Source organism: Methylobacterium sp. J-059 (assembly GCF_022829485.1).
Classification (GTDB): Bacteria; Pseudomonadota; Alphaproteobacteria; order Rhizobiales; family Beijerinckiaceae; genus Methylobacterium.
On record NZ_JAKSYA010000123.1, the window covers coordinates 54,001 to 107,955 of the forward strand.

A 53,955-nucleotide genomic window follows, 5' to 3' on the forward strand; every position below is an offset into this window, starting at 1 on the left:
TCGTCCTCACGCCGCGATGAACTCGTTCCACTTGCGGACCATGTAGGTGTTCTCGTCCATGACCGCGTTCCAGCAGGCGACCGCGCCCATGCGGGCCTCAAAGGAGCCGCCGTCGCGGGTGGCGCCGGCCTTCTCGAGCAGGCCGCCGTCGGGGCCGTGGATGTCCTTCTCGGCGGGCTTGCCCTCCATCCAGTAGGCCCACTCGTAGGGCTCCATCTGGGTCTTGGCGGTCTCGGGCACGGCGGAATAGTAGCCCTGGCGGTTGAGGTAGGCGCCGGCCCAGCCGGAGAGGAACCAGTTGACGAAGTCGTAGGCCGCGTCGAGCTTGCGGCCGGTCAGCGTCTTCGGCAGGCCGAAGCCCGTGGCCCAGGCGCGGTAGCCTTCCTTCAGCGGCTGATAGGTGCAGGCGACCCCCTGCGTGCGCACCTTGGTGACGGCGGGCGACCACATCGACTGGATCACCGTTTCGCCGGACGCCATCAGGTTCACGGATTCGTTGAAGTCCTGCCAGAAGGCGCGGAACTGGCCGGCGCGTTTGGCCTCGATCAGCAGCTTGATCGTGCGGTCGATCTCCGCCTTCGTCATGTTGCCCTTGTCGGCGTAGGTGTAGTCGCCGGTGGCCTCCACCACCATCGCCGCGTCCATGATGCCGATGGAGGGGATGTTGAGAATCGAGGCGCGGCCCTTGAATTCCGGGTTCAGCAGCTCCTTCCAGCTGGTGATCGGGCGCTTGATCAGGTCCGGGCGGATGCCGAGCGTGTCGGCGTTGTAGGTTGTCGGGATCAGGGTGATCCACTCGGTCGGCGACGACGCGAAGGTCTTGCCCGTCTGGCCTTCGAGGTAGAACACCTTCTTCGGCGCGGTGCCCTGGTCGCCGATCGCCTTGCCGGCGATCTCGCCCTTGGTGAAAATCGGGGTGATCTTGTCGGCGTTCTTGATCCGGCGCGCATCCATACCGAGGATGTTGCCCGAGGGGACGATCTTCTTCAGGCTGAAGAACTCTGTGTCGATCAGGTCGAAGGAGTTCGGCTGCGTCACCGCGCGCTTCGTCACCTCGTCGGTGACGACCGGGATGTACTCGATCGTGATCCCGAGATCCTCCTTCACCTTCCGGGCGATGTCGCCGGACTGGTTCACGGCGGTGCCGAGGTAGCGCAGCGTCACCGGCTCGGCCGCGTGGACGGCGGGAAACCCGGTGATCGGCCCGGCCGCGAGGGCGGTGCCGGCTCCCTGGAGCAGCGTGCGCCGCGTGAATCTGATGCCGTTGGTCATCGTCGTCCCTTTCTTTTCTTGATGCCGGTCGCGTCAGGCGTCCAGGCGGTGCGCGGCGGCGGGGTCCCAGCCGAGCGCCACGCGGTCGCCCGGCGCCAGCGGACGGCCGGCGAAGGTCGCGTCGTCCACGACCGCGCTCAGCCCGCCAGGCTCGGTCATCCCGTCCGCCTCGAGCGCCACCTGCACGCTGGCGCCCTGGTACTCGACCGCGAGGACGCGGGCCTGCACGGCGCCGTCGCCGGCCTCGGCCCCGAGCCGCATCCGGTCGGCGCGCACCGCGACCTTGCCCTCGGGCAGGGCGATGACGTTGTGGCCGCCGATGAAGCGGGCGACGAAGGCCGAGGCCGGCCGCTCGAACACCGTGCGCGGGTCGCCGGCCTGCTCGATCTTGCCGCCGTTCATCACCACGACGAGGTCGGAGAGCGCCATCGCCTCCTCCTGGCTGTGGGTGACGTGGATGAAGGTGAGGCCGAGCTCGGCCTGGATGCGCTTGAGCTCCACCCGCATCCGCACCCGGAGGAACGGGTCGAGGGCCGAAAGCGGCTCGTCGAGGAGCAGCACCTTCGGTCCGGTGACCAGCGCGCGGGCGAGCGCCACGCGCTGTTGCTGCCCGCCCGAGAGCTGCGCCGGAAGCCGGTCGGCGAGGTGCCCCATTTGCACGAGGTCGAGCATCGCGTCGGCCTTGGCGCGGCGCTCGGCCTTCGCGACGCCGCGCATCCTGAGCGAGAACGCGACGTTGTCCCGGCAGGTCAGGTGCGGGAACAGCGCGTAGCTCTGGAACATCATCGCCGTGCCGCGCTCCGCGGGCGGCGCGTCACCGACGGCGCGCGGGCCGATCACGACCTCGCCGGCGCTGACCGCCTCGTGGCCGCCGATCATCCGCAGCGTCGTGGTCTTGCCGCAGCCCGACGGGCCGAGCAGGCAGCAATAGGCGCCCGACGGGATTTTCAGGTCGATCGCATCGACGGCGAGGGTCGCGCCGTAGCGCTTGGTCAGCCCGATCAGCTCGACGTTCATGCGGTTCCTTCGCCCGGCACCCCTGCGGCGAAACCGGGGAGCAAGCCGCGGGCCATCCCGGCCACGCCGATGCCGGGAAAACGATGCGCCGCCTGCCGCGTCGCGCTCGGGCCCGGGGAATCGGGCATATGCACTCGGTCGCATGGACCCGGGCGCATGGAAGCGATGCCCTGCCCGCAGGCGGCCCCGTGCGGGCGCGCTTGTGGCGGCGGCCGCTTCGGTCTAACCCTCGCTGCCCCGAACACCCTGGATGCGAGACGGCCGGAGACGGCGCGTCGGTCAGCGCCCGCCGCCCGCGCGGCGGGTCCGCCGGAGTCCCACGAGTCCCATGTACATCGAACGCAAGGACGCGCCCGCGTCCCCGAAAACGCCCGGCGCCCGGGTCCTCGTGGTCGAGGCGCGCTTCTACGACGGCCTGTCCGACGACCTGCTCGAAGGCGCCCGCGCCGCCATCGCGGCGGCCGAGGCCGAGGCGACGGTCGTGACGGTGCCGGGCGCGCTCGAGATTCCGGCGACGGTGGCGATCCTGCTCGCAGCGGCCGAGACGGCCGGCACGCCCTACGACGCCGTGGTGGCTCTGGGCTGCGTCATCCGCGGCGAGACCGGGCATTACGACATCGTCGCCGGCGAGAGCGCGCGCGCGCTGATGGACCTGTCCGTCGACCTGCGCCTGCCGCTCGGCAACGGCATCCTGACGGTGGAGAACGAGGCTCAGGCCCAAGCCCGTGCCCGCGTCTCCGAGATGAACAAGGGCGGCGGCGCGGCCGAGGCGGCACTCGCGGTGCTGGCGCTCAAGCGCGCGGCCGCCGCTGCATGAGAGCCTGACGATCATGACCAAGATCAATCCGCGCAGCGGCGCCCGGCTCTCCGTGGTGCAGGCGCTCTACGATATGGAGATCTCCGGCAAGGGCGTGCTCGACGCGCTCGCCGAGTTCGAGACCTTCTGGCTCGGCAAGGAGATCGACGGCGTGCTGCACCCGGCGGCCGAGCCGGCCTTCTTCCGCGACCTGCTGCGCGGCGTGGTGGAGGAGCAGCGCGCGATCGATCCGCAGATCGACCAGGCGCTGAGCCAGGGCTGGCCGCTCAAGCGCATCGAGGTGGTGCTGCGCGCCATCCTGCGCGCCGGCACCTACGAGCTGATGTTCCGCCGCGACGTTCCGGCCCGCGCCGCCATCTCGGAATACGTCGACGTCGCCCACAGCTTCTACACCGGCGACGAGCCGGGCATGGTCAACGCCGTCCTCGACAAGGTCGCGCGCCAGACCCGCGCGGCGGAACTGGCCGGCGCCAAGCAGGGGTGAGCGTCCGGTGAGCGCATCGCGCCCGACCGAGGACGCGCTCATCGCGCGCTACTTCGCGCCGCTCGCCGGCCCCGGCGCCGACGGCCTGCGCGACGATGCGGCGAGCCTCGCGCCGAGCCCCGGCCACGACCTCGTGCTCACCGCCGACGCGATCGTCTCCGGCGTCCACTACTTTCCCGACGACCCACCCGGCTCGCTCGCGCGCAAGGCGCTCGGGGTGAACCTCTCCGACATCGCCGCCAAGGGCGCCGCGCCTTGCGGCTTCCTGCTCACGCTGGCTTTGCCGGCGGACTGGACCGAGGCGTGGCTCGCCGCCTTCGCCGAAGGGCTCGGGCAGGCGAGCCGGGCGTCCGGCTGCCCGCTGCTCGGCGGCGACACGGTGCGGTCGGGCGGTCCGGCGCTGATCGGCATCACCGCGATCGGCGAAGTCCCCGCGGGGCGCATCGTGCGCCGTACCACGGCGCGGGTCGGCGACCGGATCTGCGTCAGCGGCACCATCGGCGACGCGGCGCTCGGCCTGCGGATGCGGCTCGAGCCGGATGCCGAATGGGTCCGGGCGCTTGATGGCGCATCGCGCAGCCATCTGGCCGACCGCTACCTGCACCCGCGGCCGCGGCTGGCCCTCGCCGACGCGGTGCTGCGCTTCGCGACCGCGGCGATGGACGTGTCCGACGGGCTCGCCGGCGACCTCGCCAAGATGCTGGCCGGTGCCGGCGCGACGGCGACGATCGACACCGCGACGGTCCCGCTCTCGCAAGCCGCCGCCCGCGTCGTCGATGGGAGGCCCGACCTGCTCGACGTCGCCGTCACCGGCGGCGACGATTACGAGATCCTCTGCACCGTGGCGCCCGACGACCTCGACGCGTTCCGCCAGGCGGCCTCGCTCGCGGGCGTGCCGGTCGCGGTCCTCGGCACCGTCGCCTCAGGCAGCGGACGGCCCGGCTTTCAGGGTGTCGACGGAGCCACGCGCGTTTTCGCGGCGGGCGCGTTCAGCCATTTCTAAGAAGGTCTCGGAGACCGTCCGAACCTGAGGCGCCGCGTCGTGCGGCGAGCCCTCGGGCTCGCGGCCGAGCTGGCGCCGGACGTCGTCGATCAGGGTGGCGGCGATGACCGGCGTCCAATGGGCGAGGTCGGCCCGCTGCACCGCCGTGCCGCCGGGATGCGCATCGTCCCGCTCCGCCGGGGCGGAGAGCGAGCGCTGGAGGACCTGAAGCAGCGCGCCGTGCACGGACGGCGGCTGCATGCTGACGCGTTCCGCCACCAGGAACTGCACCGCGTTCGTCAGCACCTCGATCGTCGCTGCGAGCTTCGCCACCTGATCGCCACTCATCGTCGAGCACCCTTCGTTGATGCAACCGAAGGTAGTGTTCATCATGGTTAACGGCCGGTAAACGTGCATCCCGCCGCGCGTCGCGGAGTCCGGATCGGACCACGCGCAAAACCCGGCCAACGATGAGCGGGCAGGCCGCAAATCAGAATTCAATGCTCATTGCTGCGTTGCAGCAAGATCACGTGTCGAAATACAAAAGTGGCGTTTGCGCTCGACCGCGAAGTTTGGCAATCAAGTCTCGCACTTCTGGGAAGGAATGCCGAATCCGAGCCGTTCGTCCGGGCCCAAGGGCCAAGCTCGACAACACCAAGCCGACGCCAGGCATCACGAGAACAAGGGACGGGTGCATGACCGCTTTGCTGCTGATCATCCTGGGCGGGCTGTGCGCCGTCGCCTACGGCATCGTGACGATCAACGACGTGATGAGACGGGACGCCGGCACGCAGCGCATGCAGGAGATCGCCGCCGCGATCGCCGAGGGCGCGCAGGCCTACCTCAAGCGCCAATACGCCACCATCGGCCTCGTCGGCGTCGTGCTGTTCGCGGCTTTGGCCTTCTTCCTCGGGATCAAGGTCGCCATCGGCTTCCTCATCGGCGCGGTCCTGTCCGGGGCGGCCGGCTTCATCGGCATGAACGTCTCGGTGCGTGCCAACGTGCGCACGGCGCAGGCGGCCTCGACGTCGCTCGGCGGCGGCCTCGAGGTCGCGTTCAAGTCGGGCGCCGTCACCGGCATGCTGGTCGCGGGGCTCGCGCTGCTCGGCGTCGCCTTCTACTACCTCTATCTCACCCGCGGGGCCGGCCTGCCGCCGGCCAGCCGCGAGGTCATCGACGCGCTCGTCGCGCTCGGCTTCGGCGCCTCTTTGATCTCGATCTTCGCCCGCCTCGGCGGCGGCATCTTCACCAAGGGCGCCGACGTCGGCGGCGACCTCGTCGGCAAGGTCGAGGCGGGGATCCCGGAGGATGACCCGCGCAACCCCGCCACCATCGCCGACAACGTCGGCGACAACGTCGGCGATTGCGCCGGCATGGCGGCCGACCTGTTCGAGACCTACGCCGTCACCGTCGTCGCCACGATGGTGCTCGCGGCGATCTTCTTCGGCGGGCAGGTCGACGTCGCGGGCCGCAACGTGCTCGAGGCGATGATGATCTATCCGCTGGCCATCGGCTCGGCCTGCATCCTCACCTCGATCGCCGGCACCTACGCCGTGCGGCTCGGATCGAACCAGTCGATCATGGGGGCGCTGTACAAGGGCCTGATCACCGCGGGCGTGCTCTCGGTCGGGGCCATCGCCGCCGTCAACCTCGCCCTGTTCGGCGGTTTCGCGACGCGCTTCACCACCTCCACCGGCGTCAGCTTCACGTCGGGCGGGCTGCTCGGCTGCGCGGTGATCGGCCTCGCGATCACCGCGCTGATCGTGGTCATCACCGAGTACTACACCGGCACGAACTTCCGCCCGGTGAAGTCGATCGCCGACGCCTCGGTCACCGGGCACGGCACCAACGTGATCCAGGGCCTCGCGGTCTCGCTCGAATCGACCGCGCTTCCGGCCCTCGTGATCGTCGGCGGCATCATCTCCACCTATGCGCTGGCGGGGCTGTTCGGCATCGCCATCGCGGTCACGGCGATGCTGGCGCTCGCCGGCTTCATCGTGGCGCTCGACGCCTTCGGCCCGGTCACCGACAACGCCGGCGGCATCGCCGAGATGGCGGGCCTGCCCTCCGAGGTCCGCAAGTCCACCGACGCCCTCGACGCCGTCGGCAACACCACCAAGGCGGTCACCAAGGGCTACGCGATCGGCTCGGCCGGCCTCGGGGCGCTGGTGCTGTTCGCCGCCTACACCTCGGACCTCGACTACTTCATCGCCAACGCCAGCGACACGCAGTACCGCTTCTTCAAGGGCGTCACGGTGGATTTCTCGCTGTCCAACCCCTACGTCGTCGTCGGCCTGCTGATCGGGGGGCTGATCCCGTTCCTGTTCGCCGGCATGGCGATGACGGCCGTGGGCCGGGCGGCCGGCGCCGTGGTCGAGGAGGTCCGCCGCCAGTTCCGGGAGAAGCCGGGGATCATGGCCGGCACCGACCGGCCGGATTACGGCCGCGCCGTCGACATGCTGACGCGGGCGGCGATCCGCGAGATGATCGTGCCCTCGCTGCTGCCGGTGCTGATGCCGATCGTGCTGTTCTTCGCGATCCAGCTCGTCGCGGGCAAGTCCCAGGCCTTCGCCACGGTCGGCGCGAGCCTGCTCGGCGTGATCCTCACCGGCCTCTACGTGGCGATCTCGATGACCTCGGGCGGCGGCGCCTGGGACAACGCGAAGAAGTACATCGAGGACGGCCATCACGGCGGCAAGGGCTCGGACGCGCACAAGGCGGCCGTCACCGGCGATACCGTCGGCGACCCCTACAAGGACACCGCCGGCCCCGCGGTGAACCCGGCGATCAAGATCACCAACATCATCGCATTGCTGCTGCTGGCGATCCTGGCGCATGCGTGAGGTCGCTGCCGGTCGATCCCATCTTCCTCCTCATCCTGAGGTGTGGTCTGGTCTCGGATGCGGGGCGGATCCGACGGACCTCAAGCAACCGTCCCGATCGCCTCGCAGCGAAACGCGCCGTACGCGCCGCGGGCCAGGCGCTCGGCCAAGGCCGGCATGAACAGCGCGGCTTCCTCCGCCAGGCGCCAGGGCGGGTTGACCACGATCAGGCCGTTGCCGGTGAGCCGCGTGTCGTCGGGCCGGTCGATCATGAGGTCGAGGCGGAGCGCCGGGCGGGTCAGGGCGCCGTCGAGCGCGGCGACCATGCGGTCGACGGCGGCGAGGGTCTTGATCGGGTACCAGGCCAGGAACACGCCGGTCGGCCACTTCGCCACCGCCCTGGCCAGATGGGCGCCGAGCCGGTCGATCTCGCCCGGCACCTCGTAGGGCGGGTCGATCAGGACGAGCCCGCGGCGCTCGGGCGGCGGGATCATCGCGTTGAGGGCGGTCCAGCCGTCGAGGTGCAGCACCTTGGTGCGGGCGTGGCCGTTGAAGCGCTCGCGCAGCACCGCGTGGTCCTCGGGATGCAGCTCGACGAACACGCCCTGGTCCTCGGCTCGCAAGAACTCGCGGATCAGCGCCGGCGAGCCGGGATAGGTGGTGGCGCCGTGGCGCGCCCGGACCGCGGCGACCGCGGCGCGGTAGGGGGCAAGCAGGTCCTCCACGGCCTGCGGAAACGGGTCGTCGAGGCGTCCCCAGCCGTCGACCCACTCGGCGGTGCGCCCGGCTTCGTCCGCGGTGAGGTCGTAGAAGCCGAGGCCCGCATGGGTGTCGATCGCCCGATAGGGCGCCGGCTTGAGGCCGAGATGCGCGAGCACCCGCGTCAGCACAAGGTGCTTGAGCACGTCCGCGAAGTTGCCGGCATGGAAGGCGTGGCGATAGTTCATGACGGACGATCAAGCGGATCCGGCGGCCCGGGTCCAGCCGTCGGACCCCGAATCCGCCGAAAAGGCTCAGCGCGCGGCGCCGACCGTGATCTCGGGCGCGCGGCAATTGCCGCGCGCGACCTCCGGGCAGGCGGCGAACCCGCGCAGGTCCTTGGTGAAGCAGATCCGCACGTCCTGGAGCTGCCCGCGGGCGCAGGACACCGCCATCATGTCCGGCCGCAAGCCGGGGTTCGCGGTCACGAACTGCCGCGCGATCTCGATCGGCGCCAGGCGGCGCTCCGAACCCGAGGTCTTGAGGTCGTCGGGGATGGTCACCGCCAGGCGCGCCGTGCGGGCGGCGTTGAAGTAGGCGGTCGGGTCGAGGCCGGAGCAGGTGCCGTGCTTGCGCCACTCGTAGCGGGCGAGCCCCTTGCTCGGGTAGACCTGGCCGGCGACCTCCATGGCCTGCGGCGTCGGCGAGCGCTGCACGGCCGAGCAGTTCTGCGGGTAGCCGCGGGTGTATTGCGGCCACAGCCCGTGCACGACGAAGCCGAGGCCGCGCCCGGCGGCGCATTGGCGGTCGTCGCGCTGGCCGGCGGTCTCGCAGTAGGTCGGGGACCAGGACAGGGCCAGGACGTAGAAGTCGAAGCCGCCGGGCGTGTCGTTGCCGCGGCCGAAGCCGCCGTAATCCTGCGCCTGCGCGCTTCCGGCGGCCAGCAGGGCCGCCAGGGCGAGGCCGGCACGCGTCACGGGCGCGCCATGCGGCAGGCGGTGGCGTAGGCGTAGCTCAGGTCGCGGTCGAGGCCGTGGACGCAGAGCTCGACGCCCCAGGTCGCGCCGATGATGCCGAGGCTCTCGCGCACGGAGTAGTCGACCTTGCGGCGGACGCCGTCCGAGGTGGTCGCGGTCGCGGTGCAGAATCGACGCGGGATGAAATCGAGGCCCCACGGCCGCCACGCCGTCCGCTCGATCGTGTCGTAGGCTACGATCGTCAGGGACGAGTTCCAGAACTTCGCCTCCTTCTCGGCGAACTGCGTCGAGACCTTCTCCAGCACGCTCGAATCCTGGCAGGCCGGGATGTTGGCGTCGAAGGGGAAGGCGCGCTCCTCGGAAGGCTCGATGTCCTCCCGCGCCGAGCGGGCGAAGGCCGGCTGCAGGCAGCCGGCGAGGATGAGGCCGACGCCCAAAGCGACGGAGACGGCGTTCGAGCGCATGGCGGGTGCTTTCCGCGTGTTGTCCTGCATCCGGGGACGATGGCCCGGGGCACGCTCAAGTCAAGCCGGACGACCCGTCCGGCCACGCTTTCGCGGGCCGGTGGCGCACGGGAGGCACACCCGCCGGCCGGGTGACGCTCAGTAGATCGGCCCCGACGCCAGCCCGGGCGCGGCGAGCGAGAGCGGCTCCTCGGAACCGCCACCCACGTCCTCCTCCGGCAAGGCCGCCGCGACGCGGGGCGCGGGACGTGACGGAAGCGGGCGCGGCGCCGGGGCCGAGGCGTAGGCCGAGGGCGCCGCCGGCCGGGCGGGCGCGCGGGCGACCTGAGTCGGGCTGGCGGCCCGGGACATCGGCGTCGCGCCGTAGGGATCGTCCTCCTCGATATCCACCGGGGCCTGCGGCGGCGCCGGCTGGCGCTCGGGCGGGCGGGGGCGGGACATCGGCCGCGGGCTGTCCGAGCCGAGCTGCGGCGTGAACTTGATCAGCGGCTGGCAGATCCGCTTCAGCCCGCGCGGGTCGTGGCGCGCCAGGTCGACGTGGATGTGGTCGTAGTGGAACACGTTGGAGCCGGGCGCCAGCACGGTGGTGAAGCGCTGGCAGGCCCCGATGAAGACCTCGCGCAGGAAGCCCTGCTCGGCCTCCGTGCCGCGCCAGCCGCCCTTGACGGTGATGACGTAGCCGTCGGCGAGCTTGAACGACATCACGTCGATGGCGTTGCCGAAGGAATGCTCGGACAGCTTCGCGCCGACCTGGTTGTTGCGCCCGCGGCAGGCGTAGGAGCCGGCGTTGATCTCGGCGACCGGCTGGCCGAAATACAGGTTCGCCGCCGGCTGGATCGTGTCGGCGAGCCAGGCTTCGGCTTCAGCGAGCGCCGGGCAGCCGAGCGTCATGCGCTGCTTCAGGACCACGGCGCCGCCGCCGAGCCGCGTCACCCGGAACGGCTGCGTCATGCCGCAGGGGCCGGGCCCGTCGATCTCCTTGGACGGGACGACGAACTCGGTCGGCTCGACGAGCTTCTTGGCCAGGCACACCTGCTCCGCCTGGTCGCGCCAGGCGTCGCGGCGCTCAAACTTGTTGATCGCACAGCCGGTGAGCCCCGCGCCGAACAGCGCAAGGGCGGAGAATGCGAGAACGCTACGCCACATGACGCGGAGAATGATCACGGACGCGTAAACGCGATGCTAACGCTGCCGCCGTCGCGGCGGGGCCTTGCGCATGCTACGCCCCGGGCACCGCCGGCCGGGCCTTCGCGCATCCGCGCACGAAACCTGCACCGGCGCCCGCGGCGGTCGTCGTCGGACCCGCCCCGGAACCGGTGGCCTTCGCGAAGGGCCCTCAAGTCAAGGACGCGTGATGCTTTCGTTGGTCGACCTGCGCCGCCGCATCGAAGCCGGCACCCTCACGCCGGAGGGCGCGATCCGCCTGTCGCAGGAGGCGATCCTCGCGCGCGATCCGGTGGTGCGCGCCACCGTCGTCACCGATCCCGCGCCCGCCGTCACCGATGCCGGGCCGCTCGCCGGGATCGCGGTGGGCGTCAAGGACATCATCGACACCGCCGCGATGCCGACGCAGATGGGCTCGCCGATCTACGACGGCTGGCGCCCGAAGGCCGACGCCGCCATCGTCATGCGGCTCAAGGCGCTGGGCGCGGTGGCGCTGGCCAAGACCACGACCTCGCCCTTCGCCAGCGTCGATCCGACCGAGACCACGAACCCGCACGATTCGAACCACACGCCCGGCGGCTCCTCGGCGGGCTCCGCCGCCGCGGTCGGGGCCGGGATGCTGCCGCTGGCCCTCGGCACCCAGACCGGCGGCTCGGTGATCCGGCCGGCGAGCTTCTGCGGCTGCGCCGCGATCAAGCCGTCGTTCCGGCTGCTGCCAACGGTGGGCGTGAAGACGTTCTCGTGGGCGCTCGACACGCTCGGCCTGTTCGGGGCCGGCATCGGCGACGTCGCCCACGCGCTGGCGCTGATCGCCGGCCGTCCGGCGATCGACCTCGGCGGCACCGCGCCCGGCACGCCGCGGGTCATGGTCGTGACGCAGGACTACGCCGAAGCCCCGGCGCCCGAGGCGCAAGGAGCGCTCGACCGTGCGCGGCAGGCGGCCGAGCGCGCGGGCGCGCTGGTGCGCGACTTCGCGCTGCCGGCGGAGTTCGCCGCGGCGTTCGAGAGCCACGGGACGATCCAGGATTTCGAGGCGCGCCAGGCGCTGGCCTGGGAATACGCCCACCATCGCGACGCCCTGAGCCCGCGGCTCGGTCCGCAGCTCGACGCCGCGCAGGGGCTCGACGCGGCCGCCTACGACGACGCCCGCCGCAAGGCGCACCGGGCGCGGCGCCTGCTGAAGACGCTGTTCTCGGATTTCGACGCGATCCTGACCTATTCGGCCCCCGGCTTCGCGCCGCGGACGCTGGCCTCGACGGGCGACGCCCGCTTCAACCGCCTGTGGACGCTGATGGGCGTGCCCTGCGTGAACGTGCCGGTGCCAGGGGACGGACTACCCGTCGGCGTGCAGGTGATCGCCCGGTTCGGCGACGACGGGCGGGCCCTCGCCGTCGCCGCGATGATCGAGGGCGCCCTGGAACGGTAGGGCGCCCACAGCGCGTCAGACGGTGGCGTCCTCGCCGAGCGTGTCCTCGACGTAGAGCTGCTCCAGCAGCACCTTGATCACCGCCATCATCGGCAGGGCCAGCGCGATGCCCCACAGGCCGAAGATCACGCCGAGCACGAGCTGCCCGGCGAAGATCGTCGCCGGCGGGATGTCGAGGGCACGCTTCTGGATGAACGGCGTCAGCCCGTAGCTCTCCAGGCACTGCACCAGCAGGTAGACGCCGAGCGCGCCGAGCAGCGCGTTCACCCCCGAGGCGAGGCTCGCCAGCAGGATGATCACGCCGGCGACGAGCGGACCCACCGTCGGCACGAAGGCCAGCAGGCCGGCCTGGAGCCCGAGAATCAGCGAGCCGCCGATGCCGAGGAAGGCGAGGCCGCCCCAGATGCACAGGAAGATCACCGTCATCGTGATGAGCTGGCCGAACAGCCAATGCCGCAGGGTCTCGCCGGCCCCGTCGAGCACCTTCGACCAGCGATCGCGCTTCCTGGGCGGGATGAAGCGCAGCACCCCGTCGCGGTAGCTCGCCGGATCGGCGGCGAAGGACAGGCCGAGGAAGACGATCACCAGCACGTTGCCGAGCGCGCTGAACAGCCCGATGATCACCGCCGCCGCCGGGCCCAGAACGTTGCCTGCATCCGACAGGAGCGAGCCCGGGCTCTTGATCGCGCTCGAGGCGAGGCCGCCGAGGCCTTCCGGCTTCTTGGCGTCGGCCTTGGGCGCGGGCTTCTCGTCCTTGCCCTTGCCGTCCGGGCCGCCGACGGAGTCGAGGATCGGCAGGTCGATGCCGTAGGACGACAGCCACGACGTGAGCGTGCCCGCCTGACTCTTGATCGTCTGGCCGAGGTCGCGCCCCTGCTGCACCACGGTCGCGCCGCCGAAGCCGATCAGGCCGATGGCCGCCGCCGCGACCGCGAGGCTGGCGATCGTCAGCCGCAGGCCGCGGGGCAGGGGGAGGACGTGGCCGAGGCCACGGGTCAGCCCGTCGAGGAAGACGCCGAGGAGCACCCCGGCGAAGACCAGGAACAGCGTCGCCACCGACATCCAGGCCAGCGCCAGCAGCGCCACGTACGACACCACCGCGATGCCGGATGCGGCGAGCGGCAGCGTCCCTCGCCAGGGGCCGACGGGCCCGGCGAACGCTTCGGTCTTGGGTTCGGCCATGTCGTCCTTCGAAACTGGTGCGGCGTCGGCGCTCACGAGCGCCCCCGCGCCGCCCGGGTCAACCCTCGGGCGCCGCCTCGGCACCGAGGATCGCGGCCCAGCGCGCGGCGGCCGCGTCGTCCGCCTCCGCCGCCTCGACCCAACCGCCGGTGGTCCCGTCGACGAGATGCTCGCGCTTCCAGAACGGGGCGCGCGTCTTGAGGTAGTCCATCAGGAAGCTCGCCGCCTCGAAGGCCGCGACGCGGTGGCTCGATGCGGTGAGCACCAGCACGATGCCCGCGCCCGGCGCGACGCGGCCGTAGCGATGGATCACCCGGACCGCCTGGAGCGGCCAGCGCGCTTCGGCCGCCGCTGCCACGCGCCCGATCTCGGCTTCGGCCATGCCGGGATAATGCTCGAGTTCCAGCGCCGTCAGCCGGCCGCCCTCGTCGCGGCACAGGCCGGTAAAGGTGACGACCGCGCCGGCGCGACCGGCGAGCCGCGCGTTCAGCGCGTCGATCTCGGCGGCGACGTCGAAGGGCTCGGCTTGGATGCTGACGGAGGGCAGGGAAGCAGCGGGCATCGGTCTCTCATCGCGGCGACGCGGGTGACGGCGGCGTGACGACGAAACACGCTTGCGCCTGACTCGGCCACCGCCTGCGCCTATATGGCATATCGGCCCGCTCCCCGCGGGGGGGCGGCCGATCCGCGCCGAAGGACGAAGACGTGACGCCTGAACTGATCCTGCCCTACGATGGCGTCCTGCCGGAATTCGCGAGCCGCCCCGTCTGGTGCGGGCGCGGCAGCACGGCGATCGGCGCCGTCCGCCTCGGCAGCCAGGCCTGGATCGGTGACGACGGCGTGATCCGCGCCGACGGGCAGCCGGTGACGCTCGGCGACCGGTTCTGGCTCGGCCACCGCTCCACCGTCCACATCGCGACCTTCACCCACGGCACCCGCGTCGGCGACCGGGTCACGGTCGGGCGCAACAGCGTGGTTCATGCCTGCACGGTCGGGTCCGACGTGGTGATCGAGGACGACGTGGTGATCCTCGACGGGGCGAGCGTCGGCGACGGCGTCGTGATCGAGGCCGGCGCGACGGTGTTTCCGCGCGCCCAGCTCGCCGGCGGCTTCGTCTACGCCGGCAGCCCGGCCAAGCCGCAGCGCCCGATCGATCGGGCCGAGATCGACGAGCGCGCCGAGCGCCTGCGCGAGGCCGCGGGCGATCCGGCCGCGGTCGCCGCCGGCGACCCGCCCGAGGTCGACGAGACGGTCTACGTCGCCAGCACGGCCCGCATCCGCGGCCGCGTCGGGCTCGGCGCCGGATCGAGCGTGCTGTTCTCGTGCGACCTCCATGCCGAGGTCGGGCCGATCGTGGTCGGCGCCGACACCAACATCCAGGACAACACGGTGATCCGCACCCGAGGGGAGGGCGTCGTCATCGGCCGCGACACCACGATCGGCCACAACGTCCGCATCGGCGACAGCCGCATCGGCGCCCGCTCGCTGATCGGCATCGGCGCGACGGTCGCGCCCGGCACGGTGATCGCCGACGACGTCATGCTCGCCGCAGGGGCCACCACCGATCCCGGCCAGCTGCTCGAGGGCGGCTATCTCTGGGGCGGCCGCCCGGCCCGCATTCTCGGCCCGCTCGATGCCGACAAGCGCGCGATGATGGTGCGCATCGTCGAGGGCTACTGCGAGCACGGGCGCGAGTACCGCAAGGCCGAGGCCGGGCAGGGGTGAGCTTGCGTCGCGCCGGGACGTGCGTCGTCGGACAAGGCAGGGCTCCGCTTGGATCCACCACGCTCCGTCATCTCGGGGCTGCGTAGCGGAACGCGGCATCCAGAGCCGCCGAGGGCGCAAGCTGAAGCACGACCTACGGTTCAGGATCCCGGGCTCGCCTGCGACGCCCCGGGATGACGGGGCGTGGTTGAGAACGACGTTCTATAGTAAGCCCTGCCTATCGCCGGGCCGGCCTATCGGTCATCGGCTAGGGGCAATTGCGGCAACCAACCCCCAGCGACCGACCTCAATCCTCCAGCCCGATCAGCTGGAAGCTGGTGTGCAGGTCGTTGGACATCGGCACGTTCAGCCGCTCGCCGTTCGGCAGGCGCTTGAGGAACCAGCGCTCGTAGGTCCAGCGCAGCTCGCGGCTTTCGGCCAGCCGCGCGAAGGTGGCGGCGACGGCGCCCGCCAGCTCAGGGTCGTCCTTGCGGAACATGATGCCGTAGGGCTCGAACGACAGCTTGTCCGGCAGCACCGTGTACTTCGCGCCATCGGCGGAATCGTTGGCGATCAGGCCGTAGAGCAGGATGTCGTCGGTGGCGAAGGCGTCGGCGCGGCCGTCCTTGACCATGGCGTAGGATTCCGCGTGGTCCTTTCCGCTCAGGATCTCGGCCTGCAGCTTGAGCTTGGCGAGGATGTCGCGGACGGCGGCCTCGTTGGTGGTGCCGGCGGTGACCACGACCTTCTTGCCGCCGAGGTCGCGATAGGACGCGATCGGCGAGGCCCGGGCCACGAGGAGCTTCGTCGCGCTGATGAAGGTCACCGGCGAGAACGCGACCGTGCGGCGGCGCTCGGCGTTGGCGGTGGTGGAGCCGCATTCGAGATCGACCTTGCCGCCGGACACCGCCGCGAACCGCGTCTCGGAGGTCACCGGCTCGTAGCGCACCTTCAGGTCGGTGCGTCCGGTCTCGCGGCCGATCTCGTCGACGATCTCGCCGCAGAGGTCGATCGCGTAGCCGATCGGGCGCGGGCTGCCGTCGGCCTGCTTGCCCTCGACGAAGGAGAACGGGACCGAGCTGGTGCGATAGCCGATCACCACCTCGCCCTTCGCGGCGATGGTCTTCAGGGAGCCGGTGAGAACGTCGACCGCGCCCGCAGGCCCCGCGATCGCCAGCAGCCCCGCCGCCAACGCCGCCGTCACCGTGCCTGACGCCATCGCGAAACTCCTGATCCGGGCAGCGGGAAGGGATCGGGACCGGCGGCCGGTCCCGGATCGGACGACCGCCTACTCGGCCGCCGCCACGGCGCCGACGTGGTCGAGGCGCTGGTCGCTCGTCGAGAGCTGCCCCTCCCACTTGGCGACGGCCACGGTGGCGATGCTGTTGCCGAGCACGTTGGTGGCCGAGCGGCCCATGTCGAGGAACTGGTCGATGCCGATGATCAGCAGCAGCCCGGCTTCGGGGATGTTGAACTGCGTCAGCGTCGCCGAGATCACCACGAGCGAGGCGCGCGGCACGCCGGCCATGCCCTTCGAGGTCACCATCAGCAGGAACAGCATCGTCAGCTGCTGACCCCAGGTGAGGGGGATGTTGTAAGCCTGCGCGATGAACATCACCGCGAAGGTGCAGTACATCATCGAGCCGTCGAGGTTGAACGAGTAGCCCATCGGCAGCACGAACGAGGTGATGCGGTTGGGCACGCCGAACTGCTCGAGGTTGGTCAGCATCTTCGGGTAGGCCGCCTCGCTCGACGCGGTCGAGAAGGCGAGCACGAACGGCTCCTTGATCAGGTTGAACAGCCGCTTGATCCCGGCTCCGCCGAGCAGCAGGAAGCCGACGCCCATGAGCGCGCCCCAGAGCACGCCCAGCCCGATGTAGAATTCGACCAGGAACTTGCCGTAGGTCACCAGCACGCCGATGCCCTGCGTGGTGATCGTCGCCGCGATCGCCGCGAACACCGCGACGGGGGCGAACAGCATCACGTAGCCGGTGACCTTGAGCATCACGTCGGCGAGGCCCTCGATGCCCTTGGCCAGGAACGCGCCCTTCTCGCCGAGCGCGGCGAGCGCCACGCCGAAGAAGATCGAGAACACGACGATCTGCAGGATCTCGTTGTTGGCCATCGCCTCGACTGCGCTCTTGGGCACGAGGTGGGTGACGAACTCCTTCAGCGACAGCGAGGCCGCCTTGAGGCCGGTGCCGGCGCCGACGTCGGGCAGCGGCAGGTTCAGGTTGTGGCCGGGCTGCATGATGTTGACGAGCACGAGGCCGAGCATCAGCGAGCAGAACGAGGCGCCGACGAACCACAGCAGCGCCTTGCCGCCAACGCGGCCGACGCTGGCGGTGTCGCCGAGATGGGCGATGCCGACGACGAGCGTCGAGAACACGAGCGGGGCGATGATCATCTTGATCAGCCGCAGGAAGATGTCGCTGATCAGCGCGATGTAGCCGGCGATCTCCTTGGAGGTCTGCGGGTCCGGCCAGGTGATGCTGCACAGGTATCCGACGACGATGCCGAGCAGCATCCCGACGAAGATCAAGGTGGTCAGCCGCGAACCTGTCATCGGGAACTCCTGGGCGAAAGCGAGCCGGCACGAGACTTCGCGTTAACGAATGTGAAGCAGGAAGCGCGCCATGCGCAAGCGGCCAGGACGGTTTAATCCGTGGGTCCGCGACTTTTGTTTTCCGCGGGGATTGGATTTTCCGGCGTGGCGTTTTCGTCGCGCCGAGGGCTATGCTCCGGCACGGGCGCGGCCGGTTGCGGTTGAGGGGCGTCGCACGGTGTGGCGGCGGCGCCGCTCGTGCGGTACGGGACTTGCGCGTCCGGGATCTGCCGGTTCGGGACTTGCCCTGCCCGGCCTTGCCCCATACGCCATGCGCCGCCGGCCGCGGGCGAGAGAGACGGACACGCGATGGATGTCTTCGTACAGCAGTTGATCAACGGGCTGACGCTCGGGTCGATCTACGGCCTGATCGCGATCGGCTACACGATGGTGTTCGGCATCATCGGCATGGTCAACTTCGCGCACGGCGACGTCTTCATGGTGTCGAGCTTCATCGCGCTGATCGGCTTCCTGATCCTCACCGCCTGGCTCGGCGTCGCCTCGATCGCCCTGGCCTTCCTGATCGTGCTCGTCGTCTCGATGGTGCTGACCGCGCTCTGGGGCTGGGCGATCGAGCGGGTCGCCTACCGGCCGTTGCGCGGGTCGTTCCGGCTGGCGCCGCTGATCTCGGCGATCGGGGTCTCGATCTTCCTCTCGAACTTCGTCCAGGTGACGCAGGGCGCGCGCAACAAGCCGCTGCCGCCGATGCTCTCGGGCGGGATCACCCTGTTCGAGACCGACGGGTTCCAGGTGTTCCTGTCCTACAAGCAGTGCCTGATCATGGCGGTGACCGCGGTGCTGCTCACCGGCTTCTGGTACCTCGTCCAGCGCACGCCCTTCGGCCGGGCGCAGCGCGCCTGCGAGCAGGACCGCAAGATGGCGGCGCTGCTGGGCATCGACGTCGACCGCACGATCTCGCTGACCTTCGTGCTCGGCGCCGCGCTCGCGGCCGTCGCGGGCGTGCTCTACCTGATGTATTACGGCGTGGTCTCCTTCTCCGACGGCTTCGTGCCCGGCGTGAAGGCCTTCACTGCCGCGGTGCTGGGCGGCATCGGCTCGCTGCCGGGCGCGGTGCTGGGCGGCCTGATCATCGGGCTGATCGAGACGTTCTGGTCGGCCTATTTCTCGATCGAGTACAAGGACGTGGCCGCGTTCTCGATTCTCGCCGTGGTGCTCATCTTCATGCCGTCGGGGATTCTCGGCCGCGCCGAGGTCGAGAAGGTCTGATGGCCGCTGCCACCCGCGGGGCCGACGGCCTCACCGGCATCCTGAAGGATGCCGCCATCTACGCGCTCGGAGCCTTCGCGCTCTGCGTGCCCGTGGTCAGCTTCCGGACCGATGCCGGCCCCACCGGCGGGCTCGAGCTGACGCCGCGCTGGGTTCTCGTCGCCGGGCTCTGCGCCGCGATCTTCCTGGCCCGCCTCGCGCAGCGATTGGTCCTGATGCGCCGCGACGCCCGCCGCGCGCTCAGGCCGTCGCGGTCCCAGGCGACGGAAGCCGTCGCCGGCATGCCGAATGCCGGGCAGCGGGTCTCGATGCTGGCCCTGTGGCTGTTCATCGGCGTGGCGCTGACGCTGCCCGTCGTCGCCGCGCTCGCGAGCGGCAGCCTCGGGGAGGGACGCTACTGGATCGACCTCGGCATCCTGATCCTCACCTACGTGATGCTCGGCTGGGGCCTCAACATCGTCGTCGGCCTCGCCGGCCTGCTCGATCTCGGCTACGTCGCCTTCTACGCGGTCGGCGCCTACTCCTACGCGCTGCTCTCCACCACCTTCGGCCTGTCGTTCTGGATCTGCCTGCCGCTCGCGGGCCTGTTCGCCGCCCTGTGGGGCATGCTGCTCGGCTTCCCCGTGCTGCGCCTGCGCGGCGACTACCTCGCCATCGTGACGCTGGCCTTCGGCGAGATCATCCGCCTCGTCCTGATCAACTGGGTCGACGTCACCGGTGGCGGCGCCGGCATCTCGTCGATCCCGCGCGCGACCTTCTTCGGCATCCCCTTCACCGCGGGCGAGGACGGGTTCGCCGCCCGCTTCGGGCTGACCTTCGACTCGATGCACCGGGTCGTGTTCCTGTACTACCTCATCCTCGCGCTCGCCCTAATTACCAACGTCGTGACGCTGCGGCTGCGGCGGCTGCCGATCGGCCGCGCTTGGGAGGCCCTGCGCGAGGACGAGATCGCCTGCCGCTCGCTCGGCATCAACACCACCACGACGAAGCTGACGGCCTTCGCCCTCGGCGCTGCCTTCGGCGGTTTCGCCGGCTCGTTCTTCGCCGTGCGCCAGGGGTTCATCTCCCCGGAGAGCTTCAACTTCCTAGAGAGTGCGATCATCCTGGCGATCGTGGTGCTCGGCGGCATGGGCAGCCAGGTCGGCGTCGCCATCGCCGCGGTGGCGATGGTCGGCGGCCCCGAGATGCTGCGAGACCTCGGCTTCCTGAAGTCCATCTTCGGCCAGGGCTTCGACCCGAACGAGTACCGCCTGCTGCTGTTCGGCCTCGCCATGGTGGCGATGATGGTCTGGCGCCCGCGCGGGCTGATCTCGGAGCGAACGCCCTCGGTGGCGCTGGGCGAGCGCCGCGCGATCTCGGGCGCGCATGTCAGCGAGGGCCACGGCTGATGACCGAGCCGACCACCCGCGCCGACGCCGTGCTGACCGTCGACCACCTGACCATGCGCTTCGGCGGGCTGACAGCCGTCGGCGACCTGTCGTTCCAGGCCCATCGCGGTGACATCACCGCGCTGATCGGGCCGAACGGCGCCGGCAAGACCACCGTCTTCAACTGCATCACCGGCTTCTACAAGCCGACCGAGGGGATGCTGACGCTCGCCCATGCCGACGGCTCGAAGCATCTGCTGGAGCGCCTGCCGAACCATGCCGTGAACCGGATCGGCCGGGTCGCGCGCACCTTCCAGAACATCCGCCTGTTCCAGGGGATGACGGTGCTGGAGAACCTTCTCGTCGCCCAGCACGCGCCGCTGATGCGGGCGTCGGGCATGACCGTGCTCGGGCTGCTCGGCCTGCCGGTCTACCGCCGGGCCGAGGCCGCGGCGATCGAGCGGGCGAAGGAGTGGCTCGTCCGCATCGGCCTGATCGAGCGGGCCGATGACCCCGCCGGCGACCTGCCCTACGGCGCCCAACGCCGGCTCGAGATCGCCCGCGCGATGTGCACCGAGCCGGTGCTGCTCTGCCTCGACGAGCCGGCCGCCGGCCTCAACCCGCGCGAATCGGGCGAGCTCAACGCGCTGCTGCGCCACATCCGCGACGCGCACGACACCTCCGTGCTGCTGATCGAGCACGACATGTCCGTGGTGATGGAGATCTCCGACCACGTCGTCGTGCTCGATTACGGCGTGAAGATCGCTGACGGCACCCCCGGCGAGGTCCGGGCCGACCCGCGCGTCATCGCCGCCTATCTCGGCGTCGAGGACGAGGAGGTCGAGGCCGTCGAGGCGGAGGTCGGCCTCACCGTCACCCATCTGGAGGTCGAGGCTTGAGCGTCGCCGGGATCAACGTGCTCGTGGAGGAGACCCGGGCGCTCGCGGCGGGGAAGGCTCCGGCCAAGACCCTGCTCGCGGTGCGCGGCGTCTCGACCTACTACGGCAGCGTCGCGGCTTTGCGCGGCGTCGATCTCGACGTCACCGAGGGCGAGATCGTCACGCTGATCGGCGCCAACGGCGCCGGCAAGTCGACCCTGATGATGACGATCTTCGGGGCGCCGCAGGCGCGCGAAGGCACCATCACCTACGACGGGCGCGACATCACCCGCCTGCCGACCCACGAGATCGCGCGGCTCGCGATCGCGCAGTCGCCGGAGGGCCGCCGGGTCTTCCCGCGCATGAGCGTGCACGAGAACCTGCAGATGGGCGCCGCGCTCCACGACGGGCGGTACTTCGCCCAGGACCTGGAGCGCGTCTGCGCCCTGTTCCCCCGCCTGAAGGAGCGCCTGACCCAGCGCGCCGGCACCATGTCCGGCGGCGAGCAGCAGATGCTGGCCATCGCCCGCGCGCTGATGAGCCGGCCGCGCCTCCTGCTGCTCGACGAGCCCTCGCTCGGACTCGCGCCGCTGGTGGTGAAGGGCATCTTCGACGCGGTGCGCGACCTCAATCGGCGCGACGGCATGACGATCTTCCTCGTGGAGCAGAACGCCTACCACGCGCTGAAGCTGGCGCATCGCGGCTACGTGCTGGTCAACGGGCGCATCACCATGAGCGGCACCGGCCGGGCGCTGCTCGCCGACCCCGCGATCAAGGCCGCCTATCTCGAGGGCGGCCACGGCGCCCCGGTGGAGGTCTGACGCGATGCAGGGCCTGATCTACGAAGAGGAGTCGATCGGCCTCTTCCTCCTCGTCACCGTCGCGATGGGCGGCTGGGCCGGGTGGATGGCCGCCCGCGGCCTGGCCAAGGCATGGCGCCCGTTCTGGCAGATCGTGCCGGCGCTCCTCGCGGTGGCGGCGGCGGTGCGATTCATCCACTTCGCGCTATTCGGCGGCACGCTTTTGTCAGCCCAATACTATGCGGTCGACGCCATCGTCGTCATGATCGTCGGCGCGGCGGGCTACCGCTGGACGCGGACGCGGCAGATGACGACCCAGTATCGCTGGCTCTACGAGCGGACTTCGCCGCTGACGTGGCGGACACGCGAGCCGGCGGCCGGCGGGCCGTGATCTCAATCGGCGCGCGCGCGTGCCGAGCGCACGATTCTTGCCCGGCGCCGACGGTCCGAATTCAGGTCACAACCAAGGGGATTTGAGATGAGAGCGTTACTACTGGCGGGCCTCGGGCTCGGTGCCATGCTCGCGGCGGCCCAGGCGGCCGAGGTCAAGCTCGGCATCGCCGCGCCGATCACCGGCAACAGCGCCGCGATCGGCACGCAGCTCAAGAACGGCGCCACCCAGGCCGTCGAGGACCTGAACAAGTCCGGGGCGGTGAAGGGCACGACGTTCTCGGTCCTCGTCGGCGACGACGCGTCCGATCCGAAGCAGGGCGTCTCGGTCGCCAACAAGTTCGCCTCCGACGGCGTGAAGGTGGTGGTCGGCGACTACAATTCCGGCGTCTCGATCCCGGCCTCCGACGTCTACCAGGACGCCGGCATCATCCAGGTCACGCCGGCCTCGACGGCGGTGAAGTTCACCGAGCGCGGCCTCTGGAACGTGTTCCGCACCTGCGGCCGCGACGACCAGCAGGGCGCGGTCGCGGGCGAGTATCTCGCCACGCACTTCAAGGGCAAGAAGATCGCCTTCGTCCACGACAAGACCCCCTACGGCAAGGGTCTCGCCGACGAGACCCTGAAGGCGCTGAAGGCCAAGGGCGGCAAGGACGCGATCTACGAGGGCATCAACCCGGGCGAGAAGGACTATTCGGCGCTCGTGTCGAAGCTGAAATCCGCCAAGATCGACGTGGTCTACTTCGGCGGCTACTACACCGAAGCCGGCCTGATCCTGCGCCAGATGAGCGACCAGGGCCTGAAGGCGCCGCTGATGGGCGGCGACGGCCTCGTCGACAAGGAGCTGGTGGCGATCGCCGGGCCGGCGGCGGAGGGCACGCTGACGACGTTCCCGCCGGACGCGCGCAAGAACCCCAACGCCAAGGACGCGCTCGCCGGCTTCAAGGCGAAGGGCATCGATCCGGAAGGCTACACCCTCTACTCGTACGCCGCGGTCCAGGTGCTGGCCAAGGCCATGTCCGAGACCGGGTCGACCGACGGCAAGAAGCTCGCGGACTGGCTGCACCAGGGCAAGCCGGTCGACACCGTCGTCGGCCCGATCGCCTACGACAAGAAGGGCGACATCACGAAGCCCGACTACGTGATGTACCAGTGGAAGAAGAACGCGGCCGGCAACATCGATTACGCCGGCAACGAGCTGACCAAGTAGCGCGTCCTCGCGTCGCCGCGTCCGAGCCGTCCCGCACCACGCGGGGCGGCTCTTTCATGCCCACGCGGCGAGACAGATTGGCGGTTTTCCAGGCATAATTGTCGCCGAACCCCGGATTCCCGGTGCGCCCGCTCACGAAACGTGCACACTGCACCCTGCATGGGCGAAATTGCCCGGCTCCGAGGTTCGGATCGACAACCGGGTGGAACCTGTGAACGCCGACGCGCGACGGCCTCGCTCCATGCGGGCAGACCGCTTACGGACGAAGACCGAAATCGGTCCCGGTCCCGCGACAGTGCGGGACGACCCGGTCCCGATGCTCGCGAGAGTTGTCCCCGCCATATCGGCCAAGCTTGCTTCGCCCGCCCCCGTTCCGGCACCATCATTGCAGAGGCACGGCCAGCGCCGGCCGCTTTCTGCGCGTCCGCCACACGCCGCCATGTTCGTGCGGCTCGTTTCGGGAGTTTCGTTTTGACGCAATCCAAGTTCGATCGTCGCGGGATCGTGGCCGCCCTCGCGCTCGGCGCGGCCGTGGTCTCCGCCGGCGCGCAGGCCCAGGAGCTGACCGGCACGCTGAAGAAGGTGAAGGACACCAACGCCCTCACCATCGGCTACCGTGATTCCTCGGTTCCGTTCTCCTACCTCGACGGCGACCAGAAGCCGGTCGGCTACGCGATGGACATCTGCCTCAAGATCGCCGAGGCGGTGAAGAAGGAGCTCAAGCTCCCGGGCATGGAGGTGAAGCTCAACCCGGTCACCTCCGCGACCCGCATCCCGCTGATCGCCAACGGCACGATCGATCTCGAGTGCGGCTCGACGACGAACAACGCCGACCGCCAGAAGCAGGCGGCATTCACCAACACCCACTTCCTGACGGCGACGCGCTACGTCTCGAAGAAGGACGCCAAGCTGCACACGATCGACGACCTCAAGGGCAAGACCGTGGTCTCGACCTCGGGCACGACGAACATCAAGCAGATCAACGAGGCCAACACCGCCAAGAGCATGGGCCTGACGATCCTGCCCGCCAAGGACCACGCCGAGGCGTTCCTGATGGTCGAGACCGGCCGTGCCGTCGCCTTCGTGATGGACGACGTGCTGCTCGCCTCGCTGGTTGCCGGCTCCAAGACCCCCGACGCCTACGAGATCTCGACGGAAGCCCTGTCGAAGCCCGAGCCCTACGGCATCATGCTGCGCAAGGACGACGCGCCGTTCAAGGCGGTGGCGGATGCCGCGACGAAGGCTTTGTACGAGAGCCCCGAGGGCAAGGCGCTCTACAGCAAGTGGTTCGAGAAGCCGATCCCGCCGCGCAACATCAACCTCAAGCTTCCGATGAGCGAGACGATGGCCAAGCAGTTCAAGAGCCCGAGCGACAGCGCCGACCCGGCCGCCTACTGAGCCTGAGCCGGCGGATCCCGGGCGGCGCTGCCGCCCGGGATCCGCGCCACGGATCGAACGAACGAGAACGGTGAAGCGCGGGCGATGAACTACAACTGGAACTGGAGCATCTTCTTCGAACAATCGCCCGAAGGCACCGGCACCTACGCCGACATGCTGCTCTCGGGCCTGGTCTGGACGATCGCGACCGCGCTCTGCTCCTGGATCATCGCCTTCTTCCTCGGCTCGCTGATCGGCGTGATGCGGACGCTGCCCTCCAAGGGCGCCAATGCCGTCGGCACGGCCTATGTCGAGCTGTTCCGCAACATCCCGCTGCTGGTGCAGATGTTCCTGTGGTACTTCGTGCTTCCGGAGGTGCTGCCGCAGGCGTGGGGCAACGCGCTGAAGCAGCTGCCGAACGCCCCGTTCTACACCGGCGTCGTCTGCCTCGGGTTCTTCACCGCCTCCCGCGTCGCCGAGCAGGTCCGCGCCGGCATCCAGTCGCTGCCCCGGGGCCAGCGCCTCGCCGGCACGGCGATGGGCTTCACGGTCTACCAGACCTATCGCTACGTGCTGCTGCCGAACGCCTACCGGATCATCCTGCCGCCGATGACCTCGGAGTTCCTGAACAACCTCAAGAACACCTCCGTCGCCCTCACCATCGGCCTGCTCGAGCTGACGGCCCGCGCGCGCTCGATGCAGGAATTCTCGTTCCAGGTGTTCGAAGCGTTCACGGCGGCGACCATCCTGTACGTCCTCATCAACCTCGTCGTCATCCTGCTCGCGTCCCTCCTGGAGCGCAGCGTGGCGGTTCCCGGGCAGCGCTGATGTTCTCGAACTTCGATTTCGGCGTCGTCTTCGGATCGCTGCCCTACCTCTTCGGTCAGGGCATGGTCTTCACCGTCACCCTGACCGCGCTCGCCGCCGGCATGGGCGTCATCCTCGGGACCCTGCTGGCGATGGCGCGCCTTTCGGGCGTGCCCGGCCTCAAGCATGTGGCCAAGGTCTATGTCGAGCTGATGCGCTCCCTGCCGCTCGTGCTGGTGATCTTCTGGTTCTACTTTCTGGTCCCCTATATCGGCGCCTACCTCACCGGCGCCTCGCGCCCGATCCAGGTCGGCGCCTTCTCCTCAGCGCTCATCACCTTCACGCTGTTCGAGGCGGCGTACTTCTCCGAGATCATGCGCGCCGGCATCCAGTCGATCCCGAAGGGGCAGACCGGGGCGGCCTACGCGCTGGGCATGACCTACGCGCAGACGATGATCACCGTCGTGCTGCCGCAGGCCTTCCGCAACATGCTGCCGCTGCTGCTGACGCAGACGATCGTGCTCTTCCAGGACACCTCGCTGGTCTACGTGCTGTCGCTGACCGACTTCCTGGGGGCGGCCTCGAAGGTGGCCCAGCGCGACGGGCGCCTGGTCGAGATGTACCTGTTCGCCGCGGTCGTCTACTTCGCCGTGTGCTTCTCGGCCTCGTTCCTGGTGCGCCGGCTGCAGCGCCGCGTCGCCATCATCCGCTGATCGCCGTACAAGGACCGCGTTATGACCTCGACGCCGATGCCGGCCCCCACCGCCAAGACCCCCGTCGCTCCCGGCTCCGTCGCGCCGACGGATGCCGGCCTGCAGTCCGGCCCGCTGTCGAGCCCGCCGCCGAAGCTCGCGACCGGCGCGCCGATGATCGCCATCGACAACGTCAGCAAGTGGTACGGCGACTTTCAGGTGCTGACGAACTGCACCACGCAGGTCGCCAAGGGCGAGGTCGTGGTGGTCTGCGGCCCCTCGGGCTCGGGCAAGTCGACCCTGATCAAGTGCGTCAACGCTCTGGAGCCGATCCAGAAGGGCCAGATCACGGTCAACGACACCAAGGTCGTCGACAAGGCCACCGACCTGCCGAAGCTCCGCTCCCGCGTGGGGATGGTGTTCCAGCACTTTGAGCTGTTTCCGCACCTCTCGATCACCGAGAATCTCACCGTCGCGCAGCGCAAGGTGCTGAAGCGCCCGGCCGAGGAGGCGAAGAAGAAGGGGCTCGACCTGCTCGCCCGCGTCGGCCTGTCGGCGCACGCCAACAAGTATCCCGGTCAGCTCTCCGGCGGTCAGCAGCAGCGCGTGGCGATCGCCCGCGCGCTGGCGATGAACCCGGTGGTGATGCTGTTCGACGAGCCGACCTCGGCACTCGACCCCGAGATGGTCGGCGAGGTGCTCGACGTGATGGTCGAGCTTGCCAAGGAGGGCATGACCATGATGGTGGTGACCCACGAGATGGGCTTTGCCCGCAAGGTCGCCGACCGGGTCATCTTCATGGATCGCGGCGAGATCGTCGAGGACGCCCGCAAGGACGACTTTTTCGGCCAGCCGCGCAGCGAGCGCGCGCAGCAGTTCCTGTCGAAGATCCTGCAGCACTGATCCTCGCGCGCGGCCTGACGCGCCCCGTGAGCGCGCCGGGTCCGAGCGTCAGCGCTTGATCGCCACCGGCCCGTTCATGCCGGGCCAATCCGAGTAGCCGTTGGCACCGCCGCCGTACCAGTACGGCTTCGGCGCCTCGGCGAGAGGGGCGCCGGACGCCAGCCGTCCCACGAGGTCGGGATTGGCGATGTAGGGCCGGCCGAAGCTGAACAGGTCGGCGTGCCCATCCGCGAGCTCCTTCTCGGCCAGCTCCAGCGTGTACTGGTTGTTGCCGACATAGGCCCCTGAGAAGCGCTTCCGCAGGTCGAGGAAGTCGACGCTGTCGGGCACGTCGCGGGTCTGCTGGGTCACGCCCTCGATGGTGTGGATGTAGAGCAGGCCGAACTGCGACAGCGCATCGACGTAGGCGCCGAAGGTCGCGTGCGGATCGCTGTCGAGGGGCGTCTTGCCGGGCTCGGTCGTCGCCGGGGAGAGGCGGATGCCGACGCGGTGACCGCCGCCCCAGACGTCCGTGACCGCCTTCACCACCGCGAGCGGAAACCGCAGCCGGTTCTCGATCGATCCGCCATACGCGTCGGTGCGCGTGTTCGTCGAATCGCGGACGAACTGCTCGAGCAGATAGTTGTTGGCCGAGTGGATCTCGACGCCGTCGAACCCGGCGCGCTTCGCGTTCTCGGCGGCGCGCCGGTAATCCTCGACGATTCCCGGGATCTCGTCGGCCTCCAGGGCGCGCGGCGTCACGTGCGCCTTCATGCCCTCCTCGGTGAAGGCGGTGCCCTCCGGCCGGATCGCCGAGGCCGAGACCGGCGGCCGATGTTCCGGTTGCAGGTCGGGATGCGAGATCCGACCTGTGTGCCAGAGCTGCAGGAAGATGCGGCCGCCGTTGGCGTGCACCGTGCCGACGATCCGGCGCCAGGCCTCGACCTGCGCCTCCGACCAGATCCCCGGCGTGTAGGCGTAGCCGACGGCCTGCGGCGAGATGTTGGTCGCCTCCGAGATGATCAGCCCCGCGGTGGCGCGCTGGCCGTAATAATCGGCGGCGAAATCCGGCGGCACGCCGTCGGTCGAGGAACGGCTCCGGGTCAGCGGCGCCATCACGATGCGGTTGCTGAGGGTGAGGTCGCCGAGGGTGTAGGGCTGCAGCACGGGGCTGTCGGAGCGGGGCATGCCGGGTCCTTTGTCGCAGGCGGTCGCGCGGCTCACGGCGATGGACGGTCCGCCGGGCCGCGAGCGCGGGTGTCCGACAACGTGCCGCGCCGGCGGGAGTTCGCCGCAGCGCACCGGCGGGCGTCGGGCCCCGGCTACTTCCCGGTCCAGTCGTGCCCCGCCACCAGCGCCTCCACCGGCTTCCGCCACGTCGAGGGCTGGTCGTCGGAGCCGGAGCCGAGGGCGCATTGCACCATCACGCTGTCGCTCCAGCGGCCGTACTTGTAGCCGACCGCGGGCAGGTGGCCGACGCGGACGAAGCCGCAGGCCTCGTGCAGGCGCAGCGAAGCCGCGTTCTCGGAATCGATGTAGCCGATCATCTGACGGTAGCCGCCCGCGGCGCAGGCCTCGATCAGCGCCGGCAGCAGGCGCCGGCCGATCCCGGCATGCAGGTGCTCGGGATGCACGTAGATCGAATGCTTGAGCGTGTAGCGGTAGGCCGGCCGCTTCCGGAACGGCACCGCGTAGGCGTAGCCCGCGACCTGGCCGTTCCGGTCGGCGACGAGGTGGGGCAGGCGCTTCTTGCGCATGGTCTTGCGGCGCCGGCGCAGGTCGTCGGGGAGGAGGCGATCCTCCTCGAAGTCGCCGACGTCGCCGACGCCGCGGCGGATGTGGTGCTCGTAGATCGCCACCATCGCTGCGAGGTCCGCGTCCGACGACGGGCGGATGACGATGTCGGCGCAGGACGCGGCCGGCTCTGGGATCGCGAAGTCGCCCGCCGGGCCCGCGTCCTCCATCAGCGCGCCTCGCGCATGACGTAGGTGTGGAAGCGGATCTGCCCGTCCGGCTCGACCTGACGGTACACGCCCTGGATCTCGGCCTCGAAGCCGGGAAACAGGTTTGCGGAGCGCTCGAACATCTTGAAATAGTCCAGCATCGGCTTGGCCCGCTCATCGATCCGCTCGCCGGGCAGCACCGTGCCGATCCCGGGCGGGTAGACCAGAAGCAAGGTCGTCGCCACACGCCCCTCGGCTTCGGCAATCGGGACGAAATCGACGTTGTTGCGGGTCAGCATCTGCGCCGCGGCCTTGGGCGCCATCACCATCTCGGGCAGGTGCTCGGGCTGGAACTGCTTGCGCTGGAGCATCGAGGTGCCGTGCTCGCGGTGGAAGGCGTGGAAGTCGGCGCAAAGGTCGCGAAGCCGCACGCCGCGGTAGCGGTTCGGGCGCCGTCGCACGAACTCCGGCATCGCGTCCTCCAGGAGCACGTTGTCGTCGTGCAGGCGCTTGAAGGCGACGAGGCCCGAGATCAGCGTGCCGGCCTTCGAGGATTCGACGCCGGGGGTCAGCAGGAAGAGCAGCGAGTTCAGGTCGTTCTTCTCGGCGACGATGCGGTTCTCGCGCAGGTACTGCGCGACGATCGGGGCCGGAACGCCGTGGGCGGCATATTCCCCGGTCGCCCGGTCGAAGCCCGGCGTCAGCACCGTCAGCTTGTTCGGGTCGGTCATCGCGTAGCCGGGCGAGGTCTCGGGCCCGACATGGGTGAAGCCGTGCCAGCGCGCGCCGGGGCGCAGCTCCCAGTGCTTGGGGTCCGAGGCGAGCACGTCCGTCGTCAGGCTCTCCCACGGCACGTTGACGCCGTCCGGGCCGGGGGTCACGTCGGGCACGAAGGCGTCGAAGAACCAGCGCCGGTTGGGATCGCCCTCCTTCTCCTCGAACTCGCGGCGGATGGCGCGGACCTTCTTGCGCCACTCGATCCCGAGACGGATCGTGTCGTCCCACAGGATCATGCCCGAGCGGCCCTTCATCATCTGCGCCCCGACGTCGAGCGAGGCGAAGATTGGGTAGAACGGCGAGGTCGAGGCGTGGACGAGGAAGCTCTCGTTGAGGCGGCGGTGCTCGACGCGCCGGGTCTGGCCGCGGATGTGCCCGTCCTTGGTGTGGATCTGCGAGGCCTGGCTGAAGCTCGCGAGCTGCTTGTGGGTCGATTGCGTGGCGATGATGCCCGGTGAGGTCTCGTCGAGCCCCTTCAGGCCCATGGCGAAGCGGCCGACGAAGAGCGGGTGGAACTTCATGAAGCCGGCCCAGGCCTCGTCGAACAGGATGTAGTCGCACAGGTGCCCGATCCGCTCGACGACGCCCTGCGCGTCGAGGATCGTGCCGTCGTAGGTGCACTGCTCGATCACCGCGACGCGGAACGGACGCTCGCGGCGCCACGCCTCCTTGTCCTCGACCAGCGGGTTGCGGCGGATCTTCTCGCGGATGGCGGTCTCGTCCAGGGCCTCGTGGTAGATCGGCCCGATCAGCCCGTAGGCGTTGCGGTCGGTCTCGAGGAAGATCGGGATGCCGCCGGCGAGCATCAGAGCGCCGTGATGGGCGGCCTTGTGGTTGTTGCGATCGAACAGGACGAGGTCGCCCTCCGCGACCAGAGACCCGAGCACGACCTTGTTCGAGGCCGAGGTGCCGTTGAGGACGAAGTAGGTCTTCTCCGCCCCGAAGATCTGCGCCGCCTCCTTCTGCGCCTTCAGCGCCGGCCCCTCGTGGGTCAGGAGGTCGCCGAGGTCGAGGACCGAGTTGTCGAGGTCGTCGCGGAAGATCGCCTCGCCGAGATGCTCGACGAAGATCCGCCCGATCGGCGAGCGGTTGTAGAAGATGCCGCCGTTGTGGCCTGGGCAGGTCCAGAGCTGGTTGCCCTTCTCGGCGTAGTCGACAAGCGCGCCGAAGAACGGCGTCTTCAGGGTCTCGGCGTACTGGGTCACGCGGGAAACGAGGCCACGGGCGATGAATTCCGGCGTCTCCTCCGCCAGGAAGATGTAGCCGTCGATGAAGTCGAGCAGCTCGACCGGGATGTCTTCCAGCCGCTTGCGGCGCACGAGGATGACGATCGGCATCTCGAGGCCGCGCCGCCGCATCATGTCGATCAGCGAGGCCGCCTTGCCGTCGAGGCCGCGCTTGCCCCAGTCGACCACCATGCAGCCGATCGCCGCGTCGGTCTGCACGGCGATCGCCGCGTCCTCGACCCGGCGCGCCCGGATCACCTCGAAGCCGCGCCCCTCGACCGCGGTGACAATCTGCGCGACGCGGACGCCTTCGAGGTCGTCCGGATCGAAGGCCGGCGCGCACATCAGCACGGTGAAGCGGCGGTGAAAGTCCATGGAAAGCCTCTGGCCTGACGGGTCGGCGCCTGCCTGCGACGCCATCATGACGGTTGGATGACGGTGCGGGCGAACGGCGCGGGATCTTGCCGGGGCGGCGGCCGACCTTCGGTCCGCTCGGGTAATACGATCGGCCCGCCATGGCCATGACGACGACGCCTCGGGCCACCCGCTCGAGCGCTCCGCGCATCGGCCGCGTCGCGCTCCGCCTCGCTTTCGCCCCAGCGCCTGCGGACAAGGTGGCCCGCGCTTAACGGATCCTTCACCACAGCGCCGCGAGCGTCCCAAACGCATGAAGCCGACAGCCGCGATCCTTCGTCCTGCCCTGGCCGCCGCATGGCTGGCCTTCGCCGTCGCGCCCGCAGCGGCCCACCCGCACGTCTGGGTGACCGCGAAGGCCGAGATCGGGTACGCGGGCGGCAAGGTGGTCGCGGTGCGCCACGTCTGGACCTTCGACGCCGCCTACACCGCCTTCGTCACCCAGGGGCTCGACGCGAACAAGGACGGCAAGCTGACGCCGGACGAGCTTCAGACCCTCGCCGCCGAGAACACCGGGAATCTCGCCGAGTTCGGCTACTTCACCAAGCTGAAGGTCGGCGGCAAGGAGCAGGCCTTCGCCGACCCGGTCGAGCCGCGGATGGCGATGGAGGGCGACACGCTCACCCTGAGCTTCCGCCTGCCGCTGAAGACGCCGCCCGCGCAGGGGCGCGGCGTGCTCGCGCTCGAGGTCTACGACCCGACCTACTTCGTGTCCTTCGGCCTGTCCGAGGCGCCGGATGCCGCGACGCTCGTCGGCGCACCGAGCGGCTGCGCGGCGACGGTGACGCGGCCGAAGACCCCCGAGCCCAAGACGGCGGAGGCCGGCGCCCCCGGGATGAGCGAGGCGTTCTTCGAGGCGCTGACGGCCGCTTCCGGCTACGGGATGCACTTCGCGAACCGGATCCTCGTCGCATGTCCGTAGGCGCCACGCTCGCCGTCCAGCCCGCAAGCCGCCGGCCGCTGCGGCTGATGCTGGTCGCCGCCGCCGTCGCAGTCGCGGCCCTGATCCTCGCCGGCCTGGTCTGGCTCGCGGCGCCCGGCCTCTCGGCGCCGCCGCCGCGCTCGCCCTTCGGCATCGGCTTCCGCGAGGCCGCGCCGTCGGTGACCGGGCTCGGCGGCTGGCTCCTGGCGATCCAGTCTAGCTTTTCGCGCAGCCTTCAGGCCGCGCTCGCCGCGATCAAGGGCGGCGGCGACTGGATGCCGCTGGTCACGCTCGGCTTCGCCTACGGCATTTCCCACGCCGCCGGCCCCGGGCACGGCAAGGCCGTGATCGCCGGCTACCTGTTCGCCGGCGAGCGGGCCTTGCGTCGCGGCTTCGGCTTGAGCTTCGCCGCCGCGATCCTGCAGGCGCTGGTGGCGATCGCGATCGTCGGGACCGGCCGCCTCGTGCTCGGCGCCACCGCCGCCGGAATGACGCGGGCCGGCAACACCATCGAGATCGTCAGCTTCGCCCTCGTCGCCGCGATCGGGCTGGCGGTGACGTGGCGCAAGGCCGGGCGCCTCGCCGACCTCGGCGCGCCCGCCGCCTGCGGCCCCGAATGCGGCCATGCCCGCCTCGCCGACGCGCGGGCGCTCGAAACGCTCGACACCTGGCGGGAGCGCGCCGGCGTGGTCGCCGCCGCCGGTTCGCGGCCATGCGCCGGAGCGGTGCTGATCCTGGTCTTCGCCGCCGCGCAGAACATGCTGGCTGCAGGCGTCCTCGCGGTCTTCGCCATGGCGCTCGGCACGGCGCTCACCACCGGCGCGCTGGCGAGCCTCGCAGTCTTCGCCAAGGGCGCCGCCCTGCGGATCGCCGGCGGTCGCGGACGCGCGGGCGTCGTGGCGATCGGCGCGCTCGAGCTGCTGGCCGGCGCCTTCGTGCTGGTGCTCGGGCTGGCGATGCTGTCGGGCCTCGCGCTCGACATCGGCGGCTGATCGCCCCTCGCCAACGGCACGCCGCCATGCCACGCTCCGGTCCGGGCAGGGAGCCCGGCACGCGAGGCGCCGCATGGCAGGGTTCGACCACATCCTGAACTGGCGGCTGCTCTCGGGCTCGCACCCGTTTCCGGGACCCGACGGCGGCACCTGCATCAACGAGGCGGCCCTCGTCGCCGCGGGGCTGCCCTACCGCGCGATCCGGTCGAGCGACGAATGCCCGCCCTGCTTCTCGCGCCCGATCGCGGCCTACGCGCTCGGCCTCAACGACGCGATGCCGGACGGCGAGCGCCACCGCTTGATGGCCTTCGTCCTGCGCCTGTCCGGCTCCGCCGACACGCCGGCGGTCGAGGCGGAGCGGACGGCCTTTCTGGCCCTCGAAAGCATCCGCAGCCTTCTGCCGCCGCTGCTCGAGCGGGCCGGATTCGCCGACCTCGCCACCCGCTGCGCCGACGCGGCGGATCTCGACGAGGCGCTGGCGGCCGCGCGTTCGGCCGCCTGGGCGGGCGGAGCGCGGGCGCAGGCCGCATCGGGTCAGCGCGCCTGGGTCTCCGGAGCGTTGGCGGCCGCAGTCTCCCGCACCGCAAGCGCGGCGATCCGCGCAGCGGAGGATCCGCGCTGCGCGGCCGAGATCGCCGAGGGGGCGGCGCCGTTCGCCCCGGGCACGTGGGCGCGGGCGGCCGTGATCCTCGACGGCGCGCTGCGGATCGGGCGGCAGGCGCCCGACATCGACCTGTTCGCCGCGCGCGACCGCCTCGACGCCGCCCGATCGGCCGCGCACGCCTGAGCCGCGATCACGCGTTCGCGTCAGGCGGCGGCGGAAGCCGCGTCGAGATCGAGCTCGACGGTCTCGCAGTTGTCGAGCCAGACGCCGGTGAGGTGGAAGAAGAACGTACCGTGGCCGACCACTGCGATCGTCCGCTCGGGACGCGCGCGCAGCCATTCGCGAAACCCGGCGACGCGCTGGTCGAACAGGTGCCGCGGCTCGACCGGATGACCGCCGACGTCGGACCCCTCCTCGGCGTGCCACCACACCTCGGGCAGGTGCCCGACGTCGAGATGCGGGAACTCCGCCGCGATCTCGGAGGCGACCCGGCCGACGTCGCAGCTGCTCTCCTGGCACTCCCGATGCAGCACCTCGACGAGGAGCTTCGGCTCGGCCGGATGGTCGGCGAAGACCAGCGCGGTCGTCTCGATCGCGCGGGTCAGCGGCGAGACCACCACGAGGTCGAACGGGATCTCGCAGAGCGCCGCCCGCGCCGCGCGCGCCTGCTCCCGGCCGCGCGGCGTCAGGCGGGCGTCGCGATGGTCGGGATCGCGGCCGGTCGCGCGGTGGGCGGCGTTGAAGGTCGATTCGCCGTGGCGGAGGCAGACGATGCGGGTCGGGCCGTTCATGCGGGTCATGGTCTCGTCGGTTCGTGTCGGGGTCAGGCGAAGCGGCCTCCGCGCTGGATCACCTCGATCTTGTAGCCGTCGGGGTCCGTGGCGAAGAAGAACCGCGCCAGCTCGGTGTCGCCGTGCTTGAGCGTCTTCATGTCCGTCGCCGGAAGCCCCTCGCGGGTGAAGCGGGCGTGCTCGGCGGCGAGATCCGCGACGGTGACGGCGACGTGGCCGTAGCCGTCGCCGAGGTCGTAGGCGTCGGTCCGGTCCTTGTTGACCGTCAGCTCGATCTCGAAGGGCAAATCCGGCGCGCGCATGTAGACGAGGGTGAAGTCGGGAAAGTCGAAGCGGTCGGAGATGGCGAGCCCGAAGGCCGCCTCGTAATAGGCGACCGAGCGCGCCTCGTCGCGGACGCGGATCATCGCATGGACGGGCTTGGCCATTCTTCGCTCACAGGTTGGATCGAGGGAGTGAAACCGATATCTGGCGCGAAGAACCGATCCGAAAAGGCCGCGAGCCCTGCGCCGAACCGCAGGCAGCCCCGCGCCGATGGCCACGGAAGCCCGTTCGAAGCCGATGCCGAGGCTATTCCCAACCCTGTCGACCGATCGAGGCGCCCTCATGCCTGAGCCCGTCCTGCTTGCCACCAGCCAGTCGCCCGCCGAGGAGGCGATCTGGCGCGACGCGCTCGCCCGCGCGATGCCGGACGAGCGCATCGTGACGGCTGCCGACCCGTTCGATCGCTCGACGGTCGCCATCGCGATCGTCGCCAACCCGGTTCCGGGAGCGCTGGCCGGACTGCCGGCGCTCGCCTGGGTGCACAGCCTGTGGGCCGGCGTCGAGCGCCTGCTGCAGGACGCGACGCTGCCGCCTGTCCCCGTCGTCCGTCTCGTCGATCCGACGCTGGCGCGAACGATGGCCGAGACCGTCGCGGCCTGCGTGCTCGCGCTGCACCGCGATCTCCCGCTCTACGCCGCGCAGCAACGCCGCCGCGCATGGCGCCAGCACCCGGCCCGCGCGGCCGGCGCGTGCCCGGTTGCGATCCTCGGGATGGGCGAGATGGGGCGGGCCTCGGCCGAGCTGCTGCTCGGGCTCGGCTTTCCCGTCCGCGGCTGGAGCCGATCGGGCACCGCGATTCCGGGGTTGATTGCGCATTCCGGCCGCGACGGCCTCGGCACGGCGCTGGACGGCGCGGCCTACCTCGTCAACCTGCTGCCGCTCACCGCCGAGACACGCGGCATCCTCGATCGCGCCTGCTTCGCCCGGCTGGCGCCGGGTGCCGGCGTGATCAACTTCGGCCGCGGCGCCCACCTCGTCGAGGCCGACCTGTGGCTGGCGCTCGATGACGGACGGGTCGGGCACGCGGTGCTCGACGTGTTCGCGCAGGAGCCGCTGCCCCGCGACCACCCGGCCTGGGACCACCCGAACGTCACGGTCCTGCCCCACGTCGCGGCGCCGACCGACGAAGCCTCGGCGGCCGCGATCGTCGCCGGGGCCGTGGCGGCCTTCCGCAGCACCGGACGGGTGCCGGCGGGCGTGGACAGAGCCCGCGGGTACTGATCGCCGTCGCCGCAAGCTGTCGCGTGGTTTCGCGGACGCAACGTCTTGCGTCCTCGAGATGCCGCACACCGAAACGCGCATGGGAAACACGCCGTTACAAATTTGCCGCCGCCCCCCATCTTCGATTGTCGCGCGTCTCGGGCCATAAGGAGCCGCGAAGTCCCGTCGGGACGCGACCGAAGACGACCGCCGATGAACGCGCCCGCCAGCCCGCATATCCTGATCGTCGAGGACGACCGCGAGATCGCGAACCTGGTCGCGCGCTACCTCCGCGGCAACGCCTGCCGCGTCACCCTCGCCGGCGACGGCGCGGAGATGGACCGGGCGCTGGCCGACGGCCGGGTCGACCTCATCGTCCTCGACCTGATGCTGCCGGGCGAGGACGGCCTCAGCCTGTGCCGGCGCCTGCGCGCGAGCTCAGCGATCCCGATCCTGATGCTCACCGCCAAGGCCGAGGAGATCGACCGCATCGTCGGCCTCGAGATCGGCGCCGACGACTATCTCGCCAAGCCGTTCAACCCGCGCGAGCTGCTGGCCCGCATCCGCGCCGTCCTGCGCCGCACCGGCAACGAGGTGGCGGAGGAGGAGGGCGCGCGCCGGATGCACTTCGTCGGCTGGACGCTCGACGTCTCGCTGCGGCAGGTGCTGAGCGCGGAGGGCGCGCGCATCTCGATCACCGGCGCGGAGTTCGACCTGCTCCATGCCCTGTGCCTGCGCCCGGGCCGCGTGCTCTCGCGCGACCAGCTCCTCGACCTGACCCAGGGGCGCAGCGCCGGCCCGTTCGAGCGCAGCATCGACGTGCTCGTGAGCCGGATCCGCCAGAAGATCGAGCGCGATTCGCGCAACCCCGAGATCATCCGCACGATCCGCTCGGGCGGCTACCTGTTCACGCCGGAGGTGACGCGCTCATGAGGTTCGGCCGGATCCGGAGCCGCCTGCGCCCGCGCAGCGTCGCCGGGCAGATCGCCCTGCTCGTGGTGGCCGCGATCGTCGTCGCGCACGCGGTCGCGACTACGGCCTTCGTGCTCCTGCGCGAGCCCTGGAAGCCGGACGACCATCCCGGCGTCGCGGCAGGGCGCCTCGCGATCGTCGCCCGCCTCCTCGACAACGCTCCCGTGCCGGACCGCGACGCCCTGCTGGCGAATGCGGCACGCAGCGTGCCGAACCTTCAGATCGCGCCCTGGACCGGGACCGCTGCCGAGGGCGAAGGCCTCAACCGCCCGGTCGTCCGCCGCCTGCGCAACGGCTTCGGCCGGGCGCTGACCGTGGTCGAGATCGGCGGGCCGGAGATGCGCGCCGACGGCTACCTCCGCCTCGGGATCGTGACGCCGAACGGTGCGCGGCTGCAGGCGAGCCTGCCCGACGACCCGCTCAGGCCGCCGCACGAAGGCGCGATCATCTTCACCGTGATCTTCCTCGCCCTGACGCTGGCGCTGCTCTCGGTGTGGGCGACGCGGGCGCTGACGGCGCCTCTGGCGCGGCTCGCGGGCGCCGCCGAGGCCTTCGGCACCGGGGACGACCACGTGGCGCTGCCCGAGGCCGGCCCGCGGGAGGTGATCGCGGTCTCCCGCGCCCTCGACCGGATGCGCAACCGCGTGCGGCGCCTGATCGACGACCGCACGCAGATGCTGGCCGCGATCAGCCACGACCTGCGCACGCCGATCACCCGGCTGCGGCTGCGCGCGGAGTTCATCGACGACGACCACACCCGCATCATGACGCTGCGCGATCTCGACCAGATGAACGCGCTCGTCGAGGCGGCCCTATCCTTCGTCCGCGACGGCCAGGGCGGCGCGTCGAGCGCCCGGACGCTGATCGACCTCGCCTCGGTGGTGCAGACGGTCTGCGACGGGTTCAGCGACGTCGGCGCCGACGTCGTGGTCACGCAGAGTCGCCACGTGCTCGTCCGCGGAAAGCCCGACGAGCTTGAGCGGGCGATCACCAACCTCGTCGACAACGCGGTCAAGTACGGCGGCGGCGCGCGCCTCTCGATGGAGCAGACGCCGCGGGGCGTCCGCATCGTGGTCGGCGACACCGGCCCCGGCATTCCCGAAGCCGAGCGCGACGCGATGCTGCAGCCGTTCGTGCGCGGCGACCGGGCCCGCAATCTCAACGACGCGAGCGGCTTCGGCCTCGGGCTGTCGATCGTGCTCGCCATCGTCGAAGCGCATGACGGCTGGCTCACCCTGACGAATCGCCCGGAAGGCGGCCTCTCCGCCGCGATCGAGCTGCCGCTGGCCGCCGCGATCCCGGCCGAACCCGCCGAGACCCGGATCGCCGCCGCGGCGGAATGAACGGCCGAGCCTTGCATCGGACCGGCGCGATCGGCGTTGAGGCCGAGCGGGCATCGGAAGGCAGGAAGCGCATGGACGTCGGATTCATCGGGCTCGGGCGCATGGGGCGCGCCATGGCGGCCAAGCTGGTCGAGGCCGGGCACACCGTCCGCGTCTGGAACCGGACCCCGGATGCTGCGCACGGGATCTCCGGCGCGACGCCGGTGGCGAGCGCGGCCGAGGCGTTCGCGGGCGACGCGGCGATCACCATGCTGTCGGACGACGCAGCGCTGCGCTCCGTCATCGTCGAGGGCGGGCTGCTCGACAGCGCAGGCCGGCCGGCGATCCACCTGTCGATGAGCACGATCTCCGTCGCCTTGGCGCAGGAACTGGCCGCGATCCATGCGCGCGCCGGCATCGCCTATGTCGGCGCCCCTGTGTTCGGGCGGCCGGACGCGGCCGCAGCGGGCGCCCTCAATATCATCGCCGCGGGCGATGCCGGCGCGATCGACCGCGCAGCCCCGCTCCTCGACGCGATGGGCACGAAGACGTGGCGCTTCGGCACCGAGCCGCATCAGGCCAATGCCGTGAAGCTCGCCGGCAACTTCATGCTGGTCTCGGCGATCGAGGCGATGGGCGAGGCCGCCGCCTTCGCCGAAGGTCACGGGGTGGCCGGCGCCGACCTTCTGGACATGCTCACCGGCACGCTGTTCGCCTCGCCGGTCTACAAGGGCTACGGCGCGTCGATCGCCGCGAACCGCTACGAGCCGCCGGGCTTCGGCCTCCGCCTCGGCGCCAAGGATATCGGCCTCGCCCTCGGCGCCGCGGCGGCGGTGAACGTGCCGATGCCGTTCGCGAGCGTCCTGCGGGACAACCTCATCGACGCGATCGCGCACGGCGACGGCGACAAGGACCTGGCCGCGCTCGCCACCGTGGCGACCCGGCGCAGCGTGCGCTGAGCGCTTGGACGCGGCGACGGCCGGCGTTTGCACCGACGCGTGAAGTCGGTCGTCATGCGTTCCGTGCAACACCGCCGCTGCGCGCGCCTTGCGCCCCGCCCACGATGCCATACCTGAACCTCTCGGCCCGCGACCGGGCTCCCGCATCCTGAGGCCGGCGCGCGCGGCCTTCGAGGCACGCCGATGATCTCGACCGAAGCCGACATCCTGAACACCGCCGCGTCCTGGCGACGCGACGGCCGCGACGTGGCGCTCGCGACCGTGATCGAGACCTGGGGATCGGCGCCGCGTCCGGTCGGCAGCCACCTCGTCGTCGACGGCGAGGGCAACTTTCTCGGTTCGGTCTCCGGCGGTTGCGTCGAGGGCGCCGTCATCACGGAAGCCGCCGACGCCATCGCCGACGGCAAGCCGCGGGTGATCGAGTTCGGCGTCGCCGACGAGACCGCGTGGCGGGTCGGGCTCTCCTGCGGCGGCCGCATCCGAATCTTCGTCGAGCGGATCGACTGACATGCGCGCCGACATCCTCGAAGGCCTCAACGCCGAGCGCGCCGCCCGCCGCGCCGCGATCCTCGTCACCGACATCGCCGACGGCGGGCAGCGCCTGGTTCGGGAGGCCGATATCGCCGCCGACGCCCTCGCCGAACCGCTCGGTCGGCACCTCGCCGCAGCCCGGAGCGGCCTCGTCGAGGCGGACGGCCGGACGCTGTTCCTGACGGTCCAGGTGCCGCCGGTCCGGCTCGTCGTGGTCGGGGCCGTGCACATCACCCAGGCCCTGGTGCCGATGGCCGCCGCGCTCGACCTCGCGCTGACGGTGATCGACCCGCGCACCGCCTTCGCCAGCCCCGAGCGGTTTCCGGGCGTCGCGCTGGTGGCGGATTGGCCGGACGCGGCCTTCGGCGGCGCGGTGCCGCCGCTGGACCGCTACTGCGCGCTCGCCGCGCTGACCCACGATCCCAAGATCGACGATCCGGCGCTGAAGGCCGCGCTCTCGGCGGAGTGCTTCTACATCGGTGCGCTCGGCTCGCGGAAAACCCACGCGGCGCGCGCGGTCCGGCTGATCGAGGCCGGCTATTCCGAGGCCCAGCTGGCGCGCATCCGCGCCCCGATCGGGCTCGCCATCGGCGCGGTCAGCCCGGCCGAGATCGCGCTCTCGGTGATGGCGCAGGTCGTCGCCGCCCTGCGTCGGGCGCCGCGCGAGGCGGCTTCGTGAAGTTCGGGCCGGTTCCGGTCGACTCCGCGCTCGGCCTCATCGCCGCCCACACCATCAAGGCCGGCGGCGCGACCCTGCGCAAGGGCCGGGCGATCTTGCCCGAAACGATTGCAGGCCTCGCGGCCGAGGGCGTGCGCGATCTGGTGGCCGTTTCCCTGGAGCCGGGCGACGTCGGCGAGGACGAGGCCGCCGAGACCCTGGCGCGGCACCTCGCCGGGACCGGCCTGCGCTGCGAGCCGCCGTTCACCGGACGCTGCAACCTCTTCGCGGTCGGGCCCGGCGTTCTGGTCGTGGATCGAGCCGGCATCGATGCGGTCAACGGCGTCGACGAGGCGATCACCGCGGCGACGCTGCCGCCGTTCAAGCCCGTGGTGGCCGGCGAGATGGTCGCGACGATCAAGATCATCCCCTACGCGGTGCCGGGAACGGTCCTGGCGCATGCGTGCGCCGCCGCGCTGGCCGGCGCGTTGCGGGTCTCGCCCTATCGCCGCCGCCGGGTCGGCGTGGTCTCGACGCGGCTGCCGAGCCTGAAGGAGACCACCGTCGACCGGACCCTGGCCGCCCTCGCGGATCGGCTCGCGCCGACCGGCGCCGAGATCGTTGCCGACCGTCGCGTTCCGCACGCGGCCGGCGCGGTTGCCGAGGCGCTGGCCGCGGCGACCGCGCAGGACGGCGCCGACCTGGCGATCGTGTTCGGCGCCTCGGCCATCGCCGACCGCCGCGACGTGATCCCGGCCGGCATCGCGGCTGCGGGCGGCGCGGTGATCCATTTCGGCATGCCGGTCGATCCCGGGAACCTGCTGCTGCTCGGAGCGCTGGGGGACGTTCCGGTGATCGGCGCGCCGGGCTGCGCCCGCTCGCCCAAGGAGAACGGGTTCGACTGGGTGCTGCACCGCCTGCTCGCGGACCTGCCCGTCACCCGCGCCGACATCGTCGCGCTCGGTGTCGGCGGACTGCTGATGGAGATCGTCTCACGGCCGCAGCCGCGATCGGGCGAACCGAGCGCCGCCGACGATGCCTGACATCGGAATCGGTGCCGTCCTGCTCGCCGCCGGCCGCGGCACCCGCTTCGGTGCCGAACCGAAGCTGCTCGCGCGGCTCGACGGGACGCCGCTGGTTCGCCACGCCGCGGAAGCCGCCCTCGCGTCCAGGGCCCGTCCGGTCGTCGTCGTGCTCGGGGCCCATGCGGTGGCCGTGCGCGCCGTCCTTCACAATCTCGACCTCGTCTTCGTCGAGAACGCCGCGTTCGGTTCCGGCCTCTCGACCTCGCTGCGGGCGGGAATCGCCGCGCTGCCGGCCGAGACCGATGCGGCGGTGATCCTGCTCGGCGACATGCCGCGGGTGACGCCGGAGCAGATCGATCGCCTCGCCGCCGCCTATCGGGCCGCGAAGCCGGCTCCGAGCGCCGTGGTGCCGACGATCGCGGGGCGCCGCGGCAACCCGGTGCTGCTTGATCGGCGCGTGCTCGGCGACGCCCTCGCCAGCCTGTCCGGCGATCACGGCGCCGGGCCGCTGCTGAAGGGTCGCGCCGACGTCCTGGAAATTCCGGGAGAGCCCGGGACCGCGCTCGACGTCGACACGCCGGAGATGCTGGCTCGGCTCTGAAGGCTCAGGCCTTCTTCGCCTCGCTTCGGCAGCGATCCGAGCAGAACCGGACCTCGTCCCAGACCCGCTCCCACTTCTTCCGCCAGGCGAACGGCCGCCCGCACTGCGCGCACAGCTTGGTCGGCAGGTCGCCCTTGCGGATCATCTTCCCCGATGTCCGGCCCGAACTCTTGTTTGCGGAATCGCCCCCGCTTCGCCTGGACATCCGGTCAGCGCCCGATCTGTCCGGCTTCGGCCAGCCCCACCGGCGACCACCGCGTGATCTGGATGTAGCCGTCGCGGGCCGCGACCACGACGTGGCGCCTGTGGCGATGGACGACGGTGCCGGGCAGATGCTTGTGCGCCTCGCGCCAGCCGCCGGCCTGCGCGACGTAGACGCGAGCGTCGCCGAGCCGCGCCAGCGTCTCGATCGATCCGAAAGCGCGGATCCGACGCAGGATCGCGGCGACGTCGGCGCGGAAGTCGAGGGTGCGGTCGACGTCGCTCGCGCGCGCCCAGTACGAGCCGTCGCCCTGCGGCTCGGGCCGCCGCCACCGCGCCGGCAGATCGCGGCCGATCGGCCCGGTCGCGAGCCGCCGCGCCGCCATCTGGCACTTGGCCAGCAGCGTCTCGTGGTCTTCCTGGGCGTCGAGCGGGAACAGGTCCTGCGCGAGGATGTCGCCGGTGTCGAAGCCCTCCTCGGCGAGCACGTGGGCGGTGACGCCCCAGGTCTCGTAGGCTTCCTCCACCGCCCGGAACAGCGGGTAGGGGCCGCGCCCGGTCGGCAGCGGCGAGGGGTGGATGTTCAAGCCGAAGGCCGCGCGGGTGCGCCATCCGGTGATCAGCCAGGGATAGCCCGCGACGACGAGCGCCCAGTCGCGGCCGTGGGCGGCGTTCAGCGCGTCGAGATCCTGGGCCTTCAGCCGCGAGAGCTGGATCGGCAGGCGCAGCTGGCGGGCGCGCGCCACCACCACGTCGTTGTGATCGTAGAGCCCGTCGCAGGGGCGGGTGAACAGCTTGATCGGGGTCCAGCCGGCCTCGATCAGGCCCTCGAACACGCCGCCGAGGAAATCGATGCCGGCGAAGGCGAACTTCATGAACCTGGATTCTCCGGCGGTCTCGATGGGATGCGACCATGTGGAACGGCCGCGCCGGCCTCGACCGACTCCTCCGTCCTCCACGACGCCTTAGCTTCATCTTGTCGAACCGTCTCCGCCGGCAAGGGGCGTTCGGCGGCGACGGGGGCGAGCATGCAACGGGTTCTGATCTACGGCGGCACGGGCGGCATCGGCCGGGCAACGGCGGAGGCGCTGCGCCACCGCGGCTACGGCCTCCACCTCGCGGCGCGCGACCGCGGCCGGCTCGAAGCCGCGGCGGCCGAACTCGGCGAGACCACCGTGACGGCCGGCGACGTCGCCGACGCCGACTTCTTCGCTCAGGCCACCGCGGAGGCAGGCGATCGCCTCGCCGGCCTCATCTACGCGGTCGGCACCATCAACCTGCGGCCGCTCGCCCGCCTGACCCGGGCGGACGCCGAGACCGATTTCCGGGTCAACGCGCTCGGCGCCTTCTCGGCGATCCAGGCGGCGGCCGGCGCGCTGAAGGCCGGTGCCGGCGAGGCCGGCGCGGGCGTCGTCCTGTTCTCCACCGTCGCGGTGGCGCAGGGGTTTCCGGCCCACGCCTCGGTCGCCATGGCGAAGGGAGCGGTCGAAGGCCTCGCCCTCTCGCTGGCGGCCGAGCTCGCGCCGCACGTGCGCATCAACGTGGTGGCGCCCTCACTGACCCGGACGCCGCTCGCCGCCGCGATCACGGGCAACGCCACCCTGGCCCAGGGCATCGCCACGATGCATGCCCTGCAGCGCCTCGGCACGCCGGAGGACATCGCGGGGCTCGCCGCCTTCCTCGTCTCGGCCGAGGCCGGCTGGATCACCGGGCAGATCATCGGCGCCGACGGCGGCCGCTCGATGCTGCGCACCAAGGGCTGAGGCGCTTGGCAACGCGGAACACCGCAGGGCGGAAGACCCTGCGCTTCGTGCTGGGCGACCAGCTCAGCCGGCGCGTGTCGAGCCTCGTCGATCTCGATGCGCCCGACGTGGTGCTCATCGTCGAGGTGATGGCGGAGGCGACCTACGTCCGCCATCACAAGCAGAAGATCGCCTTCCTGTTCTCGGCCATGCGCCACTTCGCGGCGGAGCTCGAAGCCGAGGGCGTCACGGTGGATTACGTCCGCCTCGACGATCCCGGCAACAGCGGCAGCTTCACCGGCGAGCTCGCGCGCGCGGTGGCCCGGCACGCGCCGGACCGTGTCGTCGTGACCGAACCCGGCGAATGGCGGGTCTGGTCGATGATGCAGGCGTGGCGCGACGACCTTGCCGTCCCGGTCGAGATCCGCGACGACAACCGCTTCCTGTGCCCGCGCCGCGATTTCGCCGACTGGGCCGGGGACCGCCGGGCGCTGCGCATGGAAACGTTCTACCGCGGCATGCGCCGCCGCACCGGGCTGCTGATGGACGGCAAGGATCCCGTCGGCGGCCAGTGGAACTTCGACGCCGACAACCGCAAGAAGCTGCCGCGGGGCCATGCCGTCCCGAGCCGCCTGCGCTTCGAGCCGGACGCGACGACGCGCGCGGTGCTCGACCTCGTCGCCCGGGCGTTCGCCGGGCATTTCGGCGACCTCGACGGCTTCGGCTGGCCGGTGACCCGCCGCGACGCGCTCGAGGCCCTGAAGCACTTCATCGCCGACGGCCTGCCAACCTTCGGCGACTACCAGGACGCGATGAAGACCGGCGCGCCGTTCCTCTACCACGCGCTGATCTCGCCGCCCCTCAATGCCGGCCTGCTCACCGCGGAGGAAGTCTGCCGTGCCGCCGAGCGCGCCTATCGCGAGGGCGCGGCCCCGCTGCACTGCGTCGAGGGCTTCATCCGCCAGATCCTCGGCTGGCGCGAATACGTGCGCGGCCTCTACTGGGCGCGGATGCCGGCTTATGCCGAGACCAACGCCCTCGACGCGCGGCGCGACCTGCCGTGGTTCTACTGGTCGGGCGAGACGGAGATGAACTGCCTCGCGCAGGTCGTCGCCGAGACGCGGGCCCATGCCTATGCCCACCACATCCAGCGCCTGATGGTCACCGGCAACTTCGCCCTGCTCGCGGGGCTTTCGCCGGCGCAGGTCGAAGAATGGTACCTGATCGTCTTCGCCGACGCCTACGAGTGGGTCGAGCTGCCGAACGTGCACGGCATGGTGCTGTGGGCCGATGGCGGCGTGATGGGATCGAAGCCGTACGCGGCCTCCGGTGCCTACATCAACCGGATGTCCGATTACTGCGCCGCCTGCCGCTACGACGTCGCGAAGAAGGCCGGCCCGGACGCCTGCCCGTTCAACTACCTGTACTGGAACTTCCTCATCGCCAACGCCGACCGCCTCGAAGGCAACCCGCGCCTGTCGATGCCCTATCGCACGCTCGCCGCGATGCCGCCCGCGCGCAAGGCCGAGATCGCGGCGGACGCGGCGTCGTTCCTCGATGGGCTGAGCGCCGATGCGCCGGCGGGCGAGATTAAACGATAACTGGAACGCTGCAGGCGGACGCGGCGCGAAGGAGCTTCGCATCGCGCGAGGCGAGGGGGCGTGAACACCGAATCGCCAATTCGAGATAGCTCGCATCGTACAGCGAGAGCCCGTGCTTGGCGGCGAGCGTCATCGTCGCCGACCAGGCATGTCGCGCGGTCTCGGTATCGATCGAGATCGGTAGGGCTGCGAGAAGCTCGAGAGCCTGAGTCCTCTCTGCCGTTACGATGCGGCGCTTCCGCTCAGCCGTAAGAAGGACGTGCCCGACCTCGAGAGCCCAGAGGCCAGGCACGATCGCACCTTTTGCCGCGACCTGTTCGAGAATATCGCTCGCATCGCTCTCGATCGGCAGGACCCAAGCGAGGGCCATCGACGCATCTAGGATGCAGAGGCTCACCGGCGGTCTTCGCTACGAAAAATCTCTATCTCATCTGGGCTGAACGTTTCACCGCGGGCGGCGATGCGATCGCGCAACGCGCGCAGCCCGCCAACCGTCAGGGCCGTGGTATCTTCACGGGTCGGCGGGACGAGCCGTGCGACGGGTTTGCCGTCGCGCAGGACGAGCACGTCCTGGCCAGCCTCGAGCGCATCGAGAAGTGAGCCGAGCGAACTTTCTGCGTCGAAGATGCTGATTGCGTCCATACGATCACCAACCGAACGACGTCGCGTTTCCGCTGCGTCTGCTGCTGGCAATCGTAGCATGGTTCGGCCAGCCGCGGATGGGTCGAGCATCGCTCACCACGGCGTCCAGACCGACAACGCGAGGTACGGGCTCGGCCGCCTTTCGGTACTCTCGACCTGTACGCCGCCCGACACGCGAAAACTGTAGATGCCGACTGCGAAATCGGTGGCGTGGGCGCCGAAATTCCACTTCGTATAGCCGGTCCGGTCGGCGTAGAGGCTGACTTCGGGGCCGAAGTAGAAGCCCCAGGCGCGATAGCCGAGGGCGATCCGGGACCAGGCCGAATCGCGCGCCGAGCCCAGGACCAGGGTCGCCTGAACCAGGCTCTCGTCGGTCGGGCGCGCCCAGACCTCGCCGTGCAGGCGAAGGCCCCAACGCATCGGAAGCGTCGCCACGCTGCGCCCGTCCGTTAGGGCTTCGTACGCACCCTCCGGCCCGGCATAGAGCGCGACGACGCCCCAATCCGGGAACCACTGATAGCCCGCCAGCGCCGCGCCGAGCACGGTGTAGCGCGACAGGCGAGCGCTGCCCCACGAATCGCAGCCGCACGCCATCTCGTTGCGGCGCCCGCCGCCGAGGCTGGCGAGCGCGACGAAACCCGGCCGGTCGAGCTTGTCCAGCGCGATCTTGGCGCCGATGGACAGGAAATTCGCGGCGCCGGCATCCAGGCTGCCGAACAGCAGGGTGTCGAGATCGCCGGCCCGAGCCGTGGGGGATGCGGCTGGAACGGTGCAGAGCAGGCACGCCACCGCCGCCGCGAGACGGCGCCTTCGGTGCGGGGACGCGAGCCGTGCCAAGCCGATGACTCCTAATACAAGATGAAAATCTTATATCTCGAAGGCTCGCAACATGGGGCGATTCAGGAGAGATGTCGCGACATTTTCAAAGACGGTCGTCGATTTTTCCACCATTCGGCCGTGAAACAATCAACCGCAACTCTGAGTATGTAACTTCAAGTTACGCATGAATCGTCTAGCCAACCTGAAGGAAATATGTCCTTTCTGAAGCTTCCAGGCTTGTCGGTTTCCCGCGGACGGTGCGCCGCCGGGGCGGGGGCGAGGCTCATGCTTGGCGGCGGTGCCGAACTCGGCTAGAGCCCGCGCCGGGACAGCAACCTGCGGCCACGTTTTGTATTCCGGTGCCCGAACGTCCGACGTCCTCACGGTTCTCGCCAGCCAAGAGGGAGACCGCCTGACCGTCGGCGACATCGTCGCGGTGCTGCGGGACCGTGCCTTCGCGCTGCTCGTGGTGCTGCTCGGCCTGCCGAACTGCCTGCCGATGCCGCCGCCGATCCCCCTGGTCTGCGGCCTGCTGCTGCTGCTCGTGGCCGTGCAGATTGCGATCGGCAAGTCGTCGCCCTGGCTGCCGAAGGCGCTGCTGGGACGATCGGTCGCCCGGAAGGACGTCGAGCGGGCCGTCAAGCGCGCCGTGCCGGTGCTGCGGCGGCTGGAGCGCTGGTCGCGGCCACGGCTCAGCGTGTTCGAGACGGCGCTCGGCATGCGCGGCATGGGCATCGCCCTGCTGACGCTGTCGCTGGCGCTGATCGTCGCCGCGCCGGTGATCGGCCAGATCCCGCTCGGGCTCGCCGTCTGCCTCGTCGGCCTCGGGCTGGTCGAGCGCGACGGCATCCTGGTGCTGGTCGGTCTCGGGATCGGGAGCCTGGGCGTGCTGCTCAATGCCGGCTTCGCCTACGCGATCGTTGCCGGGATCATGAGCCTGGTCCACCTCTGAACCGCGATCGTGCGGCTCCGGCTCACGCCTCGAGATGCCGCGGCTTCACCAAGCGGTAGAGCAGCCCTCCGCGCGGGCCCGCCAGCATCGACACGAGATAGAGCGCGCCGGCCGCCAGCACGATCGCCGGCCCGGTCGGCAGGTCGAGATGGTAGGACAGGCTCAGGCCCGAGAAGCTCGCCACCACCGCGATCAGCATCGAGGCCGGGATCAGCGTGCCGAGCCCGCGCGCCCAGAACCGGGCGGCGATCGCCGGAAGCAGCATCAGCCCGACCGCGAGCAGGGTGCCGAGCGCCTGGAACCCGCCGACGAGGTTCATCACCACGAGGCCGAGGAAGGCGTAGTGCACCGGGCCGCCGCCGCGGCTCACCGTGCGCAGGAACAGCGGATCGACGCATTCCATCACCAGCGGGCGGTAGATCAGCGCGAGGCCGAACAGGGTCGCCGTCGCGATGCCGCCGAGCAGTAGCAACGCCGGGTCGTCGAGCGCCAGCACCGTGCCGAACAGGATGTGCAGCAGGTCGATCTGCGAGCCGCGCATCGACACCAGCAGCACGCCGGCGGCGAGCGAGATCAGGTAGAACGCGGCCAGGCTCGCATCCTCGCGGATCACGGTCGAGCGGGTGACGAGGCCGGCGAGCAGGGCGACCGCGAGCCCCGCGACGAGCCCGCCCAGCGTCATCGCCGGCAGCGACAGGCCCGCCACCAGGAAGCCGACGGCGGCGCCGGGCAGGATGGCATGGCTCATCGCCTCGCTCATCAGGCTCATGCGTCGGAGCATCAGGAACACGCCGACCGGCGGCGCCGAGATCGACAGCGCGAGGCAGCCGACCAACGCCCGGCGCATGAAGCCGAACTCGACGAACGGCGCGAAGGGATCGATCACGCCGCGGTCTCGTGCTGCTCGGGTGGGGCCGGGCGATGGCGATGCCCGTGCGTGTGATCGTGCCCATCGTCGTGCCCGGACCCGTCGGGTGCCGGGGCGACTTGGGCATGGTCGTGGGCGCAGATGGCGGCGTCCTCGTCCCAGGCCTCCGACAGGCGGGTGGCGCGGGCGAGGTTCTGCGGCGACAGCACCGAGGCCGTCGCGCCCCAGGCGACCGGCTCCCGCGCGAGCAGGAGCGTCTTCGGGAAGTACGCACGGACCTGCGCCAGGTCGTGCAGCGCCGCGACGATGGTCCGGCCCTCGCCGTGCCACGTGCGGATCAGCGCGATCAGGTCGGCGGTGGTGCGGGCGTCGACTCCGGTGAACGGCTCGTCGAGCAGGAGCACCTGCGCGTCCTGGAGGATCAGGCGTGCGAACAGCGCGCGCTGGAACTGGCCGCCCGAAAGGGTGCCGATCGGCCGCGCCTCGAAGCCGGACAGCCCGACGGCGTCGAGCGCCTTCAGCACGGCGCCTCGATGCCCGAGCAGGCTCCGCCAGGCGCCGGATCGGTGCCACAGGCCCATGCTGGCGAGATCGAGGACGCTCAGGGGGAAGCTGCGGTCGATCTCGTCGGCCTGCGGCAGGTAGGCCAGCGTGCGGGCCGGCATGCCGCGGTGGATCTGCCCGTCGAGGCTGGGGATCTCGCCGATCAGCCCTTTCAGCAGGGTCGACTTGCCGGCGCCGTTCGGGCCGACCAGCGCCAGCAGGTCGCCGCGGCGGATGGTGCCGTCGAGGTGGTGCACCGCCGGATGCCGGTCGTAGCCGAGCGTCAGTCCGTCGAGGCGGATGTCGCCGCCGGCCACGGGCGTGCGCGCGGTCACGCGCCCAGCGTCCAGGCGATCGCCAGCCAGAGCGGCGCGGCAAGCGCGGCGGCGAGGCCGAGGCGGAACGTCAGGCCGCTCTGGAACAGCGATGCGGCCGAGGAAGCTGGCGTGCGGGATCTGGGTCTCAAGGGGACGATCTTCGTCGAGGGTGCGCGAGCGCCGAAGGTCGATCCGTTGCCCGGACCGGTGGCGCGGCCTATAATCCGTGGTGATACACTGTAACACCGGCGGCGTTCAATCGGGGCGCCCCGGCCGCAAGGATCGGGATGCACGATCACGTCGGGCACGAAGGGGAGGCGTGCGGCGCGGAGCACGCCGCCGCGACGATGGCGCGTGCCGCGAAGCTTTGCCGCGACAGGAGCCTGCACTTCACCAAGCTGCGGCACGACGTGCTGCAGGCCGTCGCGGAGACGGGCAAGCCGATGGGTGCCTACGACATCGCCGAGCGCCTGAGCGGGCCGGATCGCCGGGTGGCCGCCGTCTCGGTCTACCGCGCGCTCGACTTCCTGACCGAGAACGGCCTCGTCCACCGCATCGCCAGCCGCAACGCGTTCGTGTCCTGCGCGCACGAGCACGGCGCGGGGGAGGGGCTGGTGTTCCTGATCTGCCGGAGCTGCGGCGGCATCGACGAGACCACCTCGCCCGAGATCGAGGCCGGGCTCGGGCGCACCCTTGAGCGGGCGGGGTTCCGCCCGGCGAGCCGGATCCTCGAGGTCGAGGGCGAGTGCGGCGCCTGCCACGGGCGGCAGGCCGACGGCGCCCACTGATCCCGGGACGCCGCTCGCGGATCTCCGGCTCAGAACGCGTTGCGGTAGGCGCGGCGCGAGAACACCGTCTGGAACATGATCTGGATGTCGAACCAGATCGACCAGTTGTCGATGTAGTGCAGGTCGTGGTTGACCCGGCGTTCCATGTCGAGGTCGGTCAGGGTCTCGCCGCGCAGGCCGTTGACCTGCGCCCAGCCGGTGATGCCGGGGCGAACGTTGTGTCGGCGCGCGTAGAGGGCGATGCGTCGCTCGAAGCTGCGGTCGTGCGCGAGCGCGTGCGGGCGAGGCCCGACGAGCGACATCTCGCCCTTCAGCACGTTCAGGATCTGCGGCAGCTCGTCGAGGTTGGACCGGCGCAGGAAGGCACCGATGCGGGTGATGCGCGAATCGTTGCGCGAGGCCTGCTTGAACACCGCCTCCGCCTCGGCCTTCATGCTGCGGAACTTGAACACGCCGAAGGGTTGCTGATTGAAGCCGTAGCGCTTCTGCCGGAAGAACACCGGGCCGGGGCTGTCGAGCTTGATCGCCACGGCGATGGCCGCGAGCAGCGGGCTCAGCGCGACGAGGGCGATCGTGGCGAGCGTCACGTCGAGGAGGCGCTTCAGCAGCACCTCGGCCATGCTCAGCGGACGGCGGCCGATGTTGATGCCGGAGAGGCGGCCGACCCGGGACACCTGCATGTCGGGGAAGCGGTCGAGCACGGAACCCGGGCGCAGGTGCAGCGCCGCCGGCACCCGCAGGAACGCGTCGATGCAGCGCTCCACCTCGGCGGTGTCGGCCCAGGGCACGAGGATGAAGACGTCGTCGGGGCGCAGGAACCGCACCACGGAGACCGCGAGGTCGAGATCCTCCGACATCTGCGCATGGCGGGTGGCCTCGTCCGCGCGGGCGTCGACCCGGCGGAGATAGCTGGTGCCGACGACGCGCAGGCCGAGCGAATCGGCCTCGTTGCTGGCGTAGAAGCGGGCGATGTCGTCCTCGAAGCCGACGAGGTGGACGCGGCTCACCGACGCGGACGCCGGCGTCACGCTGCGGCGCACGAGCCCGATCATCGCCGCATGCGCCAGCATCAAGACCGGCAGGCCCGAGACGAACACGGTGAGGGCGACGACGCGCGAGACCTCGTTCGTCGTCTTGGTGATGAAGCCGACCACGAGCGCCGCAGCCCAGGCGACGACCCACCGGGCCGCGCTCTTCTGCAGCGACGCCTTCTGCGCCAGCATCGCCTCGATCGCGTATTCCTCGCGCAGGGCGGACGTCGCGACGATGACGATCGCCAGCAGACCGGAGAGCTGCAGGCCCCAGCTCGCCGAGAACGGCATCATCTCGCCGTTCAGAAGGAAGAAATAGCCGTATTCGACCACCATCGTCGTGATGACGATCGACAGGATGTCAGTCATCGCCACCGAGGCCGAGATGCCGATGCGGAACGCGCCGCGGCTCCGACGCGGGAGCAGCGCCGTCCATACATTGCGCCGTCGCTCCGCCGAAGTCGGCAGCGGCTGGAAAGTCTCAGGCAGGCGATCTTGAAACATCTGGCGCGCCATGTTCCGAACTGAACCGGACGGTGTCCCGAAACGACACGGATCGCGCGTCGAGAAGAGCACTCTTGGACTATGGAGCAAGCGTAGGGCCGCGATCACGACACCCGTCACCTTGCGCGAGATGACCCGGCCTTAAGGGTCCGACCAGCGCCTCGCAACGCGAGCAAACTACTGAGAGAGGGTTTCGTCAGGATCGCGTCGATCACGCGCAATCGAATCGCAGCGGCCGACCTACGCCGTCACGGACCCGACGGCTTCACGGTCAAGCTTCACGTTCGAGTGATGGCGGTTCCGGTGCGGGTCGGAGGCACGCCCCTCGTGCCGACGCGGCCGGATGCAGCGATGCGTGCCGAAGACGCGCTTTGGCGTCCATGCGTCGGCGGCCCGCCGCGCTTCGGCTTCGAGCGTGCCGGAACCGTTTTCGATGCGGGGACGCCGATCGCGCCCCGCTCGCATCACGCCGGAGGGGACGAGCCGGCGGCCGGGATGGAGGAACCTTGGCCGTCCCGCCTTCGGGACGCCGAGGCCGTGTGATCAGGCCGCTGCGACGTCGCCGCTCGCTCCGCCGACGGTCTGGATCGTCTCAAAGCCCTCGAATTGCGGGTGCCCGAGATAGAGCGGCTTCGTCGTCGGCACGCGGCCGTGCGCCTTGCGGAACTGCTCGGAGCGGGTCCAGGCCTCGAAATCGGCCTTGGAGCGCCAGATCGTGTGCGAGGCGTAGAGCACGTGATCTTCCGCCTCGGGTCCGCGCAGAAGATGAAACTCGACGAAGCCCGGCATCTCGCCGAGATGACTGTCGCGGCCGAGCCAGACCTGCTCGAAATCCGTTGTCGATTCCTTAACCACTTTGAAACGATTCATCGCAATGAACATCGATCTCTCCATGATGTGGTGGCATCTCGCCACCACCCTGATTCCAACGCCCGAATCTGCGTAATTCGTACCGAGGACCGCTTCGGTAGGCCGACGCCACCTGTCGAACCAACATACTATAGTTTTAGCGCAGGCTCGTAGCGTCGCAGCGCAAACGTCGTGACAAGGCCTCGATCTGATCGATCTAAGCTTGCATTCAGATTTATTTCGTGTCCTAGTTGTCTTCAGTTGAGGCGCTCAGGTGGCTATCCCTTCGCTCTGACAAGACGTTGGCACGGCACCGTGACGGGCGCGAGGTAGGTGGCGGCCTCCGCAACCGGCTGTCAATCTCCCGGTCGGCGTGTCGACCGTCCGAGGATGACGGTCACCCACCCGGTCGCGACCGCGAAATGGGATTGTGTCTGACGATGATGCCCAAACAGACCACCGACGTCGACCGCCTCGTCGGTCTCCGCATCACCGCGCTCCGCAAGGCGCGAGGGCTGAGCCAGACGGCCCTCGGGACGGCGGTGGGCGTCACCTTCCAGCAGGTCCAGAAGTACGAGAAGGGGCAGAACCG

At 70.5% G+C, this 53,955-nt stretch carries 58 protein-coding genes (1 of these 58 only partly in view); 32 read left to right on the top strand and 26 right to left on the bottom strand.

Features of this window, described 5'->3' with window-relative positions:
- Positions 1-6: 6 nt before the first annotated feature.
- The gene (locus MKK55_RS17475; protein ID WP_147726894.1) at positions 7-1,272 is read right to left on the bottom strand and encodes a PotD/PotF family extracellular solute-binding protein; all 1,266 of its coding nucleotides are present in this window, start codon (positions 1,270-1,272) and stop codon (positions 7-9) included.
- 33 nt (positions 1,273-1,305) lie between these two features.
- Entirely contained in the window at positions 1,306-2,289 is a 984-nt protein-coding gene (locus tag MKK55_RS17480) for an ABC transporter ATP-binding protein (RefSeq protein ID WP_147842578.1), read from the bottom strand.
- A 328-nt stretch (positions 2,290-2,617) separates the two neighbouring features.
- On the opposite strand from MKK55_RS17480, the gene ribH reads away from it, so the two are divergent.
- From ribH to thiL, 3 genes are read left to right on the top strand one after another with little or no spacing between them, the layout of a single operon-like run.
- Complete coding sequence (gene ribH, locus MKK55_RS17485) at positions 2,618-3,106, top strand: 6,7-dimethyl-8-ribityllumazine synthase (RefSeq protein WP_147727573.1); 489 nt, start codon at positions 2,618-2,620, stop codon at positions 3,104-3,106.
- A 13-nt stretch (positions 3,107-3,119) separates the two neighbouring features.
- Entirely contained in the window at positions 3,120-3,590 is a 471-nt protein-coding gene (gene nusB, locus MKK55_RS17490) for a transcription antitermination factor NusB (RefSeq protein ID WP_147859651.1), read from the top strand.
- Between the two features lie 7 nt (positions 3,591-3,597).
- Positions 3,598-4,593: a thiamine-phosphate kinase gene (gene thiL / locus MKK55_RS17495; protein ID WP_243936803.1), complete on the top strand. Its 996-nt coding sequence runs from the start codon at positions 3,598-3,600 to the stop codon at positions 4,591-4,593.
- Here thiL and MKK55_RS17500 read toward each other — a convergent pair.
- A complete protein-coding gene (locus MKK55_RS17500; RefSeq protein ID WP_243936805.1) occupies positions 4,513-4,989 on the bottom strand; it encodes a hypothetical protein in 477 nt (158 codons plus the stop codon). The two genes, thiL and MKK55_RS17500, sit on opposite strands and share 81 nt — an antisense overlap.
- A gap of 278 nt (positions 4,990-5,267) precedes the next feature.
- Here MKK55_RS17500 and MKK55_RS17505 point away from each other — a divergent pair, with 278 nt between their 5' ends.
- Entirely contained in the window at positions 5,268-7,415 is a 2,148-nt protein-coding gene (locus MKK55_RS17505) for a sodium-translocating pyrophosphatase (RefSeq protein WP_147727576.1), read from the top strand.
- An 80-nt stretch (positions 7,416-7,495) separates the two neighbouring features.
- On the opposite strand, the gene MKK55_RS17510 is transcribed toward MKK55_RS17505, so the two are convergent.
- From MKK55_RS17510 to MKK55_RS17525, 4 genes are all read right to left on the bottom strand, one after another.
- Positions 7,496-8,341 (bottom strand): 23S rRNA (adenine(2030)-N(6))-methyltransferase RlmJ, encoded by an 846-nt coding sequence (locus MKK55_RS17510; protein WP_243936808.1) that lies wholly within the window; start codon positions 8,339-8,341, stop codon positions 7,496-7,498.
- A gap of 66 nt (positions 8,342-8,407) precedes the next feature.
- Positions 8,408-9,070, bottom strand: coding sequence for a ribonuclease T2 (locus MKK55_RS17515; RefSeq protein WP_243936810.1), 663 nt, complete (start codon positions 9,068-9,070; stop codon positions 8,408-8,410).
- The gene (locus MKK55_RS17520; RefSeq protein WP_147842583.1) at positions 9,067-9,534 is read right to left on the bottom strand and encodes a hypothetical protein; all 468 of its coding nucleotides are present in this window, start codon (positions 9,532-9,534) and stop codon (positions 9,067-9,069) included. Before MKK55_RS17520 ends, MKK55_RS17515 begins: the two co-directional genes overlap by 4 nt.
- A 138-nt stretch (positions 9,535-9,672) precedes the next feature.
- Positions 9,673-10,680 carry an extensin family protein gene (locus tag MKK55_RS17525; protein ID WP_243936812.1) on the bottom strand — a complete coding sequence of 336 codons (1,008 nt, stop codon included), beginning with the start codon at positions 10,678-10,680 and terminating at the stop codon, positions 9,673-9,675.
- Positions 10,681-10,888: 208 nt separating this feature from the next.
- Here MKK55_RS17525 and MKK55_RS17530 point away from each other — a divergent pair, with 208 nt between their 5' ends.
- Positions 10,889-12,124 (top strand): amidase, encoded by a 1,236-nt coding sequence (locus MKK55_RS17530; RefSeq protein WP_243936814.1) that lies wholly within the window; start codon positions 10,889-10,891, stop codon positions 12,122-12,124.
- A 15-nt stretch (positions 12,125-12,139) separates the two neighbouring features.
- Here the strand turns inward: MKK55_RS17530 and MKK55_RS17535 are convergent, their stop codons facing one another.
- Positions 12,140-13,306 (bottom strand): AI-2E family transporter, encoded by a 1,167-nt coding sequence (locus tag MKK55_RS17535; protein ID WP_243936816.1) that lies wholly within the window; start codon positions 13,304-13,306, stop codon positions 12,140-12,142.
- 58 nt (positions 13,307-13,364) lie between these two features.
- Complete coding sequence (locus MKK55_RS17540) at positions 13,365-13,868, bottom strand: molybdenum cofactor biosynthesis protein MoaE (RefSeq protein ID WP_147859035.1); 504 nt, start codon at positions 13,866-13,868, stop codon at positions 13,365-13,367.
- A gap of 143 nt (positions 13,869-14,011) precedes the next feature.
- Between MKK55_RS17540 and MKK55_RS17545 the strand changes: the two genes are divergently transcribed.
- Positions 14,012-15,031: a gamma carbonic anhydrase family protein gene (locus MKK55_RS17545; protein WP_147842266.1), complete on the top strand. Its 1,020-nt coding sequence runs from the start codon at positions 14,012-14,014 to the stop codon at positions 15,029-15,031.
- Positions 15,032-15,317: 286 nt separating this feature from the next.
- On the opposite strand, the gene MKK55_RS17550 is transcribed toward MKK55_RS17545, so the two are convergent.
- Positions 15,318-16,229: an amino acid ABC transporter substrate-binding protein gene (locus tag MKK55_RS17550; RefSeq protein WP_147725917.1), complete on the bottom strand. Its 912-nt coding sequence runs from the start codon at positions 16,227-16,229 to the stop codon at positions 15,318-15,320.
- A gap of 69 nt (positions 16,230-16,298) precedes the next feature.
- Positions 16,299-17,576: a dicarboxylate/amino acid:cation symporter gene (locus MKK55_RS17555; protein WP_147725916.1), complete on the bottom strand. Its 1,278-nt coding sequence runs from the start codon at positions 17,574-17,576 to the stop codon at positions 16,299-16,301.
- A 348-nt stretch (positions 17,577-17,924) separates the two neighbouring features.
- Between MKK55_RS17555 and MKK55_RS17560 the strand changes: the two genes are divergently transcribed.
- The 10 genes from MKK55_RS17560 to MKK55_RS17605 all read left to right on the top strand — a co-directional run bounded on the left by MKK55_RS17560 (position 17,925) and on the right by MKK55_RS17605 (position 27,266).
- Positions 17,925-18,842: a branched-chain amino acid ABC transporter permease gene (locus tag MKK55_RS17560; protein WP_147725915.1), complete on the top strand. Its 918-nt coding sequence runs from the start codon at positions 17,925-17,927 to the stop codon at positions 18,840-18,842.
- Positions 18,842-20,230, top strand: a complete 1,389-nt coding sequence (gene livM, locus MKK55_RS17565) for a high-affinity branched-chain amino acid ABC transporter permease LivM (protein ID WP_243936818.1) — start codon at positions 18,842-18,844, stop codon at positions 20,228-20,230. The genes MKK55_RS17560 and livM overlap by 1 nt, the downstream gene beginning before the upstream one ends.
- Positions 20,230-21,108, top strand: coding sequence for an ABC transporter ATP-binding protein (locus tag MKK55_RS17570; RefSeq protein WP_147725913.1), 879 nt, complete (start codon positions 20,230-20,232; stop codon positions 21,106-21,108). The genes livM and MKK55_RS17570 overlap by 1 nt, the downstream gene beginning before the upstream one ends.
- Positions 21,105-21,908, top strand: a complete 804-nt coding sequence (locus tag MKK55_RS17575; RefSeq protein WP_147725912.1) for an ABC transporter ATP-binding protein — start codon at positions 21,105-21,107, stop codon at positions 21,906-21,908. The genes MKK55_RS17570 and MKK55_RS17575 overlap by 4 nt, the downstream gene beginning before the upstream one ends.
- A gap of 4 nt (positions 21,909-21,912) precedes the next feature.
- Entirely contained in the window at positions 21,913-22,278 is a 366-nt protein-coding gene (locus MKK55_RS17580; protein ID WP_147842262.1) for a DUF6867 family protein, read from the top strand.
- An 87-nt stretch (positions 22,279-22,365) separates the two neighbouring features.
- A complete protein-coding gene (locus tag MKK55_RS17585) occupies positions 22,366-23,487 on the top strand; it encodes a branched-chain amino acid ABC transporter substrate-binding protein (RefSeq protein WP_147842261.1) in 1,122 nt (373 codons plus the stop codon).
- Positions 23,488-23,988: 501 nt separating this feature from the next.
- Complete coding sequence (locus MKK55_RS17590; RefSeq protein ID WP_409566083.1) at positions 23,989-24,885, top strand: amino acid ABC transporter substrate-binding protein; 897 nt, start codon at positions 23,989-23,991, stop codon at positions 24,883-24,885.
- Between the two features lie 84 nt (positions 24,886-24,969).
- Complete coding sequence (locus MKK55_RS17595) at positions 24,970-25,692, top strand: amino acid ABC transporter permease (protein ID WP_243936822.1); 723 nt, start codon at positions 24,970-24,972, stop codon at positions 25,690-25,692.
- On the top strand, positions 25,692-26,384 hold the full coding sequence (locus MKK55_RS17600; RefSeq protein ID WP_147725908.1) for an amino acid ABC transporter permease: 693 nt from the start codon (positions 25,692-25,694) through the stop codon (positions 26,382-26,384). The genes MKK55_RS17595 and MKK55_RS17600 overlap by 1 nt, the downstream gene beginning before the upstream one ends.
- A gap of 153 nt (positions 26,385-26,537) precedes the next feature.
- On the top strand, positions 26,538-27,266 hold the full coding sequence (locus tag MKK55_RS17605; RefSeq protein ID WP_147725919.1) for an amino acid ABC transporter ATP-binding protein: 729 nt from the start codon (positions 26,538-26,540) through the stop codon (positions 27,264-27,266).
- A 48-nt stretch (positions 27,267-27,314) separates the two neighbouring features.
- Here MKK55_RS17605 and MKK55_RS17610 read toward each other — a convergent pair whose 3' ends face one another.
- The 3 genes from MKK55_RS17610 to MKK55_RS17620 form a co-directional block, all read right to left on the bottom strand.
- Positions 27,315-28,433, bottom strand: coding sequence for an alkene reductase (locus MKK55_RS17610; RefSeq protein ID WP_243936824.1), 1,119 nt, complete (start codon positions 28,431-28,433; stop codon positions 27,315-27,317).
- A 134-nt stretch (positions 28,434-28,567) separates the two neighbouring features.
- Positions 28,568-29,209 (bottom strand): GNAT family N-acetyltransferase, encoded by a 642-nt coding sequence (locus tag MKK55_RS17615; protein WP_147725906.1) that lies wholly within the window; start codon positions 29,207-29,209, stop codon positions 28,568-28,570.
- Positions 29,209-31,566 carry an Orn/Lys/Arg decarboxylase N-terminal domain-containing protein gene (locus tag MKK55_RS17620; protein WP_147842259.1) on the bottom strand — a complete coding sequence of 786 codons (2,358 nt, stop codon included), beginning with the start codon at positions 31,564-31,566 and terminating at the stop codon, positions 29,209-29,211. The genes MKK55_RS17615 and MKK55_RS17620 overlap by 1 nt, the downstream gene beginning before the upstream one ends.
- A gap of 292 nt (positions 31,567-31,858) precedes the next feature.
- Here MKK55_RS17620 and MKK55_RS17625 point away from each other — a divergent pair, with 292 nt between their 5' ends.
- From MKK55_RS17625 to MKK55_RS17635, 3 genes are all read left to right on the top strand, one after another.
- A complete protein-coding gene (locus MKK55_RS17625) occupies positions 31,859-32,527 on the top strand; it encodes a DUF1007 family protein (protein WP_243936826.1) in 669 nt (222 codons plus the stop codon).
- Entirely contained in the window at positions 32,518-33,519 is a 1,002-nt protein-coding gene (locus MKK55_RS17630) for a nickel/cobalt transporter (protein WP_243936828.1), read from the top strand. Before MKK55_RS17625 ends, MKK55_RS17630 begins: the two co-directional genes overlap by 10 nt.
- A gap of 73 nt (positions 33,520-33,592) precedes the next feature.
- The gene (locus MKK55_RS17635) at positions 33,593-34,306 is read left to right on the top strand and encodes a hypothetical protein (protein ID WP_243936830.1); all 714 of its coding nucleotides are present in this window, start codon (positions 33,593-33,595) and stop codon (positions 34,304-34,306) included.
- Between the two features lie 20 nt (positions 34,307-34,326).
- On the opposite strand, the gene MKK55_RS17640 is transcribed toward MKK55_RS17635, so the two are convergent.
- A complete protein-coding gene (locus MKK55_RS17640) occupies positions 34,327-34,923 on the bottom strand; it encodes a histidine phosphatase family protein (protein ID WP_243931913.1) in 597 nt (198 codons plus the stop codon).
- A 23-nt stretch (positions 34,924-34,946) separates the two neighbouring features.
- Positions 34,947-35,342 carry a VOC family protein gene (locus MKK55_RS17645; protein ID WP_243936833.1) on the bottom strand — a complete coding sequence of 132 codons (396 nt, stop codon included), beginning with the start codon at positions 35,340-35,342 and terminating at the stop codon, positions 34,947-34,949.
- Between the two features lie 178 nt (positions 35,343-35,520).
- On the opposite strand from MKK55_RS17645, the gene MKK55_RS17650 reads away from it, so the two are divergent.
- From MKK55_RS17650 to MKK55_RS17685, 8 genes are all read left to right on the top strand, one after another.
- Positions 35,521-36,459 carry a 2-hydroxyacid dehydrogenase gene (locus MKK55_RS17650; protein ID WP_243936834.1) on the top strand — a complete coding sequence of 313 codons (939 nt, stop codon included), beginning with the start codon at positions 35,521-35,523 and terminating at the stop codon, positions 36,457-36,459.
- A gap of 192 nt (positions 36,460-36,651) precedes the next feature.
- Positions 36,652-37,371 carry a response regulator gene (locus MKK55_RS17655; RefSeq protein ID WP_147728697.1) on the top strand — a complete coding sequence of 240 codons (720 nt, stop codon included), beginning with the start codon at positions 36,652-36,654 and terminating at the stop codon, positions 37,369-37,371.
- A complete protein-coding gene (locus MKK55_RS17660) occupies positions 37,368-38,753 on the top strand; it encodes an ATP-binding protein (protein WP_243936835.1) in 1,386 nt (461 codons plus the stop codon). Before MKK55_RS17655 ends, MKK55_RS17660 begins: the two co-directional genes overlap by 4 nt.
- 71 nt (positions 38,754-38,824) lie before the next feature.
- Positions 38,825-39,691 carry an NAD(P)-dependent oxidoreductase gene (locus MKK55_RS17665; protein ID WP_243936837.1) on the top strand — a complete coding sequence of 289 codons (867 nt, stop codon included), beginning with the start codon at positions 38,825-38,827 and terminating at the stop codon, positions 39,689-39,691.
- Positions 39,692-39,874: 183 nt separating this feature from the next.
- Complete coding sequence (locus MKK55_RS17670; protein ID WP_147728569.1) at positions 39,875-40,198, top strand: XdhC family protein; 324 nt, start codon at positions 39,875-39,877, stop codon at positions 40,196-40,198.
- A 1-nt stretch (position 40,199) separates the two neighbouring features.
- Positions 40,200-40,901 (top strand): XdhC family protein, encoded by a 702-nt coding sequence (locus tag MKK55_RS17675; protein WP_243936840.1) that lies wholly within the window; start codon positions 40,200-40,202, stop codon positions 40,899-40,901.
- The gene (locus MKK55_RS17680) at positions 40,898-41,923 is read left to right on the top strand and encodes a molybdopterin-binding protein (RefSeq protein WP_243936842.1); all 1,026 of its coding nucleotides are present in this window, start codon (positions 40,898-40,900) and stop codon (positions 41,921-41,923) included. The genes MKK55_RS17675 and MKK55_RS17680 overlap by 4 nt, the downstream gene beginning before the upstream one ends.
- On the top strand, positions 41,916-42,506 hold the full coding sequence (locus MKK55_RS17685) for an NTP transferase domain-containing protein (protein WP_243936843.1): 591 nt from the start codon (positions 41,916-41,918) through the stop codon (positions 42,504-42,506). Before MKK55_RS17680 ends, MKK55_RS17685 begins: the two co-directional genes overlap by 8 nt.
- 4 nt (positions 42,507-42,510) lie before the next feature.
- On the opposite strand, the gene MKK55_RS17690 is transcribed toward MKK55_RS17685, so the two are convergent.
- Together MKK55_RS17690 and MKK55_RS17695 are read right to left on the bottom strand one after the other, a co-directional pair.
- Entirely contained in the window at positions 42,511-42,651 is a 141-nt protein-coding gene (locus tag MKK55_RS17690; protein WP_147728565.1) for a DUF2256 domain-containing protein, read from the bottom strand.
- Between the two features lie 64 nt (positions 42,652-42,715).
- Entirely contained in the window at positions 42,716-43,582 is an 867-nt protein-coding gene (locus MKK55_RS17695) for a formyltransferase family protein (protein WP_147859014.1), read from the bottom strand.
- A gap of 153 nt (positions 43,583-43,735) precedes the next feature.
- Between MKK55_RS17695 and MKK55_RS17700 the strand changes: the two genes are divergently transcribed.
- Together MKK55_RS17700 and MKK55_RS17705 are read left to right on the top strand one after the other, a co-directional pair.
- A complete protein-coding gene (locus tag MKK55_RS17700; RefSeq protein WP_243936844.1) occupies positions 43,736-44,470 on the top strand; it encodes an SDR family NAD(P)-dependent oxidoreductase in 735 nt (244 codons plus the stop codon).
- A gap of 5 nt (positions 44,471-44,475) precedes the next feature.
- Positions 44,476-46,050: a cryptochrome/photolyase family protein gene (locus tag MKK55_RS17705; RefSeq protein WP_243936845.1), complete on the top strand. Its 1,575-nt coding sequence runs from the start codon at positions 44,476-44,478 to the stop codon at positions 46,048-46,050.
- Here the strand turns inward: MKK55_RS17705 and MKK55_RS17710 are convergent.
- The 3 genes from MKK55_RS17710 to bcsS form a co-directional block, all read right to left on the bottom strand.
- The gene (locus MKK55_RS17710; protein WP_147842235.1) at positions 46,040-46,447 is read right to left on the bottom strand and encodes a type II toxin-antitoxin system VapC family toxin; all 408 of its coding nucleotides are present in this window, start codon (positions 46,445-46,447) and stop codon (positions 46,040-46,042) included. The genes MKK55_RS17705 and MKK55_RS17710 overlap by 11 nt on opposite strands.
- Positions 46,444-46,692, bottom strand: coding sequence for a type II toxin-antitoxin system Phd/YefM family antitoxin (locus MKK55_RS17715; protein ID WP_187275457.1), 249 nt, complete (start codon positions 46,690-46,692; stop codon positions 46,444-46,446). The genes MKK55_RS17710 and MKK55_RS17715 overlap by 4 nt, the downstream gene beginning before the upstream one ends.
- A 93-nt stretch (positions 46,693-46,785) precedes the next feature.
- Positions 46,786-47,529 (bottom strand): cellulose biosynthesis protein BcsS, encoded by a 744-nt coding sequence (bcsS, locus tag MKK55_RS17720; RefSeq protein ID WP_243936846.1) that lies wholly within the window; start codon positions 47,527-47,529, stop codon positions 46,786-46,788.
- 331 nt (positions 47,530-47,860) lie between these two features.
- Between bcsS and MKK55_RS17725 the strand changes: the two genes are divergently transcribed.
- On the top strand, positions 47,861-48,463 hold the full coding sequence (locus MKK55_RS17725; RefSeq protein WP_243936881.1) for an exopolysaccharide biosynthesis protein: 603 nt from the start codon (positions 47,861-47,863) through the stop codon (positions 48,461-48,463).
- 22 nt (positions 48,464-48,485) lie between these two features.
- Here MKK55_RS17725 and MKK55_RS17730 read toward each other — a convergent pair whose 3' ends face one another.
- The 3 genes from MKK55_RS17730 to MKK55_RS29065 are packed head-to-tail and all read right to left on the bottom strand — an operon-like array spanning position 48,486 to position 50,340.
- Positions 48,486-49,310 carry a metal ABC transporter permease gene (locus MKK55_RS17730; RefSeq protein WP_279592983.1) on the bottom strand — a complete coding sequence of 275 codons (825 nt, stop codon included), beginning with the start codon at positions 49,308-49,310 and terminating at the stop codon, positions 48,486-48,488.
- A 35-nt stretch (positions 49,311-49,345) separates the two neighbouring features.
- Complete coding sequence (locus MKK55_RS17735; protein ID WP_243936847.1) at positions 49,346-50,209, bottom strand: metal ABC transporter ATP-binding protein; 864 nt, start codon at positions 50,207-50,209, stop codon at positions 49,346-49,348.
- Positions 50,206-50,340 (bottom strand): hypothetical protein, encoded by a 135-nt coding sequence (locus MKK55_RS29065; RefSeq protein ID WP_279596257.1) that lies wholly within the window; start codon positions 50,338-50,340, stop codon positions 50,206-50,208. The genes MKK55_RS17735 and MKK55_RS29065 overlap by 4 nt, the downstream gene beginning before the upstream one ends.
- Positions 50,341-50,478: 138 nt before the next feature.
- On the opposite strand from MKK55_RS29065, the gene MKK55_RS17740 reads away from it, so the two are divergent.
- The gene (locus MKK55_RS17740) at positions 50,479-50,979 is read left to right on the top strand and encodes a Fur family transcriptional regulator (protein WP_279596258.1); all 501 of its coding nucleotides are present in this window, start codon (positions 50,479-50,481) and stop codon (positions 50,977-50,979) included.
- A 29-nt stretch (positions 50,980-51,008) separates the two neighbouring features.
- Here the strand turns inward: MKK55_RS17740 and MKK55_RS17745 are convergent, their stop codons facing one another.
- Both MKK55_RS17745 and MKK55_RS17750 read right to left on the bottom strand, forming a co-directional pair.
- A complete protein-coding gene (locus MKK55_RS17745; protein WP_147842239.1) occupies positions 51,009-52,514 on the bottom strand; it encodes an undecaprenyl-phosphate glucose phosphotransferase in 1,506 nt (501 codons plus the stop codon).
- A 543-nt stretch (positions 52,515-53,057) separates the two neighbouring features.
- Positions 53,058-53,396 (bottom strand): antibiotic biosynthesis monooxygenase family protein, encoded by a 339-nt coding sequence (locus tag MKK55_RS17750; RefSeq protein ID WP_147842240.1) that lies wholly within the window; start codon positions 53,394-53,396, stop codon positions 53,058-53,060.
- 407 nt (positions 53,397-53,803) lie between these two features.
- On the opposite strand from MKK55_RS17750, the gene MKK55_RS17755 reads away from it, so the two are divergent.
- Positions 53,804-53,955 carry the beginning of a helix-turn-helix domain-containing protein gene (locus MKK55_RS17755; protein ID WP_147727032.1) on the top strand. The gene runs 262 nt beyond the window's last position, so 152 of the gene's 414 nt are visible here — the first part of the coding sequence; its start codon is at positions 53,804-53,806; its stop codon lies off the right edge, out of view.

Excerpts from the sequence above, each read along its gene's own strand:
- MKK55_RS17475 (WP_147726894.1), bottom strand. The coding sequence starts at position 1,272 with ATGACCAACGGCATCAGATTCACGCGGCGCACGCTGCTCCAGGGAGCC.
- MKK55_RS17480 (WP_147842578.1), bottom strand. The coding sequence starts at position 2,289 with ATGAACGTCGAGCTGATCGGGCTGACCAAGCGCTACGGCGCGACCCTC.
- ribH (WP_147727573.1), top strand. The coding sequence starts at position 2,618 with ATGTACATCGAACGCAAGGACGCGCCCGCGTCCCCGAAAACGCCCGGC.
- nusB (WP_147859651.1), top strand. The coding sequence starts at position 3,120 with ATGACCAAGATCAATCCGCGCAGCGGCGCCCGGCTCTCCGTGGTGCAG.
- MKK55_RS17500 (WP_243936805.1), bottom strand. The coding sequence starts at position 4,989 with ATGCACGTTTACCGGCCGTTAACCATGATGAACACTACCTTCGGTTGC.
- MKK55_RS17505 (WP_147727576.1), top strand. The coding sequence starts at position 5,268 with ATGACCGCTTTGCTGCTGATCATCCTGGGCGGGCTGTGCGCCGTCGCC.
- MKK55_RS17510 (WP_243936808.1), bottom strand. The coding sequence starts at position 8,341 with ATGAACTATCGCCACGCCTTCCATGCCGGCAACTTCGCGGACGTGCTC.
- MKK55_RS17520 (WP_147842583.1), bottom strand. The coding sequence starts at position 9,534 with ATGCGCTCGAACGCCGTCTCCGTCGCTTTGGGCGTCGGCCTCATCCTC.
- MKK55_RS17525 (WP_243936812.1), bottom strand. The coding sequence starts at position 10,680 with ATGTGGCGTAGCGTTCTCGCATTCTCCGCCCTTGCGCTGTTCGGCGCG.
- MKK55_RS17530 (WP_243936814.1), top strand. The coding sequence starts at position 10,889 with ATGCTTTCGTTGGTCGACCTGCGCCGCCGCATCGAAGCCGGCACCCTC.
- MKK55_RS17535 (WP_243936816.1), bottom strand. The coding sequence starts at position 13,306 with ATGGCCGAACCCAAGACCGAAGCGTTCGCCGGGCCCGTCGGCCCCTGG.
- MKK55_RS17540 (WP_147859035.1), bottom strand. The coding sequence starts at position 13,868 with ATGCCCGCTGCTTCCCTGCCCTCCGTCAGCATCCAAGCCGAGCCCTTC.
- MKK55_RS17550 (WP_147725917.1), bottom strand. The coding sequence starts at position 16,229 with ATGGCGTCAGGCACGGTGACGGCGGCGTTGGCGGCGGGGCTGCTGGCG.
- MKK55_RS17555 (WP_147725916.1), bottom strand. The coding sequence starts at position 17,576 with ATGACAGGTTCGCGGCTGACCACCTTGATCTTCGTCGGGATGCTGCTC.
- MKK55_RS17560 (WP_147725915.1), top strand. The coding sequence starts at position 17,925 with ATGGATGTCTTCGTACAGCAGTTGATCAACGGGCTGACGCTCGGGTCG.
- livM (WP_243936818.1), top strand. The coding sequence starts at position 18,842 with ATGGCCGCTGCCACCCGCGGGGCCGACGGCCTCACCGGCATCCTGAAG.
- MKK55_RS17570 (WP_147725913.1), top strand. The coding sequence starts at position 20,230 with ATGACCGAGCCGACCACCCGCGCCGACGCCGTGCTGACCGTCGACCAC.
- MKK55_RS17580 (WP_147842262.1), top strand. The coding sequence starts at position 21,913 with ATGCAGGGCCTGATCTACGAAGAGGAGTCGATCGGCCTCTTCCTCCTC.
- MKK55_RS17585 (WP_147842261.1), top strand. The coding sequence starts at position 22,366 with ATGAGAGCGTTACTACTGGCGGGCCTCGGGCTCGGTGCCATGCTCGCG.
- MKK55_RS17595 (WP_243936822.1), top strand. The coding sequence starts at position 24,970 with ATGAACTACAACTGGAACTGGAGCATCTTCTTCGAACAATCGCCCGAA.
- MKK55_RS17600 (WP_147725908.1), top strand. The coding sequence starts at position 25,692 with ATGTTCTCGAACTTCGATTTCGGCGTCGTCTTCGGATCGCTGCCCTAC.
- MKK55_RS17605 (WP_147725919.1), top strand. The coding sequence starts at position 26,538 with ATGATCGCCATCGACAACGTCAGCAAGTGGTACGGCGACTTTCAGGTG.
- MKK55_RS17610 (WP_243936824.1), bottom strand. The coding sequence starts at position 28,433 with ATGCCCCGCTCCGACAGCCCCGTGCTGCAGCCCTACACCCTCGGCGAC.
- MKK55_RS17615 (WP_147725906.1), bottom strand. The coding sequence starts at position 29,209 with ATGGAGGACGCGGGCCCGGCGGGCGACTTCGCGATCCCAGAGCCGGCC.
- MKK55_RS17620 (WP_147842259.1), bottom strand. The coding sequence starts at position 31,566 with ATGGACTTTCACCGCCGCTTCACCGTGCTGATGTGCGCGCCGGCCTTC.
- MKK55_RS17625 (WP_243936826.1), top strand. The coding sequence starts at position 31,859 with ATGAAGCCGACAGCCGCGATCCTTCGTCCTGCCCTGGCCGCCGCATGG.
- MKK55_RS17630 (WP_243936828.1), top strand. The coding sequence starts at position 32,518 with ATGTCCGTAGGCGCCACGCTCGCCGTCCAGCCCGCAAGCCGCCGGCCG.
- MKK55_RS17635 (WP_243936830.1), top strand. The coding sequence starts at position 33,593 with ATGGCAGGGTTCGACCACATCCTGAACTGGCGGCTGCTCTCGGGCTCG.
- MKK55_RS17640 (WP_243931913.1), bottom strand. The coding sequence starts at position 34,923 with ATGACCCGCATGAACGGCCCGACCCGCATCGTCTGCCTCCGCCACGGC.
- MKK55_RS17645 (WP_243936833.1), bottom strand. The coding sequence starts at position 35,342 with ATGGCCAAGCCCGTCCATGCGATGATCCGCGTCCGCGACGAGGCGCGC.
- MKK55_RS17650 (WP_243936834.1), top strand. The coding sequence starts at position 35,521 with ATGCCTGAGCCCGTCCTGCTTGCCACCAGCCAGTCGCCCGCCGAGGAG.
- MKK55_RS17655 (WP_147728697.1), top strand. The coding sequence starts at position 36,652 with ATGAACGCGCCCGCCAGCCCGCATATCCTGATCGTCGAGGACGACCGC.
- MKK55_RS17660 (WP_243936835.1), top strand. The coding sequence starts at position 37,368 with ATGAGGTTCGGCCGGATCCGGAGCCGCCTGCGCCCGCGCAGCGTCGCC.
- MKK55_RS17665 (WP_243936837.1), top strand. The coding sequence starts at position 38,825 with ATGGACGTCGGATTCATCGGGCTCGGGCGCATGGGGCGCGCCATGGCG.
- MKK55_RS17670 (WP_147728569.1), top strand. The coding sequence starts at position 39,875 with ATGATCTCGACCGAAGCCGACATCCTGAACACCGCCGCGTCCTGGCGA.
- MKK55_RS17675 (WP_243936840.1), top strand. The coding sequence starts at position 40,200 with ATGCGCGCCGACATCCTCGAAGGCCTCAACGCCGAGCGCGCCGCCCGC.
- MKK55_RS17685 (WP_243936843.1), top strand. The coding sequence starts at position 41,916 with ATGCCTGACATCGGAATCGGTGCCGTCCTGCTCGCCGCCGGCCGCGGC.
- MKK55_RS17690 (WP_147728565.1), bottom strand. The coding sequence starts at position 42,651 with ATGATCCGCAAGGGCGACCTGCCGACCAAGCTGTGCGCGCAGTGCGGG.
- MKK55_RS17695 (WP_147859014.1), bottom strand. The coding sequence starts at position 43,582 with ATGAAGTTCGCCTTCGCCGGCATCGATTTCCTCGGCGGCGTGTTCGAG.
- MKK55_RS17700 (WP_243936844.1), top strand. The coding sequence starts at position 43,736 with ATGCAACGGGTTCTGATCTACGGCGGCACGGGCGGCATCGGCCGGGCA.
- MKK55_RS17715 (WP_187275457.1), bottom strand. The coding sequence starts at position 46,692 with ATGGACGCAATCAGCATCTTCGACGCAGAAAGTTCGCTCGGCTCACTT.
- MKK55_RS17730 (WP_279592983.1), bottom strand. The coding sequence starts at position 49,310 with ATGCGCCGGGCGTTGGTCGGCTGCCTCGCGCTGTCGATCTCGGCGCCG.
- MKK55_RS17740 (WP_279596258.1), top strand. The coding sequence starts at position 50,479 with ATGCACGATCACGTCGGGCACGAAGGGGAGGCGTGCGGCGCGGAGCAC.
- MKK55_RS17745 (WP_147842239.1), bottom strand. The coding sequence starts at position 52,514 with ATGTTTCAAGATCGCCTGCCTGAGACTTTCCAGCCGCTGCCGACTTCG.
- MKK55_RS17750 (WP_147842240.1), bottom strand. The coding sequence starts at position 53,396 with ATGTTCATTGCGATGAATCGTTTCAAAGTGGTTAAGGAATCGACAACG.